Here is a 56049-nt window from a genome sequence, read left to right as displayed (position 1 = left end):
GGTGAACGGCACCGACAGCTTCTGCCAGGACGAGGACGAGGTCCAGGTGCTGGCCGTCGCGCCGCCGCTCACGCCGAGGTAGGCGTACGAGCCCTGCACCCAGCCCTGCAGCGTGTACGACGTGTTCGGCTTGAGGGTGAGGGTCTGGGCGCACTGGCCGGTCGCCGAGGAGGTCGGGTCGGTCTTCAGGGCGTGGCTGCCGCCGTGCACCGGGGAGGAGACCACGGAGGCCCCGCTGTCGCAGGTCCAGGGCGTCAGCGAGCCGCTTTCGAAGTCACCGTTGGCCAGGGCCGTGGGGGTGCCGCCGCCGGTCCCGTTCACGGTCAGGTTGAAGGTGGAGCTGTGCTTGGTCGAGCCCGCCGTGCCGGTGACGGTCAGCTGGTAGCTGCCCGGCGCGGTGGAGGCGGCCGTCTTCACGGTGAGCGTGGCGCCGGAGCCGGCGGTGACCGAGGTCGGGCTGAGGGTCGCCGTGACGCCGCTCGGCGCGCCGCTGACCGCCAGGGCGACGGACTGGGCGCTGCCCGAGGTCACCGAGGTCTTCACGGACGCCGTGGTGGAACCACCGGGGTCGACCGAGGCGGTGGCGGGGGAGAGGGAGACCGAGAAGTCGTTGGCCGGCGGGGTGGTCGTACCGCCCGAGAACGGCGCGAAGGTGTGCGAGAAGTACCAGGTGTCCTGGCTGATGCCGGAGCACCTGTCGGAGCCGCCGGTGCCGGGGCAGCCGCCGTTGTCACGCTGGAGGGCCCAGAAGGAGAGGGTGTTCAGGCCCTTGGACACGGCCCAGTTGTACACCGCGGGGGCGTCGTCGGTGGTGAAGGTCTCGGCCGGCCCGTAGTCGTCGATGCCGGGCATCTCGGTGACGCCGATCATGTTCCACAGCTGGCTGTCCGAGAGGTTCGGGTAGAGCGAGGCCAGCTGGTTGTGCAGCCCGGTCGCGGCCGTCTGGGTGTCGGTGGCCATGTGGTGGGTGGCACCGTCGTAGTAGTCGAACGTCATGAGGTTGACGACGTCGACCTTGGCGCCCGCGTTCTTGGCGCTGCGCAGCACGGCGAGCCCGTTGTCGGCGAGGCCGCTCGTCGTGGTCGGCAGGGTGTAGGAGAACTGCACCGAGCGCCCGTTGGCGGCGGCCCAGTCCTGCACCTTCTTGATCGCCTGGTTGCGGCGGTCGATGCCGGCCTGGTTGGTCAGCGAGTTGTCCTCGACGTCCATGTCCAGGCGGGAGACGTCGTAGGTGGTGATGATCTTCTCGTAGGCGGCGGCGATGGAGTCGACGCTGGTGCAGCTGTCGGCGATCTCCGTGCCGCCGTTGTCGGCCGCGTACCCGCCGAGCGAGGGGATCACGTCGCCGCCGCGCGAGCGGATGGTGGTGAAGTCGGAGCCGAAGACGGAGGAGGTGACGGGGGTGCTGGTGTCACCGTTCCAGTACGGGGTGCAGGAGCCCTTCTTCTCCGTCTGGAGGAAGGCCATGGTCAGGTACTTGACGCCGGAGGACTGGGCGAGGGCGGCGGGGCTGTCGCCGTTGTAGGCCTCGAAGTAGGGCGCGAAGACGTGCGCGGGCAGCGGAGTCGCCGCTTGCGCGGTGCCCCCGAGCCCCAGGGCCAGGCCCGCCGACGCGGCCAGGGTGGCCACGCCGGTGAGCAGGGCGCGTACGGATCTCGGACGTGTCATCGGGTACTCCCGGATAGCGAACGACAGTCGATCGGGCGGGGGTGTCGCACGGTAGGGCCCGGCCGGGGCTATTGGTCTAGGCCATGATTGGTCTGGACCAAACTCCGGTCAAGGTACGGGAGCCGCCTTTTTGCCTTGTCGTGAATCAGTCAACCAATGTCCGCGCGCCCGGTATTGACGTCTTGTCAGGTCGCGCGGGTGCCGCCGCCCCGGCGAATGCGGCCCAGCAGGTCCCGGTGATAGGCGGCCAGTTGCCCCGCGGGCACGGGGGCCGGACTGCCGGTCAGGGTGTACCAGGTGTCGCCGCCGAAGTGCTGGACGGCGACGCGCGCACTGCGGCCGTCGGACCGCAGGATCGTCGCCACGGTGAGATCACCGGTGATGACGCCGATCTCGTCCGTCATCGCCCCGCCGGGACCCGCGGTGACCCGGTCGACATAGCTGTTCACGCTGGGAGGGTTGGTCATGGGCCGCAGGGTCGCACCAACCCGCCCGGCACGCCCGGACCGGCCCTCGCCCGCGCGTGTCCGGGCCCGGCTCACACCCGGCTGGAGGTCGCCGTGTCCGCGGACAGCCGCTGGGCGAGATAGATCGGCACCACCGACACCAGCACCAGGACGGCGGCCACCACGTTGACCACCGGTGCCTGCTGAGGCCGTGTCATGTTGCCGAAGATCCAGATGGGCAGCGTCTCGATGCCGGGCCCCGCGGTGAAGGTGGTGACCACGACCTCGTCGAAGGAGAGCGCGAAGGAGAGCAGCGCGCCCGCGAGCAACGCCGAACGCACCAGCGGGAAGGTGACGTCCAGGAAGGCCCGGAACGTGTTCGCGCCGAGGTCCATCGCCGCCTCCTCGTACGACGCCGTCGTCCGCCGCAGCCGCGCCACCACGTTGTTGAACACCACGACGACGCAGAACGTGGCATGCCCGACGATCACCGTGAACAGCCCGAGCCCCACGCCGAGCGGCCGGAGCACCGTACCGAAGGCCGAGTTGAGGGCGATCCCGGTGACGATGCCGGGCAGCGCGATCGGCAGCACCACGATGAACGACACCGTGCCACGCCCGAAGAAGCGGTGCCGGGCCACGGCGAACGCGATCAGCGTGCCGAGGGCGAGTGCGATCGCCGTGGCCCCGAGCCCCGCCTTCACCGACACCCACAGGGCGTGCCGGGCACCGGTGTCGTGCACGGCCGCCGCCCACCAGCGCCCGGTCAGCCCCGGCGGCGGCCAGCTCGCGCTGCGGTCCGGGTTCAGGGAGTTGACGAGGACCAGCAGCAACGGGACGTAGATCACCGCGAATCCGATCCCGGCGCCGATGCGCAGGGCGATGCGGGCACTGCGGCCAAGATGCAACGTCTCATCCTCTCCGGGGACCGGTCACAGACTGTTCAGGGCGCCCGTACGGCGGATCGCCAGCAGATAGACGACGATCACCACCACCGGGACCGTGCCGAGCGCGGCGGCCATCGGCAGGTTCAACTCGATGTTGGAGTACACGAGATTGCCGATCAGCTGCGTCTTGCCGCCGACGATCTGCACGGTGATGTAGTCGCCGAGGCTCAGCGAGAAGGTGAACACCGAACCCGCGGCCACCGACGGCAGCACCATCGGCAGCACCACCGAGCGGAAGGTGCGCCCCGCGCGGGCCCCGAGGTCCGCCGACGCGTCGAGCAGCTGCGCCGGCAGCTGTTCCAGCGCGGTGTGGATCGGCAGGATCATGTACGGCAGCCACAGGTACGTCAGGGTGAGCACCGTGGCCGGCAGCCCGAACCCGGGGCCGCTCAGTCCGAACGGCGCGAGCAGCCAGTCGGCGAGCCCGCCCTGGGACAGTATGAGCCGCCAGGCGTACACCTTGACCAGGTAACTCGCCCACAGCGGGGTGAGGATGGCCACCACCAGCAGCGGACGCCGGCGCGGCGGGGCCACGCGCGCGGTGTAGAAGGCGACCGGGAAGGCGATCAGCGCGCACAGCACGGTCACCGCGAGCGCCACGCCCACGCTGCGCGCGATCACCTCGCGGAACACCGGCACCGTCACCAACTGGTCGAAGTTGTCCGTCGACCAGACCTTCACCACCTGCGAGGTGAAGGAGTCGGTGGTCCAGAAGGCGGAGGCGAACAGCACCGCCAGCGAGCCGAGGTAGAGCACGGCCAGCCACAGCAGCGGCGCGGTGAGCAGCAGGGCCAGCCGCAGCCGGGGCCGGCGGTGCAGCGCCCCGGCGAGCCGGCGGACGGTGCCCGGCCGGGCGGCGCTCGTCGCTTCACCGGCCACGGCTCAGCCCTTGATCTCGGTCCAGGCCTGCACCCACTTCGCGTAGGGCACGCACTTCACGTCGGTACGGCCGTCCAGGCACTGCTCGATGGGCGTGTTCCAGAAGGCGATCCGCTTCCAGTAGTTCTCGTCGGCCGCGTGGTAGACCGAGCAGAAGTTGCGGTCCTTGGTCTGCGCGCACGCCTTGGAGTTGGCGGGCGCCTCCCCGAAGTACTCGGCGACCTCGGCGTTGACCTTGGGCGAGACGATCCAGTTCAGCCATTTGTAGGCGCAGTTGGGGTGCTTGGCCTTGCTGGAGACCATCCAGGTGTCCGACCAGCCGGTCGAACCCTCCTTCGGCACCAGCGCCTTGACCTTGGCGCCCTCGGAGGCGGCGAGGTTGGCGATCACCTGCCAGGTGGTGCCGACGACCGAGTCACCGCTCTTGAAGGCCGAGACCTCCTTGAGGTAGTCGCCCCAGTACTCGCCGATGTCGGCGTTCTGCCGCTTCAGCAGCGCCACGGCCGCGTCGAACTGCTTCTGGTCCAGCGCGTACGGGTTCTCGATCTTCAGCTCCGGCCGGGTGGCCTTCAGATACAGGGCCGCGTCGGCGATGTAGATCGGCGAGTCGTACGCCGTGACATGGCCCTTGTACGCCGATGCCCGGTCGAAGACCGCCGACCAGGAGGTGGGCGCGGGCCGTACCTTCTGCGTGTTGTACATCAGCAGGTTGGCGCCCCGGCCGTGCGGGATGCCGTACATCTTCCCGTCGACGGAGTTCCAGGCACCGTTCTTCAGTCCGCTGAAGACGTCCTTGTAGTTGGGCACCAGATCGGTGTTGACGGGGGCCGCGTCACCGGAGGCGATCAGGCGCAGCGAGGCGTCACCGGAGGCGGAGACGGCGTCGTAGTCGCCGGTCTTCATCAGCTTGACCATCTCGTCCGAGCTGGCGGCGACCTTGGAGTGGACCTGGCAGCCCGTCTGCTTCTCGAAGTCGCCGACCCAGTTCACCTTGGGGTCGTCGGAGCCGTCCTCGACATAGCCGGCCCAGGCGATCAGATCGACCTGCCCCTCCGTCCTGCCGAGTTTCGTGGGCGCCTTCAGATCGGGCGGGTTCAGGCCGGTGGAGGACGTCGAGCCGGAGGAGTCGCAGGCGGCGGCGAGCAGCAGCGCGGCGCCGACACAGGCGGCGGTGCGCAGGGTTCGGGTGAGACGCACGGCGTTTCTCCAAGAGGTGGGGGTCAGGAGGGCAGGCGGACGGCGTGGCGGCGGTGCCACTGGAGGCGGACCCGGCTGCCCCGGTAGGCGGCGACGTCCTCGGCGGAGGTCTCCAGGTTCTGCTGCATCGCGGTGAGCCGGCCGCCGCCGTCGAGGTCGACCAGGAAGCGGGTGGCGTCGCCGAGGTAGACGGCATCGGCGACCGTACCGGTGACGGTGGTGTGCTCCGGTTCGTCCGTCTCCGCGGACTCCTTCAGGACACGGATCTTCTCCGGGCGGATGTTGTAGGTGCCCGGGGCGCCGGCGATCCGGTGGGCCACCTCGCCGTCCAGCAGGTTGGAGGTGCCGACGAACGAGGCGACGAAGGGGGTGGCCGGGCGTTCGTAGATCTCCGCGGGCGTGCCGACCTGGGCGATGCGGCCCTGCTCGAAGACGGCGATCCGGTCGCTCATCGTCAGCGCCTCCTGCTGGTCGTGGGTGACGAACACGAAGGTGATCCCCACCTCCCGCTGGATCGCCTTGAGTTCGACCTGCATCTGCTCGCGCAGCTTGAGGTCGAGGGCACCGAGCGGCTCGTCGAGCAGCAGGACCCGGGGGCGGCCGACGAGGGCGCGGGCGAGCGCGACGCGCTGCCGCTGCCCGCCGGACAGCTGGGCGGGCCGCCGCCCGCCGTAGCCCTCCAGCCGCACCTCGGCGAGCGCCTCCCGGGCCCGGGCCAGGCGTCGGGCCTTCGGCACCTTGCGGATCTTCAGCGCGTACGCCACGTTCTGCTCGACCGTCATGTGCGGGAACAGCGCGTAGTCCTGGAAGACGGTGTGCACGTCCCGCTCGAACGGGGCGAGCCCGGTGACCTCCTGCCCGGCCAGCTCGATCCGGCCCGCGTCGGGCGTCTCGAACCCGGCGACGAGCCGCAGCACCGTGGTCTTCCCGGAGCCGGACGGGCCGAGCATCGAGAAGAACTCGCCGTCCCGGATCTCCAGATCGACCCCCGCCACGGCGGTCGTCCCGCCGAACGACTTGCGCAGGTCCTGTAGCCGGATCGCAATTCCCTCCATGGGGGAACCTTTCTGGCGCCCTGTACGTTGACGGCAAACATATGAAGTCATAGTTCTCAACTCAAGAGCCCGTTGGGGTAAAGCTTGAGTCAACGCACGAGGTGATGACCGTGAGGCAGGACCAGGCGGACGGCGGTGCCCGCAGTGCCGTCTTCAGTCCGGTGGACACCCGGGCCCGCGTGGACACGGTCGTCCGCCGGCTCGGCGACGCGATAGAACTGGGCCTCCTCGCCGACGGCGAACAGCTGCCGGGCGAGACCGAACTCGCGGGCCGGCTCGGCGTCTCCACCGTCACCCTGCGGGAGGCGCTCATGGCGCTGCGCCAGCAGGGCCTGGTCATCACCCGCCGGGGCCGCGGCGGGGGCAGCTTCGTCTCGCTGCCCGACACCCCCGCCGAGGACCGGCTCCGGACCCGGCTGCGCGGCTGGAGCACCGAGGAACTGCGCGACCTCGGCGACCACTGGGCCGCCCTGTCCGGAGCCGCCGCACGGCTCGCCGCGCAGCGCACCGAACCCGAGGACCTGCGCCAACTGCGGCGCACGGCCGAAGCGTTGGACCAAGCCGTGGACGCGTCCGCCCGCAGCCGCCTGTACGGCCGCTTCCACGTCGAACTCGCCGCCGCCGCCCAGTCCGCGCGCCTCACCCGTGAACAGGTCGCGCTCCAGGGCGAGGTGGGCGCACTGCTCTGCCTGGTCCTGGCCGACCCCGCATATCGTGAAGAAGTTGCGGACCGGCAGCGCCGACTGCTGCGCTCCGTGCAGGATGGGGCCCACGAAACGGCCGGTCCGCTGGCCGAGCGGTGCGTCAGGGAGTCGACGGCGCGGCTCGTCGCGGTACGCCTCACCCTCTGACCGCGCCGCGTCCGGTCACCGTCCGCTGGAGGACACCATGGGCGTCAGCCCCGGGCTCGCCGCCCCCGGCACGGATACGGCGCTGTGGGTGGCCGAGCGGGTGGGCGGTGCGCTGGAGGCCGTCTTCGAGGCGGTCGCCGCGATCCGCGCCGACACGGCCGCCCTGCTCACCCGGGCGATCGCGCAGGGCCGCCGGCCGGCCGCCGCCGACCTCGCGGCCCTCCGCCCCGCCCTGCACCGGCACCTCACCGAGGGGGAACTGGTCTCCGGGGCCGGCTTCGTCGCGGCCCCCGGACTGCTCGCCGGCGTGCCCGCCTGGCTGGAGTGGTGGCAGCGCGGTGCCGACGGCGGCATACGGCCCCTGCTGCCCGACCTCGACCCCGGCCGCTCGGCGTACTCCGACTACACCCACTGGGACTGGTTCGCGCTGCCCCGCGACACCGGGCGGCGGGCCGTGGCCGGACCCTACGTGGACTACCTCTGCTCCGCCGAGTACAGCCTCACCCTCTCCGAACCGGTCCATCTCCAGGGCGAGTTCGCCGGAGTGGCCGCCGCGGACGTGTATCTGCGGCACTTCGAGGCAGCCGTGCTCCCGCTGCTGCGGCAGCTCGCGCGTCCCGCCCATCTGGTGAACGCCCGCGGCCGGGTGGCCGCCTCCGCGGATCCCGCGCATCTGGCCGGATCCCTCACCCGGGGACCCGACTTCGCGGAACTGCTGCTCGGCGGCGCGCGGACCGGGACGCACCAGGAGATGCGGCTGGTGCCGTGCCGGGGAGTCCCGCTGGTGCTCGTCCTGGCCTGACCGCCCCGGGGCGCCGGTGCTCAGTCGACGGGCCAGGTGTGCACCGGGGCGTTGAGGTGCATGTAGTCGATGTACAGCTGGGTCATCCGGCGCAGCGCCTCGTGCCGGCCGGCGTGCGTGCTGTCCACGATGTGGTGGAACATCTCCTTCTGCCACACGGCCCCGTTGCGGCCCGCCACACAGCGCTGCTCGATGATCCCGAGCAGCGGCTCCCGCCACGCCTCGTCCATCCCGGAGAGTTCGAGGCCGCGATGGGCGAGCGGCAGCAGCCGGCGCAGCACCAGTTCGGGGACGGTCACCTCGCCCACCCCCGGCCAGTACAGCAGCGCGTCGATGCCGTGCCGGGCGGCGGTGTGCAGATTGTCCTCGGCGGCCTGGAAGGACATCCGCGACCACACCGGACGGTCCTCCTCCACCAGCGCCCGGGTGAGCCCGTAGTAGAAGGCGCCGTTGGCGAGGGTGTCGGCGACGGTCGGCCCGGCGGGCAGCACCCGGTTCTCCACGCGGATGTGCGGACGGTCGTGGGAGACGGCGTAGACGGGCCGGTTCCAGCGGTAGATGGTGCCGTTGTGCAGGGTGAGTTCGCCGAGTTCGGGCACGTCACCGCGGTCCAGGGTCTCCGCCGGGTCCTGCTCGTCGCACAGGGGGAGCAGGGCCGGGAAGTAGCGCAGGTTCTCCTCGAACAGGTCGAAGACGCTGTTGATCCACCGCTCCCCGAACCACACCCGGGGCCGTACGCCCTGCACCTTGATCTCCTGCGGGCGGGTGTCCGTGGCCTGCTCGAACAGCGGGATGCGGGTCTCGTGCCACAGCTCCTTGCCGAACAGGAAGGGCGAGTTCGCCGCGAGCGCCACCTGGATGCCGGCGATGGCCTGCGCGGCGTTCCAGTAGCCGGCGAACTCGTCGGGGGAGACCTGGAGGTGGAACTGGGTGCTGGTGCAGGCGGCCTCCGGGGTGATGCTGTCCGCGTAGGTGCGCAGCCGGTCGACGCCGTCCACCTCGATGCGCAGGTCCTCGCCGCGGGCGGCGAACACCTGGTCGTTGAGCAGCCGGTAGCGGGGGTTCTCCGACAGGGTCTCCTCGCCGATGTCCTTCTGTTCCAGGGTGGGCAGGATGCCGACCGTGATCAGCCGGGCGCCGACCGAGCGGGCCCGCTCGTCGGCGTGGTCCAGCGCGGCCCGGATCTCCGACTCCCAGGCGTCCGGGCCGCCCGCCGTCAGCCGCCGCGGCGGCACGTTGATCTCCAGGTTGAACCGGCCCAGCTCGGTGGCCCAGGCGGGGTCGGAGATCGCGTCCAGCACGGCACTGTTGCGCATGGCCGGCTCGGCGTCCTCGTCCACCAGATTCAGTTCGATCTCCAGACCGACCTGCGGACGCTCGGACTCGAACCGTTCCTCCCGCAACATCTTCGCGAACGCGTCCAGGCACTCCTGCATCTTGATCCGGTACCGTCGGCGGTCCTCGCGGGTGAACACGAGCGCCGGGACGTCTCGCCCCATCGGCCCTCCAGGATGACCCCTCGTCGGACAGTCTCCCCCCAATGTCGCACCATCGCGGGGGGCCCACCATGCGGATGGGGGAGGGGGCGGGCCCGTACCGGGGCGGCGGGAAACCGGGCGCGTTCGCCGGGCCCGCGGGTGGTGGTTCGGCCCCCGCGTCGGTGATTACCCCGGGCCGTATGAACGTGTACGTGGTGACGGCCCCCGTGTCACCCGGTCGGTCCGTCTCCGATGGCCCCGGCGCGGGCGGCGACGGAAGGTCTGAACGAGATCTTCGACCGCTGCGGCGCGCCCTCGTGCCCCGCAGCGCCCCAGACCGGCCCCCCGCCGCACCGCCGACCTGTCGGCGCCGGTGGCGGGTCGACCCGGGGCGGGGAACAGTGAATCCATGCGCTCGGGTCGTTCCCCGCCCCGATCCCGATCGATGCGCGGGTCGGCAGTCTTCTGCCATCGACCTGAAAGGTCGGAATTCCGAACTCGATGTACGGACACGCTTGCGCCTCGGAAACCGATCGGTTTACGGTGGTGGAAACCGATCGGTTTCCGAATGGGGAGAGACATCATGACCACGATCAAGGACTCCGTCGTACTCGTCACCGGTGGCAGCAGAGGCCTCGGCAAGGCGCTGGTGGAGGAGCTGTACGAACGCGGCGCCGCCAAGGTGTACGCGACGGCCCGCGACCCCCGCGCGGTGACCCATCCCGACGCCGTTCCGCTCGCCCTGGAGGTCACCGATCCCGCGTCGGTGGCGGCCGTGGCCGCGCGGACCCCGGACGTCACCGTCCTGATCAACAACGCCGGCATCTCGCTGGGCGCGCACTCCCTCCTGGACGCTCCGCTGGACGACGTGCGCCGGGAGTTCGAGACCAACTTCTACGGACCGCTGCTGGTCACCCGCGCCCTGGTGCCGGTGATCGAGCGCAACGGCGGCGGGCACCTCCTCAACGTCCACTCGGTGCTGTCCTGGCTCGGCATCGCCGGCTCCTACAGCGCCACCAAGGCGGCCCTGTGGTCCCAGACCAACTCCCTGCGCCTGGAGCTGCGGCCACGGGGCATCGAGGTCACGGGGCTGCACGTCGGCTACATCGACACGGACATGACCTCGGGCATCGACGCGCCCAAGTCCGACGCCCAGGACGTCGCCGCGCTCGCCCTCGACGGCGTCGAGGCCGGTGCCCACGAGGTCCTGGCGGACGACCTCACCCGCAGCGTCAAGGCGGGCCTGTCCGGCGACCTGGCCGCGCTCTATCCGCAACTGGCGCTCTGAGCCCCCGCGAACCCCATCGGTCACACCCGTATCGAGCACCGGCGTTTCGGCCACCCCCGCCCGCGCGGGCGGCCTTGCGCCGCTGCGGCCGCGCGTTCGAAGTCCCCGGGATCAGGGGCCGGCTCTTCGTCCGGAATCGAGCGCGTTCGAATCGTCCGCCTCCTCGTTGAATCTGACACCGCCGGACCATCCGGGTGCGGTGCCGACTTCGAGGAGGAACGAGGGTGACCGTGACCGACGCTTCGACAGACAGCTCCCCGGCGCCGCCACCGCCACCGCCGGCCGCCATCGGCTACGAAGGGGCCTTCGGCAAGAACCCGCTGGAAGAGGCCGGGTTCCGCGCCATGTGCGGTCGACTGCCCTCGGTGCTCGGTCGGACCGCGCGCATGGCCTGGGCGGTGGACCGGGCCGGCGTCGTGCTGCTGCTCCTGTGCCAGGCGGTCACCGGCGCCGCCGCCGCCGTCGTGCTGACCGCCACCTCGCGGGCCATGACCCACATCCTCGGCGCCGGCCCGGTGCCCGAACGTCTGCACGGGGCGCTGCCCGCCCTCGTCGTGGTCACCGCGGCGGCGGCCACCGGCCGGATCAGCTCCGCCGTGGCCTCCTACGCCGACGACCGGATTACCCCCCGGCTGGTCACCGAGGCCGACGTGGCGCTCGTCTCCGCCGTCTGCCGGGTGGAGGCCGCCGCGCACGGCGAGGACGGGTTCGCCGACCGGCAGGAGGCCGCGGAGGTCGGCGTCACCCGCACCACGACGATGGTCAAGGACGCTCAGCGGTTCATGGCCGCCCTGGTCCGGATGATCGCCGCCGGCGGGGTCATCACCGCACTGCACTGGCTGATGCTCCCGCTGTTGCTGCTCGCGGTGCTGCCCGCCGGGCTCGGCGCCGTGCTCTCGGCCCGCGTCGACTACGAGACGCACTACCTCAACCTGGCCGACCGCAACGTGCGCGGCATGATGCGCTGGTGGGCCGCCTACTCCCGGCACGGCGACGAGGTCCGCGCCAACGGCATGACCGGCTACCTCGTCTACTGGTACCGCGCGCTGTCCGAGCGGATCGACCAGCGCATCATGCGCGCCGCGCCCCGGATGCTCCGCATCGTCCTCGCGACCTCCGCGCTCGGCGGGGCGTTCCTGCTGCTCACCTGGGCCGCCCTCGCCTGGCTCGCGATGACCGGGCGCGTGGCCCTGCCGGTCGCCGCCACCGCCGTCGTCGCCGTCCAGGCCACGCTCGGCGCGCTGACCCAGTTCGTGCAGAACGGGGCCGCGCTGTTCCACACCTCCCTCTACCTCGCCGACATGCGCTCCTTCCTCGACATGGCGGCCGAACGCGCCCCGAAGCGCGGCGAGTCGACGATCCCCGAGCAGGTGGAGGAGATCCGCCTCGACGAGGTCGTGTACCGCTACCCCGGCCGGGAGGACCCCGCCGTGGACGGCATCTCGCTCACCCTGCGCCGCGGCGAGATCGTCGCGATCGTCGGCGAGAACGGCTCCGGCAAGTCCACCCTGACCCGGCTCGTCACCGGCATCCTGCTGCCGGACAAGGGCCGCGTCCTGTGGGACGGCACGGACCTCGCCGGGGCCCGGCCCGACTCCGTCTGGTCCCGCACCGCGCTCGTGCCGCAGGACTTCGCCTGCTGGCCGCTGCGCACCCGGGAGAACATCACCCTCGGCCAGCCGCGCGGCCACGACGACGCCCTGGTGTGGGAGGCGGTGGACGCCGTCAGCATGCGCGAGGCGATCGAGGGGCTGCCGCAGGGGCTCGACACCCTGCTCGCGCGGGAGGTCTACGGCGGTGTCGAACTCTCCGGCGGCCAGTGGCAGCGCCTCGCCTGCGCCCGCGCCCTGTACCGCCGTACGCCCCTGCTCATCCTGGACGAACCCACCTCGCAGATGGACCCGCGCGGCGAGCACCGCATCTTCCTGGAGATCAAACGCATCGCCGCCCGGCGCATGACCATCGTGGTCACCCACCAACTGGAGAACACCCGTCTCGCCGACCGGATCGTCGTGATGCGGCACGGCCGCGTCGTCGAGGAGGGGCACTACGACGAACTCGTGCACGGCGGTGGCCTGTTCGCCGAACTGGTGGCCCTCGCCAAGGACCGCTGAGACCCCGGGCCCGAAGTCGGCCCTGGACAGCGGCCGTTCCAGTGCTTAGCCTCATTGTCCAGAAGTGGATTTTAAGGCCAGGGGGAGGGCCGGTGGACGGTGGGGCGGCGGACGAACACCTCGTCCGGGAGGCCGAGAAGATCGCCGTCGCCCTGGGGCGGATGTTCCCGGGCCTGTGCGAGGTGGTCCTGCACGACCTGCGGGACCCCGACCACTCGATCCGGGCCATCGAGAACAACCTGTCCGGCCGCCGGGTCGGCGATCCGGCCACGGAACTGGGCCTGGCCCGGATCGCCGACCCCGCCTACCCCGGCGTCGTCCAGAACTACCCCAACCGGTTCCCCGACGGCCGCCCGGCGAAGAGCACGTCCATCGGCATCAAGAACGCCGAGGGCCGGTACGTCGCGGCGCTCTGCCTGAACCTCGACGTCTCCGTCCTCTCGCCCGTGGCGCTCACCCTGGCCAACCTCGTGGCCACCGACACCGGGCACGGGGACCGGCCCCCGGAGACGCTGCGCGACCGCAGGGCGCGTGAACTGCGCCGTACCGTCGAAGAGTTGGCCGCCGAACGGGGGTGCCCGCCCCGGTCGCTGAGCCGCGCGGACAAGAAGGCGCTCGTCCAGCGGCTGTACCGGGACGGCTGCTTCGAGTCCCGGGACGCCGCCCGGACCATCGCCGACCTCCTCGGCGTGTCCCGGGCGACCGTCTACAACTACGCGAAACCGCCCGCGGATCCCGCCTGAGACCAGGCCGGCCGACCCCGCACGCCGCAGCAGACACCGACGAACGCCCGGTACAGAAAGAGGACTTCACCATGCCCGCCGCCGACCTGCCCGTCACCCTCGCCGACGTCCGCGCCGCCGCCGCACGCCTCGAAGGCTTCGCCCACCGCACCCCCGTCCTCACCTCGCGCACCCTCAACGAGCGGGTGGGCGCCGAGGTGTTCGTCAAGTGCGAGAACCTCCAGCGCATCGGCGCCTTCAAGATCCGCGGCGCCTACAACGCCATCGCCTCGCTCACGCCCGGGGAGCTGGCCAAGGGCGTCGCCGCGTACTCCTCCGGGAACCACGCCCAGGCCACCGCGCTGGCCGCCCGCGAACTGGGCACCACCGCCGTCATCCTGATGCCCGAGGACGCCCCTCGCTCCAAGATGGAGGCCACGGCCGGGTACGGCGCGGAGATCGTCACCTACGACCGCTACACCCAGGACCGCGTCGCGCTCGGCGAGGCGCTCGCCGAGGACCGCGGGCTGACCCTGATCCCGCCCTACGACCACCCGGCCGTCATCGCCGGCCAGGGCACCGCCGCCCTCGAACTCCTGGAGGAGACAGGGCCGTTGGATGCCCTGCTGGTGCCCGTCGGCGGTGGCGGACTGATCGCCGGCAGCGCCGTCACCGCCAAGGCGCTGCACCAGGACATCCGGGTGATCGGGGTGGAGCCGGAGGGCAGCGACGACACCAAGCGGTCGCTGGAGAGCGGCGCCCGGGTGAGCGTCCCCGTGCCCCGCACCGTCGCCGACGGCCAGGCCGTGGCCGTCCCCGGCGAGCTGACGTTCACCGTCAACCGGCGCCTGGTCGACTCCATCGCCCTGGTCGGTGACGCGGAGATCGTCGACGCCATGCGCTTCGCCTTCGAACGGCTGAAGATCGTGCTGGAACCCAGCGGCGCCACCCCCCTGGCCGCCCTGCTGTCCGGCCGGGTCGAGGACCTCCCGCCCCGCGTCGGCGTCATCGCCTCGGGCGGCAACATCGACACCCGCCGGTTCACGGAGCTGATGGCCGGCTGAGCGCCGGGCGCCCTCGCCGCGCGGTCGATTGTCAGTGCCCCCGCCTACGGTGTGATCAGTGAGAGGGCCCGCCGGGACGGCCGCGGGCCCGTTGCGGGGAGGGGTGTGCCATGTCCGCGGTGTCCACCGGGGAGACGACGTATCTGGAGCTGTCCCAGGAGGGCGGGGGCGCCCACAAGTTCTACGAGGTGACCGTCGACGGCCTGGTGGTGACGGTGCGGTACGGCCGGATCGGCGCCGCCGGACAGACCCAGACCAGTTCGTTCCCGACCGCGGAGAAGGCGCGGGCCGCCGCCGCGAAGAAGGTGGGGGAGAAGGTCCGCAAGGGGTACGCCCCGGCGGTCCCGGGCGGCCGGGCCCCGCGCGCGGTGACCCGGCGCCAGGTCACCTCGGCGCCCTCCACCGCGCGGGCCGTGGCGCCGGTGCTGTGGCGCTTCCGGACCGGCTCGGCCGCCTTCGGCATCCATGTGGACGACGAGCACTGCTGGGTGGGCAACCAGGCGGGCGACGTCTACACGCTGGACCACGAGGGCGCCGTGCTGGCCCGCTTCGGACTGCCGGACGGCGTGAAGTGCCTGGTCGCCGACGACTTCTGGATCTACGCGGGCTGCGACGACGGCAAGGTCTACGACCTGTCCTCCAAACTTCCCTTCGCCGCCTACGACATCACCGCCGACGTCGACATCTTCTGGCTGGACATCCACGAGGGCGTGCTGAACGTCTCGGACCGCGCCGGCCGGCTCACCGTCATCGACCACGAGGACGAACACCAGTGGGCCCGCCGCAGCCAGGGCGAACACGCCTGGATGGTGCGCGCCGACGACCGCGCCGTCTACCACGGCCACCACCAGGGCGTCACCGCCTACCGCCCCGACGGCGGCGGCGAGTTGTGGCACACCCGCACCCGCGGCGGGGTGCTGTTCGGCTGGCAGGAGGACGACGCGGTGTACGCGGGCACCGGGCACCGGGTGGTCCAGCGGCTGTCCAAGGAGACCGGCGCGATCGAGGCGACGTACGCCTGCGACGGCGCGGTGTACTCCTGCGCCACCTCGCCGGGCGGCCGGTTCGTGTTCGCCGGGGACTCCGCCTCGTCCGTCTACTGCTTCGACCGGGACGGCACCCGGCTGTGGAAGCTGGGCACCGGCAGCGGCTCGGCCCTGTCGATGCAGTACCACGACGGGCGGCTGTACCTGGTGACCACGGACGGCTCCCTGGTGTGCGTGGACGCGAGCGAGACCGCCATCGGCGCGGCCCAGCAGGGCAGCGTGCCGGTGGTGCGGGACGTCAAGCTCGCCGCCGCCCTGCCGACCTACGCCCCGGCCACGGCCGTGCAGGCGGTCGCCACCGTGGCCCAGGCCCCCACCGGCTCGGTCGTCGTGGAGTGCGTCCAAGAGGCCGGCCGGCTGCGGGTGCACGTGGTCTCCGACGGCTACGACTCCTCCTGGAAGGTCCAGTTCCCCCGCGCGATACGCCAGGCCGGCGCGCGCTATGTGGTGGACGCCCTGCACCCCGCGGCGGGCGGGTTCTACCGGGTGCGGGGGGACATCCGGCGGCTGCTGTGAGCCTCCTGGGCCAGCACCTCCCGCGCGACGGCCAGAGCCGCCTCGCGGTCCTCGTCCACCAGGCCGATGCGGGTGCGCCGGTCCAGGAGGTCGGACTCGTCCAGCGCGCCCTCGTGGCGGACCGCCCACAGGAGTTCGGCACGGGTGACCGGGTGGCCGGGCAGCACCGGGCCGGCCAGGCCGGGGTCGTCGATGGTGAGGGCGTGGACGGCGGCGGCCTCGGTGCCGTGGCGGCGTACCAGCCGGCGCGGCACCGGGAGGGCGCGCAGCCGTTCGGGTGCGGCGGCCCCGACCAGGGGCAGCGCGGCGGTGCGGGAGGGGGGCACGGCAAGCCCCCGGGCCCCGGCCGCGGCGTCCACGGCGTCCTGCGCCATCCGGCGGTAGGTGGTGAGCTTGCCGCCGACCACCGTGGTCACCCCGTCCGGCGAGGTCAGCACGGCGTGCCGGCGCGAGACGTCGGAGGTGCGGATGGGTGCGCCGCCGGTCGAGGTGTCCAGCAGGGGCCGCAACCCGGCGAAGGCACCGACCACCTCGTCCCGGGCGACGGGCGTGTCCAGGGCCGAGCCGAGCACGTCCAGCAGGAAGCCGATGTCCGTCTCCGGCACCTCGGGCACATCGGGGATGCCGCCCTCGACGGGTTCGTCGGTCAGGCCGACGTAGACCCGGCCGTCCCCCTGGGGCAGCACCAGGACGAACCGGTTGGTCTCGCCGGGGATCGGGATGTGCAGCCCGGCGGGCAACTCGCCGAGCCGCCGCGAGCGCAGCACCAGATGGGTGCCGCGCGAGGGCCGGATCCGGATGCCGTCGACCAGGCCGCCGGCCCACACCCCGGCCGCGTTGATCACGGCGCGGGCCCTGATCTCCCCCTCCTCGCCGGTGAGTTCGTCCCGGACACGGGCGCCCGTGCCGGCCAGCTCCAGCACCCGGACCCGGGTCAGCACCCGCGCGCCGTGCGCGGCGGCCGTGCGGGCCAGCGCGGTCACCAGCCGGGCGTCGTCGGTGACCCGTCCGTCCCAGGACAGCAGCCCGCCGCGCAGCCCGGACGCCCGCACCGAGGGCGCGAGGTGCCGCGCCTCCGTCGCCGACAGCCGGCGTGGCGCGGGCAGCACCTGGCGCGGGGTCCGCGCGGCCAGCCGCAGCATGTCCCCGGCCCGCAACCCGGCCCAGGCGATGGACGCCTGGGCCGTCGACACCATCGGCGTCAGCGGCAGCACGAACGGCTGCGCCGCCACCAGGTGCGGGGCGGTGCGGGTCATCAGCACCCCCCGCTCCACCGCGCTCTCGTGCGCCACGTCGAACTGCGCGGACGCCAGGTACCGCAGCCCGCCGTGGATGAGCTTGGAGCTCCAGCGCGAGGTGCCGAAGGCCAGGTCGTGGGCGTCCACCGCGACGACGTCCAGCCCGCGCGCCGCCGCGTCCAGGGCGGCGCCCGCTCCGGTGGCGCCGAGTCCGACGACCAGGACGTCCACCGTCCGGCCGTCCGCGGCCTCGGCCAGCTCCCGGGTGCGCCGGGCCGCGTCGAGGGACGAGCCGGGTATCGCCTCGGTCTGGCTCATGGCGTCAGGATCCTCTCCAGGAGGGTGCGCAGCTCGCCGAGGAAGGCGGCGGAGTCCAGCTCCGGGTCGTCCTCGTCGGTCATCGTGCGCAGGGACAGGGTGAAGGACTGCACGGTCAACAGCAGGGCGCGCGCCTGCCGTTCGATGTGTCCGGGGCGCACGGAACCGTCCGCGTGGCCCTCGCGCAGGCCCTCGGCCAGCAGCGCCAGCAGCGCCTCCTGGCTCGCCCCGCGCCGGTCGAGCACATAAGGGAGCAGCAGCTCCGGATCGACGTCGACGATCTTGTGGAAGAGGGGGTGCGCCCGGAACGCCTCCACGCCCGCCACCAGCCCCCGCACCAGCCGGGTGCGCGTGTCGACACCGGGCGCGGGCGCGGGGATCGCCCGGGTGGCCACCGCGATCCACTCACGGGTCATCAGATCGCCCACCAGGGTGCGCAGGTCGGGCCAGCGCCGGTACAGGGTCATCCGGGAGACACCGGCGCGGCGGGCGACGTCGGCGAGCGTGGTGCGGCGGACCCCGACGGCCAGCACGCAGTCGCGCACCGCGTCGAGCACCGGGTCGCTGTCCGTGCCGGAACCGTCGGCACCGTTGTGACGAATAGGCGTCATGTGTAACAGTGTAACGCCCTGGGCCGGGCGGAACCGGTGGACCGCGGCGGCCGCCCGGCGCACGGCCCGTCGGCCGCCGCCCGAACCGAGCACACCGACCTTGTGAGGACGACCGTTCAATGGACATGCTGTGGAACGGCTGGGGCGACCCGGCCAAGGCGGCACCGCTGCCCAACTCGGTGACCGGGCTGCTGCGCGACCTGCTCGGCGTCAAGCCGCGCAGCGCCCCCGCGCTCGCCCTGGAGGACATCGAGCCGCCCGCCCCCACGGCAGGCCCTGCCGCCCTCGCGGCGCTCGCCGAGGCCGTCGGCGACGCCGCCCACGTCCGTACCGACCCCCAGAGCCGCATCCGGCACACCCGCGGCAAGTCCACCCCCGACCTGCTGCGCATCCGCGCCGGCGACACCTCCGACGTCCCGCAGGCCGTGGTCCTGCCCGCCACCCACGAGGAGGTCCTCGCCGTGCTGCGCGCGTGCGCCGCGCACGGCCTGGCCGCCGTCCCCTTCGGCGGCGGCACCTCCGTGGTCGGCGGACTCGCCCCCGAGCGCGGCGCGTTCGTCGCTCTCGACCTGCGCCGTATGAACCGCCTGCTCGACCTGGACACCGTCTCGCGCACCGCCGTCCTCCAGCCGGGCCTGCGCGCCCCCGAGGCCGAGGCCCTCCTCGCCGAACAGGGCTTCACCCTCGGTCACTTCCCGCAGTCCTTCGAGTGGGCCAGCATCGGCGGCTTCGCCGCGGCCCGCTCCAGCGGCCAGGCCTCCGCCGGCTACGGCCGCTTCGACGAGATGGTCCTCGGCCTCACCCTCGCCACCCCCGAGGGCACGGTGGAGACCGGCCGCGCCCCCCGTTCGGCCGCCGGCCCCGACCTGCGCCAGCTGATCCTCGGCTCCGAGGGCGCCTTCGGCGTCATCACCTCCGTGACCGTACGCGTCCGCCCGCTGCCCGAGGCCAGGATCTACGAGGGGTGGCGGTTCGCCTCCTTCGAGGAGGGCGCCGCCGCGCTGCGCAGGCTCGCCCAGGACGGACCACGGCCCACCGTGCTGCGCCTGTCCGACGAGACCGAGACCCTCATCGGCCTCGCCTCGCCCGACGAGATCGGCACCTCACTCGGCCGGAGCGACGCCGGCTGCCTCGCCGTCACCGGCTACGAGGGCACCCCCGAGGAGACCGCGCACCGCCGCGAACGCGCGGCGGCCGTCCTCACCGCCGCGGGCGGCACCCCGCTCGGCGCGGAACCCGGCGAACGCTGGGCCCACGGCCGCTTCTCCGCGCCGTACCTGCGCGACGCCCTCCTCGACGTCGGCGCCTTCGCCGAGACCCTGGAGACCGCCGCCTTCTGGTCCCGCGTCCCGGAGCTGTACGCCGCCGTGCGCGCCGCGCTCACCGACACCCTCACCCGGGCCGGCACCCCGCCGCTCGTGATGTGCCACATCTCCCACGTCTACGAGAACGGCGCCTCGCTCTACTTCACCGTCGTCAGCGCCCAGGGCGAGGACCCGGTGGCCCACTGGACGCCCGCCAAGCACGCGGCGAACGAGGCCGTGCTCGCCGCCGGCGGCACCATCTCCCACCACCACGGGGTGGGCACCGACCACCGCGACTGGTATGTCAGGGAGGCCGGAGAGCTGGCCGTCGAGGCACTGCGCGCCGTCAAACGCCGCCTGGACCCCGACGGGCTGCTCAACCCCGGCGTCCTGCTGCCCACCGACTGACCCGACCCGACCGCCTGCCCGGAGGCACATCGATGCGCCAGTTCACCGCCGTCGTCAACCCGACCGCGGGCGGTTCCACCGCGGCGGCCACGCTGCTCCAGGTGGCCCGCCTGCTGCGGGAGGCCGGGGCGGGCCTCGACACCGAGTACAGCAACAGCCTGGCCCACGCCCAGGACATCGCCCGCCGGGCCGGCGAGCAGGGCCGGATCGTGCTCGCCGTCGGCGGCGACGGCATCACCGGCGGCATCGGCGGGGCGCTGAGCGGCACCGGAACCGTCTTCGGGATCGTGCCGGCCGGGCGCGGCAACGACTTCGCCCGCGCCCTGGACCTGCCGTCCGAGCCCGCCGCGCTCGCCGACATCCTGCTGCGCGCGCGGCCGCGCCCGGTCGACACCATCGAGGTGGAGTCCGCCGTCCACCGGCGCACCGTGGTCCTCGGCAGCGTCTACGCCGGGGTCGACGCGCTGGCCAACCGGCACGCCAACCACGCCCGGCTGCTGGGCGGGTCCGCCTCCTACTACGCGGGCGGACTGCGCGCCGTCACCACCTGGCGGCCGGCCGACTACCGCGTCACCGTCGACGGCGCGGAACACCGCCACCGCGGCTACACGGTCGTCGCCGCCAACTCCCCCTACTACGGCTCCGGCCGGCAGATCGCCCCCGGCGCCCGGGTGGACGACGGTCTGCTGCACGTCGTGATGATCCGGGAGGCGCCCCGCCGGCTGTTCTTCACCCTGATGAACGAGCTGCGCACCGGCGCCCACGTACGCCGCCCCGAAGTGCGCGTCCTGCGCGCCAGGGAACTGCGCATCGAGGCCACCCGTCCCGTCCCCTACGGCGCCGACGGCGAGGTGGAGGCCACCCTGCCCGTGACGGTCCGGGTGCGGCCCGGGGACCTGCCGGTGCTGTACCGGCCGGCCGATCCGGCCTGACCCGTGTGCCGTCCCCGCGGCGCGGGTAGGCGAGCAACGACCGGGCGGAGCACCGCGGCCGGGCGGGCGATCAGGGGGGCGGGAGCAGATGGGGAACGTCGTACAGGCCGTCGTCGTCTACGACGGGCGGCTGCTGCTGGTGGGGCAGGCGGACGGCGGGGAACTGCCGTCGGGCACCGGGCAGCCGGCCGAGACCGCGCAGGCCACCGCCGCGCGCGTCGTCTACGAACTCACCGGCTACCTCGTCGACGGCTCCGCGCCGCTGGACGGCACCGATGCCGTGGTGTGCCAACTGCTCAGCGAGGAACCGTCGGAGGGCGCCCGTCTCACCTCCGAGCAGATCCACTGGACGCCGATCGAGGAGACCGCCCGCGCCGCGCTCCCTGCGGCCGTCCGCACCTACATCGAGGGCCACACCCCCGTGTGAGGCCGCTCAGAGGTCCCCTTCGAGAAACCGCCGCCGGTCCACGACCGCCCGCTCGATCTCGCCCTCCGCGACCAGCCGGCCCGCCGCGTCGACGGCCCGCACGGCGAAGGTGAGCCGCCGCCCGGACCCGCCGGCCGGCGGCCGCGCGGTGACCTCGACCCGGCCGCCCACGCCGGTCGCGCGCAGATGCCGCACCCGGACGGCGGTCCCCACGGTGGTCTCGTCCGGCCCGGTGTACGGCGCGGCGGCCCGCACGGTCGCCGCCTCCAGCCAGGCGATCAGCCGGGGCGTGGCGAGCACGGGCACCTCACCGCTGCCCATCGCCCGCGCGGTGTCGGCCTCGGTCACCCGGTGGTGCATCTCCCCAGGCTAGAGACCGGCCCGCCGTCCGACCTGCCGAGCGAGCGGGGTGGCGGCATCCTGGAACGGTCCGGTCCCGCCCCGCACGAGGAGGCAGGCACCCGTGCCCGAGTCGCAGCCCGTCGTCGTCCCGCCGGCCAGAGCCGCCCTGTTCCTCGTCGTCACCATCGACCCGGGCGGCGAGGACACGGTCCGGGACCTGTTGCAGGACGTGTCCGGCCTGCGCCGTTCGGTCGCCTTCCGCGCCCCGCCCGAGGAGCTGAGCTGCGTCGTCGGCATCGGGTCCGCCGCCTGGGACCGGCTGTTCAGCGGGCCGCGCCCCCGGGACCTGCACCCCTTCCGGGAGTTGAGGGGCCCCCGCCACCACGCCCCGGGCACCCCCGGCGACCTCCTCTTCCACGTCCGCGCCCGCCGTATGGACCTCTGCTTCGAACTGGCCCAGCTGTTCGCGCGGCGGCTCGACGGCGCGGCCACCGTGGTGGACGAGGTGCACGGCTTCAAGTTCTTCGACGAACGCGATCTGCTCGGCTTCGTGGACGGCAGCGAGAACCCCGAGGGCGAGATCGCCGACGACGCGGTGTTCATCGGCGACGAGGACGCGGAATTCCGCGGCGGCAGCTATGTGATCGTGCAGAAATACCTGCACAACATGAAGGCGTGGGACGCCCTGCCCGCGGAGGAACAGGAAAAGGTCATCGGGCGCACCAAACTCGCCAACATCGAACTGCCCGACGAGGTGAAACCCGCCGACTCCCACGTGGCGCTCAACACCGTCACCGACGAGCACGGCAACGAACGCAAGATCGTGCGCGAGAACATGCCCTTCGGCAATATCGCGCAGGGCGAGTTCGGCACCTACTTCATCGGATACGCCCGTACGCCCGAGGTCACGGAGTCGATGCTGCGCAACATGTTCCTCGGCCGCGAGGAGGCGCTGCACGACCGGATCCTCGATTTCTCCGTCCCGGTCACGGGCTGCCTCTTCCACGTGCCGACCATCGCGTTTCTCGACGATCCCCCCGAGCGGCCTCCGCTTGCGGGGCACTCGGCGCCGGGGTTCAGTGAATACTGACCCCTTGCGCTCCAGGAGTTCTCATGTCGATGTCGTTCGGCGCCCCGTTCGGTTCCCAGGACCCCTTCAGCGATTTGCTGAACCGCTTCTTCGGGATGTCGCCGACGTCCTCGCCGCCCGCGGTGCAGCGGGTGCCGATCGGACGGCTGCTGACCGAGTCGTCGCAGCAACTCCTCAACCTGGCCGCGCAGCGGGCGGCCGAGGACGGCACGTCCGACCTCGACACCGAGCACCTGCTGTGGGCCGCCACGAAGGTCGAGCCCTCGCGCCGGCTGCTGCTCCAGGTGGACGTGGACCCCGACACCCTCGCCAACGAGATCGCCAAGGTGCTGCCCAGCGAGTCCGACCAGCCCGCCGCGCAGCCCGGCCTCACCCCCGCGGCCAAGCGCACCCTCGGTGCCGCCTACGCCCAGTCCCAGGCGGCCGGGGTGTCGTACATCGGCCCTGAGCACATCCTCGCCGCGCTGCTCGGCGACAGCGACACCGGCGCGGCCCGGCTGCTGCGGGCCGAGGGCATGGACACCGGGAAACTGGCGGGCCTCGCCCAACAGGCAGCCCGCTCCGAGAGCACGCCCCCCGAACGCAAACAGCCGGCGACCACGCTGGACGAGTACGGCCGCGATCTGACCGAGGAGGCCAAGGCGGGCAAGCTGGACCCGGTGGTGGGCCGGGCCGAGGAGATCGAGCAGACCGTCGAGATCCTGTCCCGGCGCTCCAAGAACAACCCCGTGCTGATCGGCGAGCCCGGCGTCGGCAAGACCGCGATCGTGGAGGGCCTCGCCCAGCGGATCGTGGCCGGCGAGGTCCCCGACACCCTGAAGAACAAGCGGGTCGTCGCGCTCGACCTGTCGGGCATGGTGGCGGGCGCGCAGTACCGGGGGCAGTTCGAGGAGCGGCTGAAGAAGGTCATCGAGGACGTCCAGAAGGCCGGCGGCAGCATCATCCTCTTCATCGACGAACTGCACACGGTCGTCGGCGCCGGGGCGACGGGCGAGGGCTCCATGGACGCGGGCAACATGCTCAAACCGGCGCTGGCCCGCGGTGAGTTGCACGTCGTCGGCGCCACCACCATCGACGAGTACCGCAAGTACGTCGAGAAGGACGCCGCGCTGGAGCGCCGGTTCCAGCCGGTGATGGTGCCCGAGCCGACCGTCGAGGAGACGGTGCAGATCCTGGAAGGACTGCGGGACGCCTACGAGGCGCACCACCAGGTCCGGTTCGACGACGGCGCGCTGGTGGCCGCGGCCGAGATGTCGGACCGCTACATCACCGACCGCTTCCTGCCGGACAAGGCCATTGACGTCATGGACCAGGCGGGCGCCCGGGTACGGCTGCGCAGCGCGGGCCGCTCCACCGAGGTCGTCAGCCGCGAGGACCGGATCGCCAAGCTCCGCCGGGAGCTCGAACAGGCCGTGTCCGCCGAGGACTTCGAGCGGGCGTCGGAGCTGAAGCGGGAGGTCGCCGAGGTGGAGGCCGAGCTCGCCGGCATCGAGGAACGCCGGGAGGGCGTCGTCTCCGTCACCGCGTCCGACATCGCGGACGTCGTCTCCCGGCGCACCGGGATCCCCGTCTCCCAGCTCACCGCCAGCGAGAAGGAGAAACTCCTGCGGCTGGAAGAGGAGATGCACGCCAGGATCGTCGGCCAGGACGAGGCGGTCACCGCGGTCTCCCAGGCCGTGCGCCGCAACCGCGCGGGCATGGGCGACCCTGATCGCCCCGTCGGCTCCTTCCTGTTCCTCGGCCCCACCGGGGTGGGCAAGACCGAACTCGCCAAGACGCTTGCCGCGTTGCTGTTCGGTGAGGAGGACCGCATGGTCCGCTTCGACATGAGCGAGTTCCAGGAGAAGCACACCGTCGCCCGGCTCGTCGGCGCCCCGCCCGGGTACGTCGGCTACGAGGAGGCGGGCCAGCTCACCGAGAAGGTGCGCCGCCAGCCGTACAGCGTCGTGCTGTTCGACGAGGTGGAGAAGGCGCACCCCGATGTCTTCAACGCCCTGCTGCAGATCCTGGACGACGGCCGTCTCACCGACGCGCAGGGCCGCACCGTCGACTTCCGGCACTGCGTCGTCATCATGACGTCGAACATCGGCGCGCACCGCATCCTCGACCACAAGGGCGATGTGTCCGAGCTGAAGGACGAGTTGATGGAGGACCTGCGGGGCCGCTTCCTGCCCGAGTTCCTCAACCGCATCGACGACATCATCATCTTCCACGGCCTCACCGAGGACGATCTGTCGCGGATCGTGGACCATCTGCTGGACCAGAGCAAGCGCCGGGTGCATGCCCAGGGCATGCGGCTGGAGGTCACGGAGGCCGCCAAGAAGCTGCTGATCGCCCACGGCCACCAGCCGGAGTTCGGCGCCCGTCCGCTGCGCCGCACCATCCAGGCGGAACTCGACAACCGCATCGCCACCCTGCTGCTCAGTGGCGAGGCCGATCCCGGGGACACCATCGTCGCCGACGTGGACAAGGACACCCTGCACTGCTTCGTGCGCAAGCCCGCCTGACGGCGCGTCGTGCTACGCGGGCGGCTCCCCGATCGACTCCACGGCCGCGCTCGCGGGCCCGTCCGGGGTGTCGTACCGGACGCTGTCTCCCGTGCGGCGGCCGAGCAGGGCACGGCCGAGCGGGCTGTCCGCGGTGACCAGGTTCTGGTCCAGCGCCTCGGCCCCCTCGCCGATCTGCAAGGTCTCCACCGAGCCGTCCGCGAACCGCACGGTGACCGTGCTGCCGACGCCGACCACATCGGTCCGCGCGGGCCCGGCCAGCTCCGCCTGGCGCAGCCGCTCGGTGATGTCCGCGATCCGGCGGTCGAGACGGTCCAGCTGGTTCACCCGCTGCAACTCGTCCGCCTGATCGGCCTGGTCGCCCACCTCCGGGTTGTCCTTCAGCGTTCCGGCGACCATTCGGCGCTCATCCAGCAGATCCGCCAACTCCTGCTCCAGCGCGCGCCGCGCCTCGGCACTGATCGGCTCGGGATCACCGGTCATACCTGCTCCAGTCGACAAGGCTCGAAAGAGATCGATGCGAATCGATAAGGATCGATCAGGCTTCGCTTACGCATCGTAAGCGGTACGGAGACGGATCATCCGGACATGCGGCGATGGCGCGCCCGAACCCGCCGAGGACGCCTCCCGAGCGAACCCGAGCGAACCCGAGCGAAAAGGATTGGACGGCATGATGATCAGCCCGGTAGTTTGCGGTCGACCGTGACACCGCCCGAGGAGGTGAGACCCATGAACGCTGTATCGACGTGGGTGCTCTCCCTTCCCGTCACGGCCGGCGACTGACGTAGGTGTCGCCGGGAGCGCCTCGACACCAAGGCCCTCCCGAAAGGCAACACCTCATGCAATCGCTGCAATTCACCGCCGAGTCGTCGTCGGACGGCATGGTCGAGCGCGACTTCACCGTGGGCGACGTCCCCGGGGTCCTCTGGTCGCCCGCCTCCGGTACCGAGCGCGCCCCCCTGGTCCTGCTGGGCCACGGCGGCGGCCACCACAAGAAGCACCCGGCGATGGCAGGCCGGGCCCGCCTTCTCGTCACCGGCCACGGCTTCCATGTCGCGGTCGTCGACGCGCCCGGTCACGGCGACCGGCCGCGCTCCGCGCAGGACGAGCGGGACATCGCCGAGCTGCGCAAGGCACAGGCGGCGGGCGCACCGGAAGGCCCGATCGTCGTCCCCTACAACGCCCGCCTGGCCGAACGGGCCGTGCCCGAGTGGCAGGCCACCCTGGACGCCCTCCAGGAACTTCCGGAGATCGGCGCCGACGGGCCGGTGGGCTACTTCGGCATCGGCCTGGGCACCGCGATCGGGGTGCCGTTGGTGGCGGCCGAGCCCCGGATCACGGCCGCGGCCTTCGGCATGAACTGGCCCGACGCCCTGTTCGAGACGGCGAAGCGGATCACCGTCCCGATCGAGTTCGCCGTGCAGTGGGACGACGAGCGCATCCCGCGCGAGGCCGCCCTCGCACTGTTCGACGCCTTCGCCTCGACGGAGAAGACGCTGCACGCCAACGCGGGCAGGCACTTCGACATGCCCAGGTTCGAGGCCGACAGCGCGGTCCGGTTCCTCGCCCGGCACCTTCGCCGGACGGTCGCCCCAGCGGCCTGAAGGTGAACGGCGGCGGCGCCCGGTCCACCGGCCGGGCGCCGCCGCGGCCGGACGCGCGCACGAACGCACCGGGCGACGCCGTCGATCCGCCGCACAGGGACGCAAAAGGCCCTCAGGGATGGAGCTTTCGTTCCTCGGCGAGCATGGCGACGAACCTGGCGATGCGGGCCGCCCGCGTCTCGGGCCGCTTCGCCTCCTCGACGCGGTGGAGGACGGCGAAGCGGTTGCGGCTGTCCAGGGTCGCGAAGAAGGCGGCCGCGCGTGGCACGGCGTCCAGGGCGGCGCGCAGGTCGTCGGGGACCGTGGCCGTGCGCGGGCCGGCGTAGGCCGCCTCCCAGCGGCCGTCGGCCCGGGCCCGCTCCACCTCCCGCAGACCGGCGGGCCGCATCCGGCCCTCCTCGATGAGCCGCGTGGCCTTCTCCCGGTTCACCCGCGACCACCGGCCGGCGGGCCGCCGCGGGGTGAACCGCTGGAGCCAGTGCCGTTCGTCCAGCCTCTTCTTCTGCCCGTCGATCCAGCCGAAGCAGAGTGCGGACTCCAACGCGCCCGGGTAGTCGACCGCGTCGGGGACCGGCGGCGCGGAGTCCTTCCGGACGATCTTCAGCCACACGCCCCTGGCGTCCGCGTGGTTCTCCTCCAGCCACTCCTCCCACTCCCGCCGCGTGGCGAAGAAGAGCACCGGATCGTTCATGGGCGATGAGCCGTGGGACATGGGCCCCATGAAATCCGGGCCGCACGCCCGGGGCAACCGTCCCGACGGCACAGGCTCGGGCCGGTCGCCCGGGCGCGGGTGGCGCCGCCCGGCCTCAGTCGGTGTGCAGCGCCTTGTGCAGGGTGCGGCAGGCCAGGTCGATGGCGGTCTGCGCGGCGTGTGTCCCGCGCAGGGCGTTGAGCATCACGAAGTCGTGGATGATGCCCTGGAAGCGTACGGCGGTGACGGGGACGCCCGCCGCGCGCAGCTTGCCCGCGTAGGCCTCGCCCTCGTCGCGCAGGACGTCCGCCTCGCCGGTGATGACCAGCGCCGGCGGCAGCCCGCTGAGCTGCTCGGTCGTGGCGCGCAGCGGCGAGGCGGTGATCCGGGCGCGGTCGGCCGCGTCGGTCGTGTACTGGTCCCAGAACCACTGCATCCCGTCCCGGCGCAGGAAGTAGCCGGTGGCGAACTGGTGGTACGACGGCGTGTCGAAGCTCGCGTCGGTGACCGGGTAGAAGAGCACCTGCTGCGCCAGCGCCGGGCCGCCGCGCTCCTTGGCCATCAGGGTGAGCGCCGCGGTCATGTTGCCGCCGACGGAGTCCCCGGCGACGGCCAGCCGCGAGCCGTCCAGGTCCTTGGTCGCGCCCTGCTCGACCACCCAGCGGGCGACGGTGTAGTTCTGCTCGATGGCGACCGGGTAACGCGCCTCGGGGGAGAGGTCGTACTCGGGGAAGACCACCGCGGCCCCGGCACCGACGGCGAGTTCCCGCACCAGGCGGTCATGGGTGTGGGCGTTGCCGAAGACCCAGCCGGCGCCGTGCAGATACAGGACGACCGGGAGCGCCCCGGAGGCACCGGCGGGCCTGACGATCCGCGCCCGCACACTGCCCGTCGGACCGCCCGAGACGGTGATCCACTCCTCGTCGACCGCCGGCTTCTCGATGTCACCGGACTGCACCTCGTCGACCGCCTTGCGGCCCTCGGCCGGCGGCAGGTCGAACAGGAACGGCGGCTTGGCGGTGGCCGCCGCGAACTCGGCCGCGGCGGGCTCCAGTACCGGCTGCGCCGGCGCTACGGCATCGGACATCGGCTCTCCTCGTGTCTTCCGGCCGTCGGACGCGCGGGCGGACGGCCGACTGTCCCACCGTGCATGGTTTCTCCCGGTGCCGCACGTGGAACGCCCGCGGGGTGTCCTGCCCCGCGCGGGCGAGCGGAACACACCGGGCCCCGGAAAAGGGAGTGCTGTGGCGGCAGACGGCGCGAGAGGGTGGGCCGAGGAGTTCTCCCGGCGCCGGCGACGACCGCTCCCTGGTGCTCGGCCTCGGCGAGGGCGAGGCCGCCGGACTCGCGGTACCGGCCGAGCGCCGTGCCGGCCTGATCGCCTACGGCCCGCCGCTCTCCGACGACGCCACCGCACGGCCGGGCACGGCGGCGCCGCCGTGTGCCCCGGACCCGGCCGCCGCCCGCGCCCCGCTGACCGAGGACCGCTACGCCCGCATCGAGGTGCATCCCTGGCGGCTCGGCGGCCGACCGTCCTGACCCGCGCCGCCCGGCGGGCCTCAACATCCCGTCAAAAAGGGGCTCCCGCGCGTCAGCGCCGCATCAGGGGGCGCCCGCGGGGCACGGCCCGGCACATAGCGTCGTCGGCGAGCCCCGGCCCGCCTCCCCGCGCCGGGGCGTTCCTATGCGTCGGCCGGGCCGGTCGCCGGCCGGCGCCGGAGCCGCAGGCGGCTGATGAGCAGGGCGGTGACGGACGCGAGGACGATGAGCGGCATCTGGTTGTAGGCGTCGCGGCCGAGCAGCAGCACCGCCAGGACCGAGCCGGTCAGGGGCAGGCCGGTGACGACCGTGGCCGCCGCCGCGATGCCCAGCGCGATCGCCGGGGCGGCCCCGAACCCCGGCAGTCCCGAGCAGGCCACCCCCATCGCCACCCCGATCAGCACGGCCGGGAAGATCGGCCCACCGCGCAGACTGCCCAGGCTGATGCCCCAGGCGAGCGCCTTGCAGACGACCAGTGCGACCAGCGCGAGCACCGGCAGGCCGTGCGGGTCCTCGGCCAACCGGGCGAGCATCGCCTGCCCGGACAGCGCCGCCTCCTCGGGCGAACGCCCGGTCAGCAGCGCGTACGCCGCCAGACAGACCCCGGCGGCCATGGCGCACGCCAGGGTGCGCGTCCCCGTGGCACGCGCCGAGGTCCACCGGTGGGTCCGCTCGCCGAGCCGGTGCGCCACCGAGACGACCACGGCGATCAGCGCGGCCGCCGGCAGCCCCCACAGGAAGTCGCCCGCGTCCGGTGTGGTGTCCGGCGGCAGCTTCGGCAGGGCGAGGGCGCCGGTCGACAGCCCGGTCCAGCGGCCGAAGCCGGTGAACACCAGCGCGCCGGCCCCGCTGGCGGTCAGACAGGGCAGCAGCAGCACGGTGAGCCGGGGCCCGGCCAGCCCGGCGGCCTCCACGACCATGACGGCCGCCACCACCGGGCCGCCCAGGATGGTGGAGATCGCCGCCGTGGACCCGGCGGTGGCCACGACCGTCGCCGAAGGGGCGTCCGCCGGATGCCGGCCCAGGGCGCGCAGCCCCAGCAGGGCGAGCGCGGACCCGACCGCCATCAGCGGCGCCTCCGGGCCGAGGGTCACACCCAGCGGAAGGGTCAGTACGGCGGCCAGCACCACGCCCGGCAGGGCCCGCGGGCCGACGGGCTCGCCACCGAGACCGTGCACCGGGACATGGCCCCCGGCCCCGGGCAGCCGGGTGACGATCGGGGCGAGGATCAGCCCGGCCAGCGTCAGCGCGGGCAGCGGCCACCACCACGGGGGCCGTCCGAGTCCGAGCGTGTGCGGCAGTTCCTGCCACACCAGGTGCTGGAGCCAGTGCTGGAGACCGACGAAGAAGAAGCTGGCGAACGCGATGGGCACCCCGAGGCCCAGCGACAGCACCAGCAGCCGGAGGTAACCGCGAGTCAGCAGGGTCCGTCCGGGGTCGTCGGCCGCCGCGGACCCGGCTGGCTGCCCGACCGTGCCGCTCACGCCCGCTCCACCTCCACCACCCGGCGGCGCTTCGGCGGTGTCCGGCGACACCGCCGGCGGGCCACGGTCGACGGCTCCACCGAACGGCTTCAGTAAACGACCGCCCACCCCGCCCCGCATCCCGGCGGGCGCAGGACGAGGGGCGCCGCGACTCAGTCCAGCGGCAGCCGCATGAGTGTCAGGTCCAGCCGGCGGCCGAACTTGATCCCGGCCTCCCGCACCGTCCCCGCGTGTTCGAAGCCGAAGCGTTCATGGAGCCGGATCGACGCCCCGTTGCCCGCCTCGATACCGGCGATCACGAGGTGGTGGCCCGCCTCGCGCGCCGCCGCGATCAGCGCCGCCAGCAGCGCGGAGCCGATGCCGAGACCGTGCCGGCCCTCGCGGACGTAGACCGAGTCCTCCACCGTGTGCCGGTAGCCGTCCAGGGCCCGCCACGGCGCGAAGACGGCGAACCCCGCCACCTCGCCGTCGGTCTCGGCCACGAACGCCGAGCCGCGCTCCAGGTGCGCGGCCAGCCAGGCCGCGCCCTCGGCGGCCGACTGCGGGGTCTCGGTCCACAGGGCCGTCGAGTGCTCGATCGCATGGTTGCGGATCGCGCGCACCGCCTCCGCATCACCGGCGTGCGCCCGGCGCACGGTCACGGCACCGGCCCTCTCATATATTGGAAGCATGTCCAACATAGTAGATCCCCTGGTGGGGCGGATCGCGAACCGCGTCCACGCCGAGCGGGAGCGGCGCGGCTGGACCCTGGCCCAGCTGGCCGAGGCGTCCGGGGTCTCCCGTGCGATGATCAACCGGATCGAACGGGGCGAGAGCAGCCCCACCGCCGTGGTGCTCGGCAAGCTGTCCGCCGCCTTCCAGCTGAGCATCGCCTCCCTGCTCGCCCTCGCGGAGGACGGGGACGGGACGGCGGGGCCGGGGCCGGACGGCGCGGCGGGCGCGTCCCGCCGTACCGGCACGGCCGAGTGGCAGGACCCCGCCACCGGCTACCGGCGCCGCCAGATCACCGGACCGGACTTTCCCGCCGAGGTCGCCGAGATCCGGCTGCCCGCCGGGGCCCGGGTGCCGTATCCGGCCGCGGCCTTCGCCTTCGTGCGCCAGGTCGTCTGGGTCCTCGACGGCAGGCTGACCTTCCACGACGGCGAGCGGTGCCATGACCTCGGGCCGGGGGACAGCATCGAACTCGGCGAGCCCGCCGAGCGTGTCTTCGCCAACAGCACCGGCGCCGAGTGCCGTTACGCCGTCATCCTGGCCCGGGGCGCCCGGCCCTGAGCCGCGCCGGTCAGTCCTCGCCGCGCTGGCGGCGGATCCTGGCGGCCACGTCGTTCTGCTCCGTCTCCCACCAGGGACGCACCCGTACGGCCTCGTCCCCGGCCCGGGCCGCGTCGGCCCCGGCCGTGCGGGGCGCCACGGGCGTCAGGTCGCGGTCCAGCCGCCGGTCGAGGGCCGCGGCCTGCACCCGCTCGGCGCGCGCCCACTGCACGAGGATCGCCAGCAGGAAGGGCAGCGCCACCAGTTCGGCGATGCTCAGCATCGCACCGCCGCCGATCTGCTGGTCGTGCGCGACGTCCGGCGACCAGGACGGCGCGTGGTGCAGATACCAGGCGCCCGCGATCAGCGTGCCGTGCGTCATCACCACGAGGCCGGGCACCGCGTCGATGACGCCGTCCAGGAACACCAGCGCCGCCCGCACCGGGTGGCTGCACCACGTGGGCAGCGCCTCCTCGCGGGTGAGGACCGGCACCACGAAGAGACAGCCGGCCACCAGCAGATGCAGGTACATCAGCTCGTGCAGCCAGCCCACGCGCAGGGCCGTGGCGAAGTACGGCGTGAAGTAGACCGTCAGCTCGGTCGCCAGCACCAGGGCGGTGCTGACCAGCGGAAAGGTGAGCAGTCGTACGAGCCGGCCGGACATCGCCTTCTGCACCCGCCCGGCCCCCTCGCCGGGCAGCGCCTCGATGGCGAGCCGCAGCGGATCGCCCAGGGCCAGGCCCAGCGGGGCGATGAGGTCCAGCAGCACGTTCTGCACCGCGGCCGGCCAGAACAGCTCGTGGTCGTAGACCGCGAGGCTCGACATCGTGGCCACCGCCAGACCACCGAGACCCAGCAGCGCGAACGCGGCGCTGCGGCCCGGCGACCAGCTCCCGCCCGACCGGTGCACCCGCAGCACACCCCAGCCGTACAGGCCGCCCAGCAGGACGATCAGGATCAGCGCGGGCACATCCGGCTGCCACGACCCGAGCGCGCGGCCGAGTGTCAGCTCCGGCAGGCTCCCGGCCGAAAGGGCGGCCGTCGCATGACCTGACATGGAAAAGCCGCCTCCTGCTGCGGACGGGGAGCACAACGGACGACAGGTGACAGTAGCCCCCGTTCCCACCGGCCCCGTCGGCAGGGTCCGCGAGTCCGTCCAGGACGCCACCCGGCCGGCCGCGCAGGGGCGTGCCCAGGGGCGTGCCGCTCCCCCTGCCCGACGCGGGCCGTCCGGTCCGCCCGGCGGCGCCGCCGGGCCCCGGTGCGAGCGGCAGGGCGGCCCGGTGCGGTCAGGTGTCCGGCGGGCCGGTGCGAGCGGCAGGCCGGCCAGGTGCGACGGTGCCGGGCGGGCCGGTGCGGGCGTTACCCGGCTTCGCGGTGCAGCACGCGGCGGGCCGCCTCGGCCTCCGCGGCCGGCGGGGACAGCTCGTCCAGCGTGTCGAGCTCGTCGTCCGCCTCCAGCTCCCGTTCCCAGGCCGCCGCGAGCTGCTCCTGTTCGGCGCGCGGCTTCGCGCCGACGGCCTCGCGCTGATCGGCGTCCAGGGCCGCCATGAATCGTCCGACCGTGTCCGTCGGCATGCCGTGCTCCTTGTCGCGCGAAAGGGTCACTCTCAGCCCAGCATGGCCAATCGGGCGGGCCCCCGCCTCTCGGCGGTCAGACGGTCAGCTCGGTGCCCGACGACGTCGTGGTCGCGAGGTCGTGGCGGATGAACCACTCGGTGCCCAGCAGCCGCGCCCGCTCCCGGGGCGTCAGCTTGGCGATCAGCCCCGGCAGGGCTCCGCGCGCCACCTCGGAGCGGTGCGCCAGCACCGCGGCGGTCTTCTGCTCGACCCAGGGGCCGACATCGACCGTCGCCGTGACCCGCTCGTCCGGAACGCTGTACACCGTCTTGCGTTCGCCGATCACCTCCCGCAGCGCCGGGACCACCGAGTGCGGATGCGTGGCCAGGTAGAGCGCGCCCGGCTGCCAGGGGTCACCGGCGTCCGGGTAGAGCCCCGCGAGCCCGGCCGCCTGGGCGGCGAGCACGGTCACCCGGTGCGTGTGCACATGGTCTGGGTGACCCGGCAGCCCGCCGTAGGCGTCGTGGGTGACCACGACGCCCGGGCGGAAGGCGCGGATGTGTGCCACCAGCCGCCCCACCGCCTCGTCCAGCGGCGCGTCGCAGAACCGTGCGCGGCCGGGCGCCGACCACGGCACCCGCGCGTCCGCGTAACCGAGCAGCCGGGGCTCGCCCGCGCCGAGGACGCGCAGCGCCTCCGCCAGCTCCCCGGCGCGCCCGGTGCCCTCGGCCCAGGTAGCGGTGACCACCCCGGTACGGGCGCCCGCCGCCGCGTGCCGGGCCAGCACCCCGCCCGCCGACAGCGACTCGTCGTCCGGGTGCGCGAACACCGCCAGCAGACTCGGTACGGGCATGCAGCGGCCACCCTCCTCACAAGGGCCGTGCGTACGCCGTCCGGCCCCCGCCGGAGGGGCGGCGCACGGCCAGGCTGCCCACCTCGAACGACATCTCGGTCGTCCCGGGCTCCGGGGACGGATGGTAGCGCCCGGCGCTCACCGCCAGGCCGACGACCAGATGGGCCCGCCAGGCGTGCCCCACGCCCCGGTGGTCGGCGAAGACCGAGGCGCCGTTCAGCGACCAGATCACACAGCGCGGTCCGAACTCGGTGCGCACGTCCACCCATGCGCCGGGGCGGACCGCGTCGTCGCGCAGATGGCAACTCGCGCTGCGCACACGGTTGGTGAACACCATCTGGTCCGGGTCGTCCGCGTGGTACTCGAACACGTCGACGCCCTGGCCGCCGTCCCACCAGGCCCGGATGGCCGGCCAGGCGCCGGTCTCCCGGGGCAGCCGCACCCGCGCGTCCAGCACATCACCCGGTCGCACGGTGAACCCCTCCCGGCTTCCCCGGGTGGTCAGCAGCCCCGTGTGCCAGCGGCCGTACGGCAGGCGGGTGGCGCGGAAGACCCCGGAGCGGCAGTAGCGGGGGTCGTCCACCGGATGGTCCAGCCTGTCGTGGTCCGGATGGTCCGGGTCGTCGGCGGCATGGGCGCGGGAGCGGACCGCGACCCACTGGGCGGTGGAGGCGAAGTCCGCCGTGAACACCACGTCGGAAGCGGCCGGGAAGCGCCGCGGTCCCGGTAACGGGCCGCCCGGCGACGGTTCGTCCATGCTCATCCCCATGTCCGATGTCTCACCGGCCGGCGGACGGTCATGCGTACGCGCCCCGACTCGTCACCGGGATGTACCCGTCCGGGTGAACGGGCTACTGCTCCGGGGCCTCCGGCCGGGGCTCCTCCGGCTCGCCCGGGCCCTGCGGGCGGCGGCTGCGGGGCTGCTGCGGCTCCGGACGCGCGGGCACCGGCGGGATCGGGCGCTCCAGCGACGCCTCGGCGGTCACGGTCACCGGCTCCCCGTGGTGGAGCACCGTCAGCGGCTCGCCGTCGGCCAGCCGGTAGCCGACCCGGGTCCGGCCGATGTCCACCTTCAGCCGGCGGCCGCGCAGTTGCACCGTGAACACCACCCGGGACAGGGCTTCGGGCAGGCGGGGCGCGAAGCCGAGGACGTCCGGCCGGTCGTCCTTCCCGAGGTGCCAGCGCAGACCCCCGAAGCCGCCGACGAGGGCGATCCACGTTCCGGCGAGGGAGGCGATGTGCAGCCCGTCGCGGGTGTTGTGCTCCAGGTCCTCCAGGTCCATCAGCGCCGCCTCGTTCAGATAGGCGTAGGCCAGCCTGAGATGCCCGGTCTCGGCGGCGAGCACCGCCTGGCAGCACGCCGACAGGGACGAGTCGCGCACCGTCAGCGCCTCGTAGTAGGCGAAGTTGCGGGCCTTCTCCTCCTCGGTGAACGCGTACGGGCACTCCAGCATCGCCAGCACCACGTCGGCCTGCTTCACCACCTGCTTGCGATACAGGTCGAAATAGGGGTAGTTGAGCAGCAGCGGGTAGTTCTCCGGCGGGGTCGCGTCGAAGTCCCAGCGCTGGAAGTGTGTGAACCCGGCCGACTGCTCGTGCACGCCCAGGTCCTCGTTGTACGGGAGCGCCATGCGGGCCGCGGCGTCCCGCCAGCCCGCCGTCTCCTCGTCGCCCACGCCGAGTTCGCCGGCCCGGTCCGGATGGCGGGTGGCGACGTCCGCGGCGGCCAGCAGGTTCTGGCGAGCCATCAGGTTGGTGTAGAGGTTGTCCCGGGCGATGGCGCTGTACTCGTCGGGACCGGTGACCCCGTCGATGTGGAAGACGCCCTCCGGGTCGTGGTGACCGAGGGAGCGCCACAGCCGGGCGGTGTCCACCAACAGGTCGAGCCCCACACCGCGTTCGAAGTCCTCGTCCCCGGTCGCCGCGATGTACCGGACCGTGGCCAGCGCGATGTCCGCGTTGATATGGAAGGCGGCGGTGCCGGCCGGCCAGTAGGCGGAGCACTCGGCGCCCTCGATGGTCCGCCAGGGGAACATCGCGCCCGCGAAGCCGAACTGGCGCGCGCGTTGCCGCGCCGTCGGCAGGGTGCTGTGCCGCCAGCGCAGCGCGGACGCCACGGCCTCGGGCGCGGTGAACGTCAGGACCGGCATCACATACGACTCGGTGTCCCAGAACGAGTGCCCGTCGTACCCGGTCCCGGTCAGGCCCTTCGCGGGAATCGCCCGGTTCTCGCCGCGGGCCGCCGCCTGGAGCACGTGGAAGAGGGCGAACCGCACCGCCTGCTGGATCTGCGCGTCCCCCTCCACCGCGACGTCCGCGCCCGCCCAGAACCGGTCCAGATACTCCCGCTGGGCGGCGACGAGACCGTCCCAGCCGGTGCTGACGGCGACCGCCACGGCGCCGTCCACCTGATCGTGCATGCTCGGCAGCGAACGCTCCGCGGACCACCCGTAGGCCACGAACTTGACCAGCCGCAGCGGCTGTCCGGGCGCCAGGTCCGCGGTCACCGTCAGCCGGCTGACGTCGGGCTCGCACTGCGCCGACCAGCGGGTGCCCTCGGGACCCTCCACGATGTGGTCGGCCGCCGTGCCCACCCGCAGGGCGCTGCGCTCGGTGTGGTGGACGAGGCGCAGCCGGGTGTCCTCGGCGTAGTGCTCCTCCGCCGTCAGCGGGGAATCGGTGGCGGCGGCGGCCCGTGGATCGCCCTCGACGTGCGGGAGTTGCTCGTTGGCGACCAGCTCGGACTGGATGGCCACCGAGGCCGGTCCGTCCTCGGGCTCCACCTCGTAGACCACCGCCGCCACCGCGCGCTGGGTGAAGGACACCAGCCGCCGCGAGGTGATGCGCACCGTGCGGCCGCCGGGCGAGGTCCAGCGGGCGGTGCGGCCGAGGATGCCGGTGCGGAAGTCCAGCACCCGCTCGTGGGACAGCAGCCGGCCGTAGCGCAGATCGCACGGGTGGTCGTCCACCAGCAGCCGGATGACCTTGCCGTCGGTGACGTTGATCATCGTCTGGCCGGACTCGGGGTAGCCGTAGCCGGCCTCCGCGTACGGCAGCGGGTGCTTCTCGTGGACGCCGTTGAGGTAGGCGCCGGGCAGTCCGTGGGGCTCGCCCTCGTCGAGGTTGCCGCGCCAGCCGATGTGCCCGTTGGACAGCGCGAACACCGACTCGCTCTGGGCCAGCACGTCCAGGTTCAGCCCGGTCTCGCGCAGGGACCAGGGCTCGACCGCGTAATTGGGATGGGTGATCACCGCGACTCCAGGAGTTCCGCCAGGTCACGCACCACCACATCCGCGCCGTGCGCCCGCAGCTCGTCCGCCTGACCCACCCGGTCGACCCCCACCACCAGCCCGAACCGTCCCGCCCGCCCCGCCGCCACGCCGGCCAGCGCGTCCTCGAACACGGCGGCGGCGCCGGGCTCCACGGCCAGCTCGCGGGCCGCCTCCAGATAGGTGTCCGGCGCGGGTTTGCCCCGCAGTCGCCGCTCGTGCGCCACCACCCCGTCGATCCGCCCGTCGAAGAGGTCCCCGATACCGGCCGCGGTCAGCACGTCGCGGGCGTTGGCGCTGGACGAGACCACCGCGCACCGCAGACCGGCCTCGCGCACCGCGTGCAGGAAGCGGACCGAACCCTCGTACGGCCGCACGCCGTCCTCCCGGATCCGGCGCAGCACCAGCTCGTTCTTGCGGGTGCCCAGCCCGTATACGGTCTCGGCGGCCGGCGGGTCGTCCGGCGTCCCCTCGGGCAGGCGCACCCCGCGCGAGGCGAGGAACGTGCGCACCCCGTCCTCCCGGGGGCGCCCGTCCACGTACGCGTCGTAGTCGCGGGTCGCGTCGAAGGGCACGAACGGTGTCCCCTCGCGCGCCGCGCGCTCGCGGAGATACGCGTCGAACATCTCCTTCCAGGCCGCCGCGTGCACCGTGGCGGTCTGGGTGAGGACCCCGTCGAGGTCGAACAGACAGGCGCGTACATGGGAGGGAAGCCGGGGCATGCTGCGAGGCTAGGAGCCGCCTCGGGAGCCGTGCCGCCCGGCGCGCCGGAAGGCACCCACTCGGTCGAGGGCCCGGCGGCGGGGGCTGGGCCCTTCGGGGAGCGGTGTCAGGGTCGGGGGCAGGTCAGGTCCGTGGCCGGGGTACGGCCGCCGGCCAGGTACGCGTTCACCGCGTCGTCCACGCACGAGCTGCCGAAGACGCCGAACACCGCGTGCTGGTCGGCGTCGCGCAGGGTCACCAGGCGGGAACTGGGCCAGTTGCGGTGGACGGCCTCGGCGCCGGGGTAGACGGTGCGCGGGTCGCCGGTCGCGTTCACCAGCAGGGCCGGCAGATCGGCGCGTATGGTCGTCGGCCGCTCGCGCGGGGTGTCCCAGAACGCGCACGGGTTGATGTTGTCGGTGACGGGCACCATCAGCCGGTCCCGCGTTCCGGCCCGGCGCAGATCACGCCAGTACGTCTCCGGGTCGCGCGGCGCGGTCCCGTCGGCGCACAGGATCGCCGTCTGCGCGCTGCCGTAGGCGGAGTCGTGCCCCGTCAGCATGAACCGCAGCGTGTCGGCCAGCCAGGGGGTGGGGGACACGGTACGGCCGTCGGCGGCGTCGCGCAGGTCCCGCACGGCCAGGGCGAGGTCGCCGAAGGCCTCGGGGTTGTCCTGGGAGAGCCCGTTGAAGACGACGACGGGCAGGACGTGGTCGTCCACCCGGTGTTCGCCCAGCCGCAGCGGCTCGCGGGCGGCGGCCGACCTGGCCCGCTCCACCGCCGCGAGCACCGCGTCCCGGGTGTGCCCCAGGCCGTAGGCCGCGTCGTGCGCGGCGGCCCAGTCCGCCCAGTCGCGCAGGGCGTGCCACTGCGCGTCGTCCGTGCCCCGCAGGAGCCTCGGGCCGTAGCGGGCCGGGTCGATCACACCGTCCAGGACCACCCGGTCGGTGCGACCGGGGAACATCGTGGCGTACACCTCGCCGAGGTAACTGCCGTACGAGTAGCCCAGGTAGGAGATCCTGCGCTCGCCCAGCGCGGCCCGGATCACATCCATGTCGCGGGCGGTGTTGCGGGTGCTCGCGTACGGCACCAGGTCGCCCGCGTGGTCGCGGCAACGCCGGGCGAGGTCCGCGGAGAGGGCCACGGAACGGTCGAAGCCGGCGCGGCCGGTGCCCGCGCCGCGGATCATGGTGCCGGTGGGCCACTGGCAGTCCAGCACCGTGCTGCGGCCCACGAAGCGGGGGTCGACGCCGACGACGTCGTACCGCCCGCCGACCTCCTTCATCGCCTGGCGCACCCACGGCGGGTCGCCGATCGTCTGCCCGCCGGGTCCGCCGCTGTTGAGGAGCAGCGCGCCGATGCGGTGCGCGGTGTCGGTGGCCCGGATCCGGGAGACGGCGACCTTGATCGTACGGCCGCCGGGGCGCGTGTAGTCCAACGGCACGGTGACGTCGGCGCATCGGGCGCCCGCCGCCTCCAGCGCCGTGCCGGTGGTGTCGTCGGGGCCGAGCGCACAGCTCTTCCAGTCGAGGCGCTGGTGGTGGAAGCGGGCGAGAGGATCGGCTCCCGCGGTCGCGGAGGCTCGCGAGGCACCGGAGGCCGCGGAGGCTGCGGTGGCGGCCGGTGCGACGCCCAGGGTGAGCGCGCCCGCCAGGCTCAGCGCGGCCACCGGAGCGGTCCGCGCCCCGAGGCGGCGGACGCGGTTTGCACGCGGGCGGCGCTCGCCGCCGTCGGTGACGGGGCTCGTCATGCGGGGGTCCTTTCGGTGGTGGGGGAGTGGTCGCACAGGGCCTTGTCGACCACGTCGAGGAAGTCCTGTTCGGCCCGGAGCGTGTCCGGGACCTGGTTGAGGGCCAGGGCCACGGTGCGCCCGCCGGGCCCGGCGGCGACCAGCGCCCGGTGGCCGCCCGGCACGGTTCCCCCGTGGCCCCACCAGGAGCCGCCGCAGGACAACGGCGTGGAGATCAGGCCGAGGCCGTAGCGGGCGCCGGGCCAGAGCCGGTCCGGGTCGGCGGGCAACGAGCGCCGCATCTCGGCCAGTTGGGCCGGGGGCAGCAGCCGCCCGTCCAGCAGCGCGGTGGCGAACCGGGTCAGATCCGCCTGGGTGGACACCAGGGCGCCGCCGACACCGCCGAAGGTCATGTTCCAGTCGGTGCCGTCGACCCGGCGGCCGTCGGCACCGGTGAAGTAGCTGTCGGAATGCGGCCCTTGGATACGGGGGTCGTCGCCGGGCCAGGAGGTGTCGCGCAGCCCGAGCGGTGCGACGACACGACGGATCACCTCCGTCTCGGGCGAGTGACCGGTGACCTTCCGGACGATCAGTCCGGCGACCAGGTAGTTGGTGGTCGCGTAGTGCCAGGTCCGCTCCGGAGGCGGCAACCGCAGCGCGCGGGTGACGAGTTCGCGCGGCTCGAAGTGGCGGAACCGCAGCGCCTCCGGGTTCTCCCACTCGGGCGCGTCGAGGTAGTCGGGCAGACCGCTGGTGTGCTGGAGCAGCCCGCGGACGGTGATCCGCCGGCCGTCGTATCCGTGCCCCCGGATCAGACCCGGCAGATAGCGCTCGACCGGGGCGTCCAGGGACAGCCGGTGCTCGGCGGCCAGTTGGAGGACGACGGTGGCGGTGAAGGTCTTGGTGACACTGCCGACGCGCAGCCGGTCCGTGGTGTTCATCGGGCGGCCGGTGCCGAGGTCGGCCACCCCGTCCGTCACGGACCAGCGCGCGCACCCCGGCCGCGCCGAAGGCTCGGTGACGAGGACCGAGGCCCCGGCGATCCGGTCCTGTGCCACCAGTCGCCGCACCGACCGGTGCACGGCCTCGTGCGTGCCGCAGGAGCCGGACGCGTCCGGCCGTGGCTGCGCGGCCGCCACCGGCGCGGCGGCCAGCACGGTGGCCACCACCCCGGCCGCGAGGGCGGTGCGTGTGCGAAGTACCGCACTGACCAAGGGAATTGCCATGTACAGCACGGTAGGCAGCGGCCCTGCCGCGATCACTCCGGCTGACAGCCGGACTGGTACGGGGGCCCGCACCAGCGTGCCTGCGGGGGACAGCCCCCGGGCCGGCTACTCGGCGTCCAGTGCCCTGCCGTACACCGTGGAGCTGCGCCGCACCGTCATGCCGAGGTGTTGGTACAGCGGCAGCGCCCCGGTGTCCGAGTGGGTCCACAGGGTGCAGGCGCGCCTTCCCCGGTGGTGGAAGGCGCGGAAGGCCTCGTGCAGCAGCAGCCGGGCGATGCCCCGGCCGCGGTGGTCGCGCCGCACCGCGAGCCGCTCGACGTACCCTTCGTCGCCGTCCGGGGCGTCCAGCGACAGCAGTACGCCGACCAACTCGCCGTCCGCGAAGGCGAGCGGTGACGCGGCGGGCGTGAACGTGGGCCGGTCGACCGTGTGCCGGGCCCACTCCGGGTAGGTCTTGCGCCGCTGCTGCCACTCGTCGAACGCGTCCTCGGTGAGCCGGTACGCCGCCTCCTCGTCGCCCGGGCGAAAGGCGCGCACCGTGATGCCCGCCGGCGGCTCGGACACATGCCCGGCGGCGGGCAGCGCGATCTCCAGCAGCCACTCGGTGACCAGCCGGGCGTACCCGCCGCGGCGCAGCAGCGCGGTCGCCGCGAGGTCCTCGTCGGAGATCGTCTGGGCGAGCCGGTCGCCGCCCAGGTGCCTCGCCCGCGCCTCGGTCCAGGCGAGGAGGGCGCCGCCGAGTCCCCGGCCGCGGTGGCCGGGGTGCACATGGACGGTGGCCCGCCGCCCGCGCACCCGGCCCCAGGCGGCAAGGTCCCCGGCGTGGTCGTGGACCAGGACCGCGTCGCCGGACGGCTCCCGCTCGGACGTGCCGAGATCGGCGATGACGTGGTCGGCGCCGGCCGTGACCCGGCCGTGCAGTTCGCGCTCGTACGCCCTGACCAGCCGGTGCACCGCGGCGGAGTCGGCGGCGGTGGCGGGGCGGCCGCGGTAGCCGGAAGGCCACCGCGGCACGGAGGGGGCGGAGGGAACGGAAGGGGCGGGAGAAGCGGAGGGATCGGACATGGAGGAAACCTGCACCGGAAAGCGGACCGGGAAACGGCGCAGGCCCCCGGCCGGCCGTCACGCCGGCCAGGGGCCCGAGATCCGTGGGGTCGCGTCAGCCGTCGTTCTCCGACGACGGGATGAACGCGCCCGGGACGTCACTCGGCGCGTAGAGCTTCTTCTCGCCCGGGTAGGGTTTGGCCCAGTTGTGCGTCTGGTACCACGTGTAGTGGTTCATCTGGGCCGGGTTGGCGTAGTCGGGCACCGCGTTCGGGCCGGTCAGCCGCTGCTGGGACTTCCAGGTGCTCCACTGCGACGCGAGCGTCCGCGCGGACGCGGGCACCTTCGTCGCGGGCACCGGGGCCGCCTTCGGGTCCTGCGGCGCCGGGGTGTCCACACCGCACGACGGCGCGGTCTTCACCCCGTCGGTCAGCGAGGTCCGGTTGGGCAGCGCCTTGAACGGCGTGTAGTCCGGGTGCCTGGTGAACGCGCCGGACATCGGGGTGGCCGCGCTGTCCTTCTGGTTCATCGGGTGGATCCCGAGGATCTGCTCGATGGTGCGGATCATCGTGATCTGCGAGTAGTAGTGGCTGTCGACCGTGTGGTGCTGCGCCCAGGGGCTGATGATCTGGACCGGGGCGCGGTGGCCGTCGACGTGGTCGAGGCCCGCCTGGGAGTCGTCCTCGACGACGAAGATCGCCGAGTCCTTCCAGTACTTGCTGTGCGAGATCTCGTCCACGATCCTGCCGGTGGCCAGGTCGTTGTCGGCGACCTGCGCGGCCGGGCTCGCCGGACCGCCGGTGTGGTCGCTGGAGAGCCAGAACATGTTCAGGTTCGCCGGACCGTTCTTCTCGAAGTCCTGCTTCCAGATCTGGTACCGGTACTGGTCCGGGACGCTGGTGTCGAACTTCGGGAAGCCGTGCACCGACACGTCGTTGAGCGACGGGATCGGCGACGACGAGTTCAGCGGGTAGGCCGTGCCCTGCCCGGTGGCGTCCATGTTCTTGGCGTCGCAGTACAGGTTCTGCCAGCTCGCGCCCGACGGCTTGGTCAGGAACTGCTGGAACTCGCCGAAGTCGCGCACCGACTTGCCGGCCGCCTGCGCACCGGACCACAGGAACCCGGTCCGCTGGTGGCCGAGGGCGTCGTCCTCGGTGTCGTAACTGCGCGCGTACTCACCGGCGGAGGACTCGGTGTACTCCGGGTCGTCCGCCTGCATCAGCCAGTTGTGGCCCTCGGCGGAGTTGGTGCCGATGTCGTACGTGTTGTCGTACAGCCCGAACTGCTCGGCCAGCGCGTGCTGGTTGGGCGTGACATTGGCGCCGAACTCGGCCAGCGACGCGTCGCCGTTGCCCTGCGGCACGTCGCCGAGCACCTGGTCGTAGGTGCGGTTCTCCTTGACGATCAGGAAGACGTGCTTGATCGTCGACGGGTCGCCCAGGCGCGTGGGGACCGGCACCGGCTTGGCGTGGCTCTTGCCCTTGGCCACCTTGACCGAGCCGTTGGTCCAGCCGTTCTGCTGGAAGACCTTGGCCGTCTGGGCGCGGATCACGCTGTCGTCGGGGAGCGTGAAGCGCTGCACGCTCGACGTGGTGTCGTGGGTGGCGTGCCCGGCGCTGGTGGTGGGGCGGCGGGCGTCGATACCGCGGGTGTTGGAGATCACCACCTGCTTGCCGACGGTCGTGATCTCCGCCGGGAAGTAGTCCGTCGGCAGCAGACCGACGTAACTCACCGGCTCCTGCGGGCTGGTGTAGCGGTAGACGGCGACCGCGTTGGCCCGGCCCAGCGTGACGAGGAGGTGTCCGTCGTCGGTGAGCGTCGCCGCGTCGGGCTCGTAGCCGACCGACGCCTCCGGCCACGGCTGCGTGGAGATCGTCTGGACGACCTTGTCGTTGGCGGTGCTGATCACCGACACGCTGTTGGTCGCCGTGTTGGTGACGAACACCGCGCCCTTCTTGGCGTACAGGGCGGTGGGGTGCAGGCCGACGGCGATGCCGGCGACGGGGGCGGCGGGGTGCGCCAGGTCGATGACGCTGACCGTGCCGGTGGTGGTGGCGCCGGTCTTCGGGTCGGCCGGCACCTGGGTGCCGTACGAGTTGATGGTGGTGTCGCCGGCCTTGGCCGGACGCCCGCCCTCGTTGCCGACGTAGAGCTTGTCGCCGACCCGCACCAGGCCGCGCGGGGCGGTGCCCACGGTCCAGCTCTGCTCGACGGCCCCGGTCGCAGCGTCGATCGCGACCACCCGGTTCTGGCCGTTGACCGCCGAGTACACGGTGGAGCCGTCCGCCGAGAACACCGCCGCGGCCACCAGCGCGTGCTTGCTGCCGTCCGCCGGGATCGTGATGTACGTGGGGTCGGAGACGGTGCCGTCCGCGTTCACGGTGAAGCGGGTGTAACCGTCGGTCTGGCCCAGCCACAGCTGCTTGCCGTCGGGGGAGTAGACGGGACCCTCCTGGCCCACGTCGTTGCCCTTGATCCGGGGGCTGGACGCCGCGGCGTTGCCGACGACCTGCTGCACCTTCCAGTTCTTCAGGTCCACGACGGCCAGCGCGCGGCCGCCGTCGGTGACGGAGGCCGCGAGGTGGGTGCCGTCCGGGCTGACCGTGGACGACATGATCTTGCCGTTGTCGACCACCAGCCGGTCGCCGTACGGCGCGATGTACTGGTCGCTGGAGACGACCTGGCCGTTGCGGGTGTGCTGGCCGACCTGCTGGTCGCCGAACTGGTGGGTCTGGGCGAAGGCGGCACCGGCCGCGACGAGCGCGAGCGCGGAGGTGCCCGCCGTCACCAGCGGTATGCGGCGGCCGAAGCGTCCGGCCAGGAAGCCGGCGCGCTCCTTCTGGACACGCCTGCGGCGGCGTGTTACCTGCATGGGTTATCCCTTCGAGGTGGGAAGCAGCTCGACGTTGCCGTCGAACTGCCACAGCGGGTTCGGTGCGTCCCCGGCCGGGGTGTGCACCAGGAAGTAGCCGTTCACTTCCTTCGGGCCGTCGCCGTCGGCGACGAACCGCCCGTCCGATGTGACGTCGAGCTGGTAGACGGCCGTGCCGGTGGCCTCGACGCCGGGAAGGTGCCAGGAGACGACGCAACGCCAGTCGTTGCCCGGCCCTTGGGCCGCGACCTTGTCGCTGCCCTTGTCGCACGCCGCCGTGGCCCTCAACTGCGCCTCGGTGACGTGGGGTCGGTGAAGCTGATCGGTCTGCATGCGGTACAGGTGGGCGAAGGCGGTGGCCAGCGAGCGCTGCACCTTGTCCTGCTCGATCCCGGAGCCGGAGGCCCCGGTCGCCGGGGCCAGCACGGCGGCCGACACCACGAGCAGGCCCACCAGCGGCAGCAGCCCCCCGGTGACCGCGCGGCGGCCCGAGCCGTCGAAGCCCGCACTGGTGAAGTCGCGCCGCAGGAACAGCGCGTAGGCCAGCGCGGTCGCGGTGACCGCCCACAGGAGACTCACCGCCACGCCGATGAGCAGCGGGCCCGTCTGCCCCGGGCTGGTGAACAGCCCGTTCCAGGCGATGAAGGCGTAGCCGGGCAGCGCGAGGCGCACGACGACGGGCAGCGGCAGCATCTGCGCGAGCTGCATCGCCAGCGCCACGACCGCGGGCAGCAGCAGCCCCATCGGGGACCGCCCGAGCGTCACGGAACCGAGCAGCCCGACCCCGGCCAGCGCCAGCGTCGGCGCGAGCACGGCGGTCCACGCGAGCAGCACCTTGACGGCGGCGTCGGACGGCGCGAGCGGATGGCCGTCGAGGCCCACCAGCGGCTGGTTGCCGACCGCCAGCAGACCGCCGACCGCGCTGGACGCGGCCAGCCCGGCCACGAGCAGCAGGATGACGGTGAGGCTCGCCAGGGTCTTCGCCACGAAGATCCGCCGGGCCGACCGTACGACCACGAGCAGATGGCGCCAGGTGCCGAGCCGGTCCTCGGCGGCGAACACGTCACCGGCCACCACCGAGGTCAGCAGCGGCAGCGCCCAGGTGCCCGCGAAACCGAGCACCACCAGGGGTCCGGCCCAGCCGGTGGCATGCATCCAGCGCCCGAACAGGGTGTCGGAGGGCAGCGTGCTCTGCAGGCTCACCCCGGCGACGAACAGCGCGGGCACGATCCAGCAGGCGAGGACCAGCAGCCTGATCCGCCACTGGGACACCAGCTTGACCAGTTCGAAGCGGTAGCCGCGCGGCACGGAGACCGGCCGGGCGGGCACGGGGCGCGCCACGGTGAGGTCCGCGGTCATCGGACGGCCTCCTGCGATTCGGTGAGGGCGAGGAAGGCGGACTCCAACGGTGAGACCAGCGGCGCCAGTTCACGCACCGCGACGCCCGACCGCACGACGTTCGCCACGAGTTCGTCGAGCGCGGGCACCGCCGCGCGTACGACGACCACCGCGTCGCCGTACCGCGCCGCGCCGCCCTCCACCAGTCGCACGCCGTCCGTGCCCGCGGCCAGCCGCCGCGCCGCCGCGGGGTCGGAGGTGACCAGCCGGTAGTCCAGTTCCCGGCTCTCGGCGGCCAGCTTGGCCGGCGGGCCGGAGAACACGATCCGTCCGGTGGCGAGGATGGTGACCTCGGAACACAGCGCCTCGACGTCGTCCATCCGGTGGCTGGAGAGGACCACGGCGGTGCCGTCCGCCGCGAGCCGGTCGAGGACGCCGTGCACATCCCGCTTGCCCGCCGGGTCCAGTCCGTTGGCGGGCTCGTCGAGGACGAGCAGACGGGGCCGGGTGAGCAGGGCGGCGGCGAGGCCCAGCCGCTGGCGCATCCCGAGGGAGAACCCGCGCACCCGGTCGTCGGCGACCTCGCCGAGGCCGACCTCGGCGAGCGCCTCCTCGGTCCCGGCCGGGCGGCCGCCGCTGCCGCGCAGGGCGGCCAGCGCGGCCAGGTTCTGCCGGGCGGTGAGCGAGGGGTACAGGCCGGGCCCGTCCACGAAACCGGCCACGCCGTCCACCGCGGCGACTGTCCGTCCGACCGGCACCCCGAGGATCTCCAGCTCGCCGGAGTCGGCGACGGCCAGCCCCAGCAGCAGGCCGAGCAGCGTCGTCTTGCCGGCTCCGTTCGGGCCGACCAGACCGTGGATCCGGCCCTGTGCCACGTCCAGATCGACGCCGTCGAGCGCGACCACCTCGCCGAAGTACTTCGCGATCCCGCGCGCCCGCACCGCGAGACTTGCGTCCATGAACCCCTCCTTCGAGAACGCAAGGACCGTAGGCGGGCGCCGAAGAACCCTGGCAGGGAAGTGAGTTGAACGTTCCGGGAACGAGGGGCGACGGATGTTCGACCCGGCGCGGCGGCCCGGCCCGGGCCCGCCGGTCCGCATCCGGTGTCCTCGTCCGTCCTCGTGGACCGGCCGGGCGCCACCACCGCGGCCGGCCGTGCGGGCACACCACCGGCCGGCCGGGGACGCGGCGGGGCACGTGCCGCGCGGTCCGGGCACACAGGCGGGCCGGGTACCCTGCACCCTCGCCGCAAGGGACATCGCGCGGCCGAAGCCTGTCCGGACATCGGCGTACAGCCGGCCTCCGGGAGGCTCTACACTCACTTGGTAGCCGCAAGCAACGGAATGCGAGTGACGACCGGCACCGCGAGCCGCAGGGGCCAGGAACGCGCCGTACTGACGGACGGCGCGTCGACCACGGCCCGGACGGCGACCGCCGGAACGGCACACATCGAGACGGGGAGTACCGAAGCGTTGAGTACAGGGGCACCGGGCACCCAGACGGCGGCCGCCGAGGCCGCGGCGTCCGGCCTGGGCGCCGAGATGGTGCGCCTCACGCGGCTCTTCACCGCCTGGACCCAGCGCTCCGGCCTCGAGTACGGCGCGGCCGACCGCATCCTGCTCGCCCGGCTGGTGACCTGCGGCCGGCGCCGCGCGACCGACCTGGCCGCGGACGTCTTCCTCGATCTGTCGACGGTCAGCAGACAGGTGCGCTCGCTCGTGGACCGGGGACTGGTGGAACGCCAACCGGACCCGGAGGACCGCCGGGGCTCACTGCTCAGCGCGACCGAGGCAGGTCACGCGGCGTACCGGAGCGCCGTACGCCGGCGGGAGGCGGAGCTGGCCCGGCTGCTGGAGCCGTGGCCGGCCGAGGACCGCAGCCGGCTCACCCGTCTGCTGAAGCGCCTCAACGACGACCTGGTGGACAGCACGTACACGAGCCTCGGAGCCGGGCCGCACCCGGCGGGCGAGGCGAGGCAAGGAGATCTGCACGCATGACCATGTCCGCGTCCCCGGCCCGCGGGGGAACCCCAGCGATATCCGCGTCGCCACCGCCGGCCGGCCGGCTGACGCACCGCCAGATCATGACGATCCTGAGCGGCCTGATGCTGGGCATGTTCCTCGCGGCCCTCGACCAGACCATCGTCAGCACCTCGATCCGGACCATAGCCGACGATCTGCACGGACTCAGCGCGCAGGCGTGGGTCACCACCGCGTACCTGATCACGTCGACGATCAGCACGCCGCTGTACGGCAAGCTGTCCGACCTCTACGGCCGCAAGCCCTTCTTCCTCGCGGCCATCACCATCTTCGTCGTCGGCTCGGCGGCCTGTTCGTTCGCCACCTCGATGAACGAGCTGTCGGCCTTCCGGGCCTTCCAGGGCGTCGGCGCCGGCGGTCTGATGTCGCTGGCACTGGCGATCATCGGTGACATCGTGCCGCCCCGCGAGCGCGCCCGGTACCAGGGCTACATGCTCGCCATGTTCGGCTCCTCCAGCGTCCTCGGCCCGCTCATCGGCGGCTTCCTGGCCGGTCGCAGCAGCATCCTGGCCATCTCCGGCTGGCGCTGGGTCTTCCTCGTCAACGTCCCGGTCGGCATCATCGCCCTGTTCGTCGTCGCGAAGGTGCTCAACCTCCCGCACACCCGGCGCGAGCACCGCATCGACTGGTGGGGCGCGGTGACCATCGCCGTCGGCGTGGTGCCGCTGCTGCTGGTGGCCGAGCAGGGCCAGAGCTGGGGCTGGACCTCCGCCAGGGCGTACCTCTGCTACGCGGTCGGTGTCGTCGGCCTGCTGGCCTGGGTCCTCGTGGAACGGGCGATGGGCGACGAGGCGCTGATCCCGATGCGCCTGTTCCGCAGCTCCGTGTTCAGCAAGATGAGCCTGCTGTCCGTGCTCATCGGTATGGGCATGTTCGGCGGGATGATGATGGTCCCGCTGTACCTCCAGATCGTGAAGGGCGTCAGCCCCACCAAGTCCGGTCTGCTGATGCTGCCGCTGATGGTCGGCATGATCGCCGGCACCATCGTGGTCGGCCGCATCATCTCCAAGACCGGCAAGTACAAGATCTTCCCGATCATCGGCACCATGCTGCTCATCGCGGCCATGCTGCTCTTCCACTACCGGGTCCAGTGGGACAGCCCGCTGCCGGAGACCATGGCCTACATGGCCTTGTTCGGCCTCGGGCTCAGCGGCTGCATGCAGATCCTGACCCTGGCCGTGCAGAACTCGGTCGAGCCCAAGGACATGGGTGTGGCGACCGCGTCGGCCACCTTCTTCCGGCAGATGGGCGGCACCGCCGGTACGGCGGTCTTCCTGTCCGTGCTGTTCAGCACCGTCGGCGACAAGATCGGCTCGGCGTTCGCCGCGGCGGCCCGGACCCCCGCGTTCCAGGCCGCGCTGCACGACCCGGCCGTGCGCGCCAACCCCGCGAACGCGCCCGTGCTGAAGATGGTCGAGCACCCCGGCGCGAGCGGCGGCAGCGGCTCGGGCGTGCTGGACGACTCCTCCTTCATCCAGCAGCTCGACCCGCGTCTGGCCCAGCCCTTCAAGGAGGGCTTCACCGACTCGATGCACCTGGTGTTCCTGTGCGCCGCGGCCATCATGGTCCTCGGCCTCCTGGTCGCGGTGTGGACCAAGGAGGTGCCGCTGCGCAAGGTGTCGGGTCTGGAGGCCCGTGCCGCCGAGGCGAGCGGCACGCCCGCGGAGGGCGGTCAGGCGGACGGCGCCCAGGCGCCGGAGCCCGCCGCCCCCGCCCCGGTGGCGGTCGCTCCGGTGGCGGACGCCCCCGCGATTGTCGAGGCGCCGCCCGCGCGGGACGGCGCCCCCGGCGCCGCCCGGCAGACGGTGCGCGGCCGGGTGCTGGACGGCTCGGGCGCCCCGGTCCCGCAGGCGGCGGTCACCCTGATCGACGTCCGCGGCCGGCAGCTCGACCGCGCCGTCAGTGCCCAGGACGGCAGCTACACGGTGACGGTGACCGGCTCCGGCACGTACGTGCTGATCGGTGCCGCGGGCGCCCGCCAGCCGCAGGCCGTCACCGTGCTGGTCGGCGCGGAGCCGGTCGTCTGCGACCTCGTGCTCAGCGGCAGCACCGCAGCCCTCGCCGGGACCGTCCGGGACGCGGCCGAGGGGCACCCGCTGCCGGGCGCCCTGCTGGTCGCGACCGACCTGCGCGGCGAGGTCGTCTCCTCCGGCACCACCGGCACCGACGGCGGCTTCTCGCTCGTGGACCTGGTCCCCGGCAGCTACACCCTCGCCGTGAACGCGCCGGGCTACCGTCCGGCGGCCGTTCCGGTCGAGGTCGCCCCGGGAGCCACCGAGTCCTGCCAGATCGGCCTCGAACCCGGCGTCCGGCTGCACGGCGTCGTCAGCTCCGCCACCGGCAACCCGCTCGGCGACGCCAAGGTGACCCTGCTGGACTCGGCGGGCAACGTGATCGGCACCGCCACCACCGGTGCCGACGGCGTGTACGGCTTCAGCGACCTGGACCGCGGCGAGTACACCGTCATCGCCAGCGGCTACGCGCCGGTCGCCACGTCCGTGCGCCTGGACGCCGGCGGCACGACGGACTTCGACGTCGAGCTGTCCCACGAGGACACCGTGGGCTAACGCGTGCCGCAGCCATCCCCCGCGGGGCCCGCGATCCACCCGGATCGCGGGCCCCGCTTCTTCGCCTTCCACGCCCTCCTCGCCCCGCGGGCCCGGCGCCGCTTGACCTTGACACCGTGACAAGGACTTCACTGCGGCCCAGGAGGTGGTCCCCATGACCCTGACCCCGCCGCACAAGGTCAAAGTTCTGCAAAGCCTGGAGCACGACGACTCCTCGGTCCGGCTGCGAGCGGCGCTGGCGGCCGGTACGACCCCGCACCCGGGGTTCGTCGGCAAGCTCGTCGAGCGCTGCGGCAACGAACCCGAGTTCCCCGTACGCGAGATGCTGACGTGGGCCCTCACCCGGCACGCGGCCTCGGCGACGGTCCCGGCCCTGCTCGCCGAACTCCGCTCCGCGCACGCGCAGGCGCGCAGCCAGGCGCTGCACACCCTGTCCAAGATCGGGGACCGGCGGGCCTGGCCGGCGATCACCCCGGCGCTGCTGTCGGACGCGGACGACGAGGTGGCCCGCAGCGCCTGGCGGGCGGCGGTCGCCCTCGTACCCGAAGGCGCGGAGCACCGGTTGGCCGTAGTGTTGGCGGCACAGCTCGGGCGCGGCGGGCACGAGACCCAACTCAGCCTCAGCCGCGCGCTGATCGCGCTCGGCGAGGTGATGCTGCCGGTGCTGGACGCCGCGACGACGGATACCGACCCGCGGGTGCGCGCCCACGCACTCGCCACGCAGCGGCTGTGGCGCGACCCGGAGGCCGGATTCGGGTTCGCGATCGAGGAGGCGAAGCGCGTGGTGGCCCTCGGCGGGGCCGGCCGGGAGGGGCGGTAGACGGTGCTGATCGGCGATGTGGCGCGACGGTCCGGAGTCAGCGCCCGCATGCTGCGGCACTACGAGTCGCTCGGCCTGGTGCGGCCGACGGGCCGTACCGGATCCGGCTACCGCGAGTACTCGAGCGAGAACATCCGGCGCGTCTTCCACATCGAGAGCCTGCGCTCGCTGGGGCTGTCGCTGAGCGAAGTCGGGCGCGCGCTCGACGACCCGGGCTTCGCGCCCGCCGGGCTCGTCGAGGACCTCGTCCGCCGGACGCGCGAGCGCATCGCGGCGGAGACGGAACTGCTCACACGGCTGCGCCGGATCGGTGCCGCGGAACCCGCCGACTGGGAGGACGTCCTCCAGACCGTCGCGCTCCTCAAGGCCCTGAGGTCGGACAGCGCGGGGGCCCGGCAGCGGGCGGCCCTGTCCGCGGCGGAGGAGGCGCCCGTGCCCGTCGAGGCCCTGGTCGAGGCCGCGCTGGGCGAGTCGGACCCGAACGTCGCCGGGGCCCTGCGCTGGGCCCTGGCGCACGCGGGCGGGGACGCGCCCGCACTGCTGGCCGAGGGCCTCGCCGCACCCGAGGCCGAGGTGCGCGAACGCGCCGTCCGCGCCCTCGCCGAGATCCCGGACGACACGGCGACCGCACTGCTGCGGGACGCCCTCGCGCACCCCGACGGCGCGGTGCGCGGCCATGCCGCCCTGGCCCTCGGTGCGCGCGGGGTGGCCGAGGCGGTCCCGACGCTGCTCGACATGGTCGTCGAGGGCCGGAACGACACCGACGCGTCCGACGCGCTGAGCACGCTGGCGAGCGACCCCGCGCGGGCCGAACGGATCGCCACCGGCCTGGTCGACCGCCTCTGCGACGGCGGCCCGGGCCCGGCCGCCCGCCGCCGGCTGGCACAAGCGCTCGCGGACATCCCGGGAACCACGGCCTCGCACGCCCTCACGACCCTCACCGCCGACGAGGACCGGGCCGTTGCCCTCACGGCGAGGTACGTCCTCGCCCTGCGCGCCGCGGGGTAGCCGACGCGCCGCACCGGCCGCCTCCGTGCGCGTCGTCCGGGGGCAGGCCGGGCACGTCGGCGCGGAAGGGACTGATCAGCAGCCGTACGGCTCCCCGCGCGTGTGGTCGGCCGGACGCGGTTCGTCGGTCAGGGCGCGCAACCGGGCCTCTGGCGCGACGGGATGACCGTGGCCCGCCGTCGCCGAACCCGCGCCGCCGCGTTCACCAGTCGATGTGCGCGGTGATCCAGGTCTCCAGGGCCTCCTCGTGCTCCGCGCCGGCGGGCGGCAGGCCGGGGGCGCAGGACAGGGGGGTCTGGGAGAGCTGGAGGTGGGTGAGGTAGCCGTAGGGGCCCTCGTCGGACGACGGGCCGAGGATCAGGGCGTGGCTCGGGGTGCGCCAGATCCGGTGGGTCAGCGCGAGGCCGAAGCCCACGGTGTGGTCGGACACCAGGGTGCGCTCGGGGTCCGCGCCGAGCGCCTCGGTCACGGCCCGGGCCGCCTGCGCGAGCACGGCCTCGCAGTCCTGGTCGGTGGCGGGCCGCCGGGAGCGCCAGCCGGGCGCCCGCTCCCAGCCTTCCATGTACCCGTTCAGCCAGGTCGCGTTGGCCATCGACGCGTCCTGCGGATCGGCGGGGTACACCTCGCCGAAGACCAGGAACGCGCGGTCCTTTCGATTCCCGAACGGGCTGAAGCCCTCGCTGCACAGCACATGCCCGTACCCGGTGCGGAAGGAGTCGCGGACCAGCTCCGCCTCCCACTGCCAACCGCGCCGCCGCAGCTCCTCTTCGACCGTGTCGTCGTCCTCGTCGGCGAGCGGCACGAACGGCAGCGCGACCAGCTCCGCGACGGCGTCGACGGTCAACGGGCAGTGGGCGAGGGCGTGGACAGCTGTCGGCATGCCGATCACCCTAGAGGCCGTCCCTTCGCGCGAGGACGGCGATACCGTGTGGCCATGTCGGCGTTCATCCAGCAACTCCCCGCCCTGATCGGCGTGGTGATCGGTGCCCTCGGGTCGTACTGGGCGAGTGCGCGCGGCGACCGTGCCCGCTTCCGCCGTGAGCAGGCGGCCCGTTGGGACGAGCGGCGGCTGGCGGCCTACTCCGACTACGCCAGGGCGCTGAAGAAGAGCGTCACCCTGGCCTACCGGATCGCGGCACACCTCGGCAACGACCCGCACCCCCACCCCTTGTCACCCGAGGAGGCGGCAGCCGCCGTGTCCGCCGCCACCGATGCCCGGGACCCGGCCGGGGAGGCACTGCTGATGCTCGGCACCCGGGACGTGGTGGAGAAGGCCCGCCAATGGGTCGTCGTGGTGATGGAGATGGAGGCGTTCCTGCGCGCGGGGACGCGGGACCCGGACGCCTGGGCCGGGATGCTCGCACGGCAACGCGCCGCCCGCGAGGGCTATTACGCGGCCGTCCGCCACGACCTGGCCCTGCCGCCCGGCCACGCCGCCGACTGGTCCCTGGTCCCGTCGCGGAATCCCTGAGGTCCGTGCACCGGCAGCCTGGCGACCGGTCGCGGAGGCGGGCGTCCCCCGACGGGATCGCGCGGGCGGTCTTCACCAAGTGACGCCGCGCCGGCGCGCGGAGCCGGACGCGAGCGAGCCACGCGGCACGGCGGACTCCGGCACCAACCGCGCGGACCCACCCGCGAAGTCCGCGACGACGGATCACGGCGCGCTGCCGCGCTCCACGGCCGTGCCCACGGCGTCGCCGCTCGCCGCGCCGGTCAGGATCCCGCTCACCACGACCTCGAAGAGGTGGTCGGCGCGCGGCGCCGTGGCGGGTTGGTCGCCGAGCCACGCGAGCGATCCGGCCAACGCGAAGAGATCGGTGCCGTCGATGTCGGTGCGTGCCAGGCCCGCGCGTTGGGCACGGGTGAGGAGTCGCGTGCCGGCCGCGCGCATGGTGACGCACGAAGTGTGCAGCGCGGACTGTTCGTCCTCGATGGCGGTCATCATCGCCGTGACGGCGCCGCGGTAGTCCCGGGCGCAGACGACGAAGTCGCGCAGCCACGACACCAGCGCGTCGCCGGGCAGGTCCGACGTCTCGAGGGTGTCGGCCTTTGCCGTCAGCTCGTCGAAGCTCGTGCGGAGCAGGGCTTCGAGCAGTGCCTCGCGTGTCGGGAAGTGACGAAGCAGCGTCGCGAGTCCCACACCGGCCCGGCGCGCGATGTCGCGCAACGACGCGTCGACGCCCTGCTCGGCGATGGCGGCGCCCGCGACGGCGAGCAGGTGGTCGCGGTTCTTCCTGGCGTCGGCGCGCATCGTTCTCCCTTGACTATCCGGATCAGTGGTCCGTATATTCGGATCAGTGGTTCGGATATGCGGACCACTGATCCGGTTGATTCTATCTCGCGGTGCGAGCAGGAGAAGAGCGATGCCGACACACACGATGAGGGCGATCCGGCTCCATGAGCACGGCGGCCCCGACGTCCTGCGGTACGACGAGGTGCCGATGCCCGAGCCGGGGCCGGGCGAGGTGCTCGTCCGCGTGCGCGCGGTCGGCGTCAACCCTCCCGACTGGTACCTGCGCGAGGGCATGTCCAACCTGCCCCCGCAGACGAGGCCGAAGTTCGAGCTGCCGGTGATCCCGGGGACGGACCTGTCGGGTGTCGTCGAGGCCGTCGCCGCCGACGTGGACGGCTTCGCCGTCGGCGACGAAGTCTTCGGCCTGCTGCGCTTCCCCGGCTTCGAGGGCAGTACGTACGCCGAGTACGTGGCCGCGCCCGCGTCGGACCTCGCGCTCAAGCCGGCCGGTGTCGATCACGTGCAGGCCGCCGGAGCGCCCATGGCCGGACTCACCGCGTGGCAGTTCCTGATCGAGGTCGGACACGACCACCCGTCACCCTTCCAGGCGGCGAGGCACCGCCCGGTACCGCTCGGCGCCGATGCGACGGTGCTCGTCAACGGCGCCGCCGGCGGGGTGGGGCACCTGGCGCTCCAGCTGGCGAAGTGGAAGGGCGCACGGGTCATCGCGGTGGCGTCGGGCGCGCACGAAACGTTCCTGACCGGGCTCGGCGCCGACGAGTTCATCGACTACACCAAGAGCCGACCCGAGGAACTCGTACGCGACGCCGACCTCGTCCTCGACACCGTCGGCGGTCCCGACAGCAGGCGACTGCTGCGCACCCTCAGACGCGGCGGTGCGCACTTCCCGGTGTTCTTCGGCGAGTTCGACGAAGAGGAGACCGCGCGGCTGGGCGTCACGGTCACGGGC

At 73.1% G+C, this 56049-nt stretch carries 49 protein-coding genes and 1 pseudogene (2 of these 50 running past the window's edge); 21 read left to right on the top strand and 29 right to left on the bottom strand.

The window, feature by feature from the left end; translation table 11 throughout:
- The 6 genes from ACSP97_RS02365 to ACSP97_RS02340 form a co-directional block, all read right to left on the bottom strand.
- A protein-coding gene (locus ACSP97_RS02365) for a carbohydrate binding domain-containing protein (RefSeq protein WP_355152228.1) crosses the window boundary here: on the bottom strand, positions 1 to 1668 show its 5' portion. The gene continues 87 nt to the left of window position 1, outside the view; only the first 1668 of its 1755 coding nucleotides appear in the window; it begins with the start codon at positions 1666 to 1668; the stop codon falls past the left edge of the window.
- 185 nt (positions 1669 to 1853) lie between these two features.
- Positions 1854 to 2135, bottom strand: coding sequence for a hypothetical protein (locus tag ACSP97_RS02360; protein WP_070024955.1), 282 nt, complete (start codon positions 2133 to 2135; stop codon positions 1854 to 1856).
- Positions 2136 to 2206: 71 nt separating this feature from the next.
- Complete coding sequence (locus ACSP97_RS02355) at positions 2207 to 3022, bottom strand: ABC transporter permease (protein WP_382012385.1); 816 nt, start codon at positions 3020 to 3022, stop codon at positions 2207 to 2209.
- 24 nt (positions 3023 to 3046) lie between these two features.
- Complete coding sequence (locus ACSP97_RS02350) at positions 3047 to 3940, bottom strand: ABC transporter permease (protein WP_440556200.1); 894 nt, start codon at positions 3938 to 3940, stop codon at positions 3047 to 3049.
- A 3-nt stretch (positions 3941 to 3943) separates the two neighbouring features.
- Positions 3944 to 5137, bottom strand: a complete 1194-nt coding sequence (locus ACSP97_RS02345; RefSeq protein ID WP_355152231.1) for an ABC transporter substrate-binding protein — start codon at positions 5135 to 5137, stop codon at positions 3944 to 3946.
- Positions 5138 to 5160: 23 nt separating this feature from the next.
- The gene (locus ACSP97_RS02340; RefSeq protein ID WP_440556199.1) at positions 5161 to 6192 is read right to left on the bottom strand and encodes an ABC transporter ATP-binding protein; all 1032 of its coding nucleotides are present in this window, start codon (positions 6190 to 6192) and stop codon (positions 5161 to 5163) included.
- A 110-nt stretch (positions 6193 to 6302) separates the two neighbouring features.
- Between ACSP97_RS02340 and ACSP97_RS02335 the strand changes: the two genes are divergently transcribed.
- On the top strand, positions 6303 to 7043 hold the full coding sequence (locus ACSP97_RS02335) for a FadR/GntR family transcriptional regulator (protein WP_355329712.1): 741 nt from the start codon (positions 6303 to 6305) through the stop codon (positions 7041 to 7043).
- Positions 7044 to 7080: 37 nt separating this feature from the next.
- Positions 7081 to 7845 (top strand): cache domain-containing protein, encoded by a 765-nt coding sequence (locus tag ACSP97_RS02330; RefSeq protein ID WP_358273072.1) that lies wholly within the window; start codon positions 7081 to 7083, stop codon positions 7843 to 7845.
- A gap of 20 nt (positions 7846 to 7865) precedes the next feature.
- Here ACSP97_RS02330 and ACSP97_RS02325 read toward each other — a convergent pair whose 3' ends face one another.
- Positions 7866 to 9344 carry a glutamate--cysteine ligase gene (locus ACSP97_RS02325; RefSeq protein WP_355152235.1) on the bottom strand — a complete coding sequence of 493 codons (1479 nt, stop codon included), beginning with the start codon at positions 9342 to 9344 and terminating at the stop codon, positions 7866 to 7868.
- A 562-nt stretch (positions 9345 to 9906) separates the two neighbouring features.
- On the opposite strand from ACSP97_RS02325, the gene ACSP97_RS02320 reads away from it, so the two are divergent.
- From ACSP97_RS02320 to ACSP97_RS02300, 5 genes are all read left to right on the top strand, one after another.
- On the top strand, positions 9907 to 10611 hold the full coding sequence (locus ACSP97_RS02320; RefSeq protein ID WP_388289845.1) for an SDR family oxidoreductase: 705 nt from the start codon (positions 9907 to 9909) through the stop codon (positions 10609 to 10611).
- 230 nt (positions 10612 to 10841) lie between these two features.
- Positions 10842 to 12725 (top strand): ABC transporter ATP-binding protein, encoded by a 1884-nt coding sequence (locus ACSP97_RS02315; protein ID WP_440556198.1) that lies wholly within the window; start codon positions 10842 to 10844, stop codon positions 12723 to 12725.
- Positions 12726 to 12817: 92 nt separating this feature from the next.
- Positions 12818 to 13468 carry a helix-turn-helix transcriptional regulator gene (locus ACSP97_RS02310; RefSeq protein WP_355152238.1) on the top strand — a complete coding sequence of 217 codons (651 nt, stop codon included), beginning with the start codon at positions 12818 to 12820 and terminating at the stop codon, positions 13466 to 13468.
- Between the two features lie 71 nt (positions 13469 to 13539).
- On the top strand, positions 13540 to 14511 hold the full coding sequence (locus ACSP97_RS02305; RefSeq protein WP_355329721.1) for a pyridoxal-phosphate dependent enzyme: 972 nt from the start codon (positions 13540 to 13542) through the stop codon (positions 14509 to 14511).
- 110 nt (positions 14512 to 14621) lie between these two features.
- A complete protein-coding gene (locus tag ACSP97_RS02300; protein ID WP_355329724.1) occupies positions 14622 to 16073 on the top strand; it encodes a WGR domain-containing protein in 1452 nt (483 codons plus the stop codon).
- On the opposite strand, the gene ACSP97_RS02295 is transcribed toward ACSP97_RS02300, so the two are convergent.
- Positions 16037 to 17629, bottom strand: a complete 1593-nt coding sequence (locus tag ACSP97_RS02295; RefSeq protein ID WP_440556197.1) for a glycerol-3-phosphate dehydrogenase/oxidase — start codon at positions 17627 to 17629, stop codon at positions 16037 to 16039. The two genes, ACSP97_RS02300 and ACSP97_RS02295, sit on opposite strands and share 37 nt — an antisense overlap.
- Positions 17626 to 18240 carry a TetR/AcrR family transcriptional regulator gene (locus ACSP97_RS02290; protein ID WP_355329728.1) on the bottom strand — a complete coding sequence of 205 codons (615 nt, stop codon included), beginning with the start codon at positions 18238 to 18240 and terminating at the stop codon, positions 17626 to 17628. Before ACSP97_RS02290 ends, ACSP97_RS02295 begins: the two co-directional genes overlap by 4 nt.
- Before the next feature lie 119 nt (positions 18241 to 18359).
- On the opposite strand from ACSP97_RS02290, the gene ACSP97_RS02285 reads away from it, so the two are divergent.
- The 3 genes from ACSP97_RS02285 to ACSP97_RS02275 all read left to right on the top strand — a co-directional run bounded on the left by ACSP97_RS02285 (position 18360) and on the right by ACSP97_RS02275 (position 21311).
- A complete protein-coding gene (locus ACSP97_RS02285) occupies positions 18360 to 19952 on the top strand; it encodes an FAD-binding oxidoreductase (RefSeq protein ID WP_440556196.1) in 1593 nt (530 codons plus the stop codon).
- A 32-nt stretch (positions 19953 to 19984) separates the two neighbouring features.
- A complete protein-coding gene (locus tag ACSP97_RS02280; RefSeq protein ID WP_440556195.1) occupies positions 19985 to 20884 on the top strand; it encodes a YegS/Rv2252/BmrU family lipid kinase in 900 nt (299 codons plus the stop codon).
- An 88-nt stretch (positions 20885 to 20972) separates the two neighbouring features.
- Complete coding sequence (locus tag ACSP97_RS02275) at positions 20973 to 21311, top strand: NUDIX hydrolase (RefSeq protein ID WP_355329733.1); 339 nt, start codon at positions 20973 to 20975, stop codon at positions 21309 to 21311.
- Between the two features lie 6 nt (positions 21312 to 21317).
- On the opposite strand, the gene ACSP97_RS02270 is transcribed toward ACSP97_RS02275, so the two are convergent.
- Positions 21318 to 21671, bottom strand: coding sequence for a thioesterase family protein (locus tag ACSP97_RS02270; protein ID WP_355152246.1), 354 nt, complete (start codon positions 21669 to 21671; stop codon positions 21318 to 21320).
- A gap of 103 nt (positions 21672 to 21774) precedes the next feature.
- On the opposite strand from ACSP97_RS02270, the gene ACSP97_RS02265 reads away from it, so the two are divergent.
- A complete protein-coding gene (locus tag ACSP97_RS02265) occupies positions 21775 to 22743 on the top strand; it encodes a Dyp-type peroxidase (RefSeq protein WP_440556194.1) in 969 nt (322 codons plus the stop codon).
- Positions 22744 to 22766: 23 nt separating this feature from the next.
- Positions 22767 to 25250: an ATP-dependent Clp protease ATP-binding subunit gene (locus ACSP97_RS02260; RefSeq protein ID WP_440556193.1), complete on the top strand. Its 2484-nt coding sequence runs from the start codon at positions 22767 to 22769 to the stop codon at positions 25248 to 25250.
- Positions 25251 to 25262: 12 nt separating this feature from the next.
- Here ACSP97_RS02260 and ACSP97_RS02255 read toward each other — a convergent pair whose 3' ends face one another.
- On the bottom strand, positions 25263 to 25733 hold the full coding sequence (locus ACSP97_RS02255) for a GreA/GreB family elongation factor (RefSeq protein ID WP_355152249.1): 471 nt from the start codon (positions 25731 to 25733) through the stop codon (positions 25263 to 25265).
- Positions 25734 to 26089: 356 nt separating this feature from the next.
- Between ACSP97_RS02255 and ACSP97_RS02250 the strand changes: the two genes are divergently transcribed.
- Complete coding sequence (locus ACSP97_RS02250; protein WP_364725384.1) at positions 26090 to 26854, top strand: alpha/beta hydrolase; 765 nt, start codon at positions 26090 to 26092, stop codon at positions 26852 to 26854.
- 112 nt (positions 26855 to 26966) lie between these two features.
- On the opposite strand, the gene ACSP97_RS02245 is transcribed toward ACSP97_RS02250, so the two are convergent.
- Together ACSP97_RS02245 and ACSP97_RS02240 are read right to left on the bottom strand one after the other, a co-directional pair.
- A complete protein-coding gene (locus ACSP97_RS02245) occupies positions 26967 to 27575 on the bottom strand; it encodes a YdeI/OmpD-associated family protein (RefSeq protein ID WP_440556192.1) in 609 nt (202 codons plus the stop codon).
- 85 nt (positions 27576 to 27660) lie between these two features.
- The gene (locus tag ACSP97_RS02240) at positions 27661 to 28632 is read right to left on the bottom strand and encodes an alpha/beta hydrolase (RefSeq protein ID WP_355152252.1); all 972 of its coding nucleotides are present in this window, start codon (positions 28630 to 28632) and stop codon (positions 27661 to 27663) included.
- A 206-nt stretch (positions 28633 to 28838) separates the two neighbouring features.
- Here ACSP97_RS02240 and ACSP97_RS02235 point away from each other — a divergent pair.
- Positions 28839 to 29084 (top strand): annotated as a pseudogene (locus tag ACSP97_RS02235) (YciI family protein); the annotation flags it as partial.
- 143 nt (positions 29085 to 29227) lie between these two features.
- Here ACSP97_RS02235 and ACSP97_RS02230 read toward each other — a convergent pair.
- Together ACSP97_RS02230 and ACSP97_RS02225 are read right to left on the bottom strand one after the other, a co-directional pair.
- Positions 29228 to 30688, bottom strand: a complete 1461-nt coding sequence (locus ACSP97_RS02230; RefSeq protein WP_440556191.1) for a chloride channel protein — start codon at positions 30686 to 30688, stop codon at positions 29228 to 29230.
- Positions 30689 to 30720: 32 nt separating this feature from the next.
- Entirely contained in the window at positions 30721 to 31239 is a 519-nt protein-coding gene (locus ACSP97_RS02225) for an N-acetyltransferase family protein (protein ID WP_435644359.1), read from the bottom strand.
- Here ACSP97_RS02225 and ACSP97_RS02220 point away from each other — a divergent pair.
- Entirely contained in the window at positions 31238 to 31840 is a 603-nt protein-coding gene (locus tag ACSP97_RS02220; protein WP_355152255.1) for a helix-turn-helix domain-containing protein, read from the top strand. The two genes, ACSP97_RS02225 and ACSP97_RS02220, sit on opposite strands and share 2 nt — an antisense overlap.
- 10 nt (positions 31841 to 31850) lie before the next feature.
- On the opposite strand, the gene ACSP97_RS02215 is transcribed toward ACSP97_RS02220, so the two are convergent.
- The 12 genes from ACSP97_RS02215 to ACSP97_RS02160 all read right to left on the bottom strand — a co-directional run bounded on the left by ACSP97_RS02215 (position 31851) and on the right by ACSP97_RS02160 (position 47371).
- Positions 31851 to 32876, bottom strand: coding sequence for a cytochrome c oxidase assembly protein (locus tag ACSP97_RS02215; protein ID WP_355329756.1), 1026 nt, complete (start codon positions 32874 to 32876; stop codon positions 31851 to 31853).
- 305 nt (positions 32877 to 33181) lie between these two features.
- Entirely contained in the window at positions 33182 to 33397 is a 216-nt protein-coding gene (locus ACSP97_RS02210; RefSeq protein ID WP_070025006.1) for a hypothetical protein, read from the bottom strand.
- Between the two features lie 76 nt (positions 33398 to 33473).
- Positions 33474 to 34232, bottom strand: a complete 759-nt coding sequence (locus ACSP97_RS02205) for a PIG-L deacetylase family protein (RefSeq protein WP_440556190.1) — start codon at positions 34230 to 34232, stop codon at positions 33474 to 33476.
- 16 nt (positions 34233 to 34248) lie between these two features.
- Positions 34249 to 34989: a beta-glucanase gene (locus ACSP97_RS02200; RefSeq protein ID WP_440556189.1), complete on the bottom strand. Its 741-nt coding sequence runs from the start codon at positions 34987 to 34989 to the stop codon at positions 34249 to 34251.
- A 94-nt stretch (positions 34990 to 35083) separates the two neighbouring features.
- On the bottom strand, positions 35084 to 37483 hold the full coding sequence (locus tag ACSP97_RS02195) for a glycoside hydrolase family 65 protein (RefSeq protein ID WP_358676809.1): 2400 nt from the start codon (positions 37481 to 37483) through the stop codon (positions 35084 to 35086).
- Complete coding sequence (locus ACSP97_RS02190; protein WP_358273100.1) at positions 37480 to 38223, bottom strand: HAD family hydrolase; 744 nt, start codon at positions 38221 to 38223, stop codon at positions 37480 to 37482. Before ACSP97_RS02190 ends, ACSP97_RS02195 begins: the two co-directional genes overlap by 4 nt.
- 107 nt (positions 38224 to 38330) lie before the next feature.
- On the bottom strand, positions 38331 to 39953 hold the full coding sequence (locus tag ACSP97_RS02185) for an alpha/beta hydrolase (protein ID WP_440556188.1): 1623 nt from the start codon (positions 39951 to 39953) through the stop codon (positions 38331 to 38333).
- A complete protein-coding gene (locus ACSP97_RS02180) occupies positions 39950 to 41158 on the bottom strand; it encodes a serine hydrolase domain-containing protein (protein ID WP_440556187.1) in 1209 nt (402 codons plus the stop codon). Before ACSP97_RS02180 ends, ACSP97_RS02185 begins: the two co-directional genes overlap by 4 nt.
- 105 nt (positions 41159 to 41263) lie before the next feature.
- On the bottom strand, positions 41264 to 42223 hold the full coding sequence (locus ACSP97_RS02175) for a GNAT family N-acetyltransferase (RefSeq protein WP_435644365.1): 960 nt from the start codon (positions 42221 to 42223) through the stop codon (positions 41264 to 41266).
- Positions 42224 to 42317: 94 nt separating this feature from the next.
- Entirely contained in the window at positions 42318 to 45074 is a 2757-nt protein-coding gene (locus ACSP97_RS02170) for a phosphoesterase (protein WP_440556186.1), read from the bottom strand.
- 3 nt (positions 45075 to 45077) lie between these two features.
- Positions 45078 to 46433 (bottom strand): ABC transporter permease, encoded by a 1356-nt coding sequence (locus tag ACSP97_RS02165; protein ID WP_440556185.1) that lies wholly within the window; start codon positions 46431 to 46433, stop codon positions 45078 to 45080.
- Positions 46430 to 47371: an ABC transporter ATP-binding protein gene (locus ACSP97_RS02160; protein ID WP_440556184.1), complete on the bottom strand. Its 942-nt coding sequence runs from the start codon at positions 47369 to 47371 to the stop codon at positions 46430 to 46432. Before ACSP97_RS02160 ends, ACSP97_RS02165 begins: the two co-directional genes overlap by 4 nt.
- Before the next feature lie 390 nt (positions 47372 to 47761).
- Here ACSP97_RS02160 and ACSP97_RS02155 point away from each other — a divergent pair, with 390 nt between their 5' ends.
- The 4 genes from ACSP97_RS02155 (at position 47762) to ACSP97_RS02140 (ending at position 52846) form a co-directional block, all read left to right on the top strand.
- Positions 47762 to 48409 (top strand): MarR family winged helix-turn-helix transcriptional regulator, encoded by a 648-nt coding sequence (locus ACSP97_RS02155; RefSeq protein WP_355329779.1) that lies wholly within the window; start codon positions 47762 to 47764, stop codon positions 48407 to 48409.
- 86 nt (positions 48410 to 48495) lie between these two features.
- Entirely contained in the window at positions 48496 to 51018 is a 2523-nt protein-coding gene (locus ACSP97_RS02150) for an MFS transporter (protein WP_440556183.1), read from the top strand.
- A gap of 154 nt (positions 51019 to 51172) precedes the next feature.
- Positions 51173 to 51838 (top strand): HEAT repeat domain-containing protein, encoded by a 666-nt coding sequence (locus tag ACSP97_RS02145; protein ID WP_440556182.1) that lies wholly within the window; start codon positions 51173 to 51175, stop codon positions 51836 to 51838.
- Between the two features lie 3 nt (positions 51839 to 51841).
- Positions 51842 to 52846, top strand: coding sequence for a HEAT repeat domain-containing protein (locus ACSP97_RS02140; protein ID WP_440556181.1), 1005 nt, complete (start codon positions 51842 to 51844; stop codon positions 52844 to 52846).
- Positions 52847 to 53048: 202 nt separating this feature from the next.
- Here ACSP97_RS02140 and ACSP97_RS02135 read toward each other — a convergent pair whose 3' ends face one another.
- On the bottom strand, positions 53049 to 53726 hold the full coding sequence (locus ACSP97_RS02135) for a hypothetical protein (protein WP_440556180.1): 678 nt from the start codon (positions 53724 to 53726) through the stop codon (positions 53049 to 53051).
- A gap of 54 nt (positions 53727 to 53780) precedes the next feature.
- Here ACSP97_RS02135 and ACSP97_RS02130 point away from each other — a divergent pair, with 54 nt between their 5' ends.
- Positions 53781 to 54317: a hypothetical protein gene (locus ACSP97_RS02130; RefSeq protein ID WP_388289785.1), complete on the top strand. Its 537-nt coding sequence runs from the start codon at positions 53781 to 53783 to the stop codon at positions 54315 to 54317.
- 183 nt (positions 54318 to 54500) lie between these two features.
- Here the strand turns inward: ACSP97_RS02130 and ACSP97_RS02125 are convergent, their stop codons facing one another.
- Positions 54501 to 55097 (bottom strand): TetR/AcrR family transcriptional regulator, encoded by a 597-nt coding sequence (locus tag ACSP97_RS02125; protein WP_355524769.1) that lies wholly within the window; start codon positions 55095 to 55097, stop codon positions 54501 to 54503.
- A gap of 112 nt (positions 55098 to 55209) precedes the next feature.
- Between ACSP97_RS02125 and ACSP97_RS02120 the strand changes: the two genes are divergently transcribed.
- A protein-coding gene (locus tag ACSP97_RS02120; protein ID WP_355524766.1) for an NADP-dependent oxidoreductase crosses the window boundary here: on the top strand, positions 55210 to 56049 show its 5' portion. 171 nt of this gene lie beyond the right edge of the window; the window shows 840 of its 1011 coding nt (coding positions 1-840); it begins with the start codon at positions 55210 to 55212; its stop codon lies off the right edge, out of view.

This window comes from Streptomyces sp. SCPE 10 (assembly GCF_051980735.1).
Taxonomy (GTDB): Bacteria; Actinomycetota; Actinomycetes; order Streptomycetales; family Streptomycetaceae; genus Streptomyces; species Streptomyces misionensis.
The sequence above is the reverse complement of the archived record's forward strand: the minus strand, read 5'-3'. Positions and strand labels throughout refer to the sequence as shown.

Excerpts from the sequence above, each read along its gene's own strand:
- ACSP97_RS02360 (WP_070024955.1), bottom strand. The coding sequence starts at position 2,135 with ATGACCAACCCTCCCAGCGTGAACAGCTATGTCGACCGGGTCACCGCG.
- ACSP97_RS02340 (WP_440556199.1), bottom strand. The coding sequence starts at position 6,192 with ATGGAGGGAATTGCGATCCGGCTACAGGACCTGCGCAAGTCGTTCGGC.
- ACSP97_RS02330 (WP_358273072.1), top strand. The coding sequence starts at position 7,081 with ATGGGCGTCAGCCCCGGGCTCGCCGCCCCCGGCACGGATACGGCGCTG.
- ACSP97_RS02325 (WP_355152235.1), bottom strand. The coding sequence starts at position 9,344 with ATGGGGCGAGACGTCCCGGCGCTCGTGTTCACCCGCGAGGACCGCCGA.
- ACSP97_RS02320 (WP_388289845.1), top strand. The coding sequence starts at position 9,907 with ATGACCACGATCAAGGACTCCGTCGTACTCGTCACCGGTGGCAGCAGA.
- ACSP97_RS02305 (WP_355329721.1), top strand. The coding sequence starts at position 13,540 with ATGCCCGCCGCCGACCTGCCCGTCACCCTCGCCGACGTCCGCGCCGCC.
- ACSP97_RS02300 (WP_355329724.1), top strand. The coding sequence starts at position 14,622 with ATGTCCGCGGTGTCCACCGGGGAGACGACGTATCTGGAGCTGTCCCAG.
- ACSP97_RS02295 (WP_440556197.1), bottom strand. The coding sequence starts at position 17,629 with ATGAGCCAGACCGAGGCGATACCCGGCTCGTCCCTCGACGCGGCCCGG.
- ACSP97_RS02290 (WP_355329728.1), bottom strand. The coding sequence starts at position 18,240 with ATGACGCCTATTCGTCACAACGGTGCCGACGGTTCCGGCACGGACAGC.
- ACSP97_RS02285 (WP_440556196.1), top strand. The coding sequence starts at position 18,360 with ATGGACATGCTGTGGAACGGCTGGGGCGACCCGGCCAAGGCGGCACCG.
- ACSP97_RS02280 (WP_440556195.1), top strand. The coding sequence starts at position 19,985 with ATGCGCCAGTTCACCGCCGTCGTCAACCCGACCGCGGGCGGTTCCACC.
- ACSP97_RS02275 (WP_355329733.1), top strand. The coding sequence starts at position 20,973 with ATGGGGAACGTCGTACAGGCCGTCGTCGTCTACGACGGGCGGCTGCTG.
- ACSP97_RS02270 (WP_355152246.1), bottom strand. The coding sequence starts at position 21,671 with ATGCACCACCGGGTGACCGAGGCCGACACCGCGCGGGCGATGGGCAGC.
- ACSP97_RS02260 (WP_440556193.1), top strand. The coding sequence starts at position 22,767 with ATGTCGATGTCGTTCGGCGCCCCGTTCGGTTCCCAGGACCCCTTCAGC.
- ACSP97_RS02255 (WP_355152249.1), bottom strand. The coding sequence starts at position 25,733 with ATGACCGGTGATCCCGAGCCGATCAGTGCCGAGGCGCGGCGCGCGCTG.
- ACSP97_RS02250 (WP_364725384.1), top strand. The coding sequence starts at position 26,090 with ATGCAATCGCTGCAATTCACCGCCGAGTCGTCGTCGGACGGCATGGTC.
- ACSP97_RS02245 (WP_440556192.1), bottom strand. The coding sequence starts at position 27,575 with ATGGGGCCCATGTCCCACGGCTCATCGCCCATGAACGATCCGGTGCTC.
- ACSP97_RS02240 (WP_355152252.1), bottom strand. The coding sequence starts at position 28,632 with ATGTCCGATGCCGTAGCGCCGGCGCAGCCGGTACTGGAGCCCGCCGCG.
- ACSP97_RS02230 (WP_440556191.1), bottom strand. The coding sequence starts at position 30,688 with ATGCGGGGCGGGGTGGGCGGTCGTTTACTGAAGCCGTTCGGTGGAGCC.
- ACSP97_RS02220 (WP_355152255.1), top strand. The coding sequence starts at position 31,238 with ATGTCCAACATAGTAGATCCCCTGGTGGGGCGGATCGCGAACCGCGTC.
- ACSP97_RS02225 (WP_435644359.1), bottom strand. The coding sequence starts at position 31,239 with ATGCTTCCAATATATGAGAGGGCCGGTGCCGTGACCGTGCGCCGGGCG.
- ACSP97_RS02215 (WP_355329756.1), bottom strand. The coding sequence starts at position 32,876 with ATGTCAGGTCATGCGACGGCCGCCCTTTCGGCCGGGAGCCTGCCGGAG.
- ACSP97_RS02210 (WP_070025006.1), bottom strand. The coding sequence starts at position 33,397 with ATGCCGACGGACACGGTCGGACGATTCATGGCGGCCCTGGACGCCGAT.
- ACSP97_RS02205 (WP_440556190.1), bottom strand. The coding sequence starts at position 34,232 with ATGCCCGTACCGAGTCTGCTGGCGGTGTTCGCGCACCCGGACGACGAG.
- ACSP97_RS02200 (WP_440556189.1), bottom strand. The coding sequence starts at position 34,989 with ATGGACGAACCGTCGCCGGGCGGCCCGTTACCGGGACCGCGGCGCTTC.
- ACSP97_RS02190 (WP_358273100.1), bottom strand. The coding sequence starts at position 38,223 with ATGCCCCGGCTTCCCTCCCATGTACGCGCCTGTCTGTTCGACCTCGAC.
- ACSP97_RS02185 (WP_440556188.1), bottom strand. The coding sequence starts at position 39,953 with ATGACGAGCCCCGTCACCGACGGCGGCGAGCGCCGCCCGCGTGCAAAC.
- ACSP97_RS02180 (WP_440556187.1), bottom strand. The coding sequence starts at position 41,158 with ATGGCAATTCCCTTGGTCAGTGCGGTACTTCGCACACGCACCGCCCTC.
- ACSP97_RS02175 (WP_435644365.1), bottom strand. The coding sequence starts at position 42,223 with ATGTCCGATCCCTCCGCTTCTCCCGCCCCTTCCGTTCCCTCCGCCCCC.
- ACSP97_RS02170 (WP_440556186.1), bottom strand. The coding sequence starts at position 45,074 with ATGCAGGTAACACGCCGCCGCAGGCGTGTCCAGAAGGAGCGCGCCGGC.
- ACSP97_RS02165 (WP_440556185.1), bottom strand. The coding sequence starts at position 46,433 with ATGACCGCGGACCTCACCGTGGCGCGCCCCGTGCCCGCCCGGCCGGTC.
- ACSP97_RS02160 (WP_440556184.1), bottom strand. The coding sequence starts at position 47,371 with ATGGACGCAAGTCTCGCGGTGCGGGCGCGCGGGATCGCGAAGTACTTC.
- ACSP97_RS02150 (WP_440556183.1), top strand. The coding sequence starts at position 48,496 with ATGACGATCCTGAGCGGCCTGATGCTGGGCATGTTCCTCGCGGCCCTC.
- ACSP97_RS02145 (WP_440556182.1), top strand. The coding sequence starts at position 51,173 with ATGACCCTGACCCCGCCGCACAAGGTCAAAGTTCTGCAAAGCCTGGAG.
- ACSP97_RS02135 (WP_440556180.1), bottom strand. The coding sequence starts at position 53,726 with ATGCCGACAGCTGTCCACGCCCTCGCCCACTGCCCGTTGACCGTCGAC.
- ACSP97_RS02130 (WP_388289785.1), top strand. The coding sequence starts at position 53,781 with ATGTCGGCGTTCATCCAGCAACTCCCCGCCCTGATCGGCGTGGTGATC.
- ACSP97_RS02125 (WP_355524769.1), bottom strand. The coding sequence starts at position 55,097 with ATGCGCGCCGACGCCAGGAAGAACCGCGACCACCTGCTCGCCGTCGCG.